Annotated in this window: 36 protein-coding genes (1 of these 36 running past the window's edge); 21 read left to right on the top strand and 15 right to left on the bottom strand. The window is 45.7% G+C overall.

Going from position 1 to position 57,671, the window contains the following annotated elements:
* Positions 1–302, top strand: partial view of a 5'-methylthioadenosine/adenosylhomocysteine nucleosidase gene (locus ATB76_RS13605; RefSeq protein WP_009704133.1) — the final stretch only. It extends 454 nt beyond the left edge of the window; 302 of the gene's 756 nt are visible here — the last part of the coding sequence; its start codon lies off the left edge, out of view; its stop codon occupies positions 300–302.
* A gap of 114 nt (positions 303–416) precedes the next feature.
* On the opposite strand, the gene ATB76_RS13600 is transcribed toward ATB76_RS13605, so the two are convergent.
* Positions 417–2,753: an EAL domain-containing protein gene (locus tag ATB76_RS13600; protein WP_061035475.1), complete on the bottom strand. Its 2,337-nt coding sequence runs from the start codon at positions 2,751–2,753 to the stop codon at positions 417–419.
* A gap of 516 nt (positions 2,754–3,269) precedes the next feature.
* Between ATB76_RS13600 and rbsD the strand changes: the two genes are divergently transcribed.
* The 10 genes from rbsD to ATB76_RS13550 all read left to right on the top strand — a co-directional run bounded on the left by rbsD (position 3,270) and on the right by ATB76_RS13550 (position 12,197).
* Positions 3,270–3,689 (top strand): D-ribose pyranase, encoded by a 420-nt coding sequence (rbsD, locus tag ATB76_RS13595; RefSeq protein ID WP_061035474.1) that lies wholly within the window; start codon positions 3,270–3,272, stop codon positions 3,687–3,689.
* 24 nt (positions 3,690–3,713) lie between these two features.
* Positions 3,714–5,219 (top strand): ribose ABC transporter ATP-binding protein RbsA, encoded by a 1,506-nt coding sequence (gene rbsA / locus ATB76_RS13590; protein ID WP_061035473.1) that lies wholly within the window; start codon positions 3,714–3,716, stop codon positions 5,217–5,219.
* Entirely contained in the window at positions 5,216–6,199 is a 984-nt protein-coding gene (rbsC, locus tag ATB76_RS13585) for a ribose ABC transporter permease (RefSeq protein ID WP_005435746.1), read from the top strand. The genes rbsA and rbsC overlap by 4 nt, the downstream gene beginning before the upstream one ends.
* Before the next feature lie 93 nt (positions 6,200–6,292).
* Entirely contained in the window at positions 6,293–7,171 is an 879-nt protein-coding gene (rbsB, locus tag ATB76_RS13580; RefSeq protein WP_061035472.1) for a ribose ABC transporter substrate-binding protein RbsB, read from the top strand.
* 204 nt (positions 7,172–7,375) lie between these two features.
* Positions 7,376–8,296: a ribokinase gene (gene rbsK / locus ATB76_RS13575; RefSeq protein ID WP_038867987.1), complete on the top strand. Its 921-nt coding sequence runs from the start codon at positions 7,376–7,378 to the stop codon at positions 8,294–8,296.
* Positions 8,297–8,311: 15 nt separating this feature from the next.
* Complete coding sequence (locus tag ATB76_RS13570) at positions 8,312–9,322, top strand: substrate-binding domain-containing protein (protein WP_005435752.1); 1,011 nt, start codon at positions 8,312–8,314, stop codon at positions 9,320–9,322.
* Between the two features lie 222 nt (positions 9,323–9,544).
* The gene (locus tag ATB76_RS13565) at positions 9,545–9,763 is read left to right on the top strand and encodes a hypothetical protein (RefSeq protein ID WP_038867986.1); all 219 of its coding nucleotides are present in this window, start codon (positions 9,545–9,547) and stop codon (positions 9,761–9,763) included.
* Between the two features lie 157 nt (positions 9,764–9,920).
* On the top strand, positions 9,921–10,658 hold the full coding sequence (pnuC, locus tag ATB76_RS13560; protein ID WP_061035471.1) for a nicotinamide riboside transporter PnuC: 738 nt from the start codon (positions 9,921–9,923) through the stop codon (positions 10,656–10,658).
* Positions 10,659–10,662: 4 nt separating this feature from the next.
* A complete protein-coding gene (locus ATB76_RS13555) occupies positions 10,663–11,394 on the top strand; it encodes a nucleoside phosphorylase (RefSeq protein WP_061035470.1) in 732 nt (243 codons plus the stop codon).
* 122 nt (positions 11,395–11,516) lie between these two features.
* Positions 11,517–12,197, top strand: a complete 681-nt coding sequence (locus ATB76_RS13550; protein WP_038880709.1) for a Crp/Fnr family transcriptional regulator — start codon at positions 11,517–11,519, stop codon at positions 12,195–12,197.
* A 76-nt stretch (positions 12,198–12,273) separates the two neighbouring features.
* Here the strand turns inward: ATB76_RS13550 and ATB76_RS27255 are convergent, their stop codons facing one another.
* The gene (locus tag ATB76_RS27255; RefSeq protein WP_078609721.1) at positions 12,274–12,438 is read right to left on the bottom strand and encodes a DUF3012 domain-containing protein; all 165 of its coding nucleotides are present in this window, start codon (positions 12,436–12,438) and stop codon (positions 12,274–12,276) included.
* Between the two features lie 246 nt (positions 12,439–12,684).
* Here ATB76_RS27255 and ATB76_RS13545 point away from each other — a divergent pair, with 246 nt between their 5' ends.
* From ATB76_RS13545 to vctC, 4 genes are read left to right on the top strand one after another with little or no spacing between them, the layout of a single operon-like run.
* Complete coding sequence (locus ATB76_RS13545; protein ID WP_061035469.1) at positions 12,685–13,593, top strand: siderophore ABC transporter substrate-binding protein; 909 nt, start codon at positions 12,685–12,687, stop codon at positions 13,591–13,593.
* Between the two features lie 21 nt (positions 13,594–13,614).
* Complete coding sequence (vctD, locus tag ATB76_RS13540) at positions 13,615–14,550, top strand: iron chelate uptake ABC transporter permease subunit VctD (RefSeq protein ID WP_061035468.1); 936 nt, start codon at positions 13,615–13,617, stop codon at positions 14,548–14,550.
* On the top strand, positions 14,543–15,493 hold the full coding sequence (gene vctG, locus ATB76_RS13535) for an iron chelate uptake ABC transporter permease subunit VctG (RefSeq protein WP_061035467.1): 951 nt from the start codon (positions 14,543–14,545) through the stop codon (positions 15,491–15,493). The genes vctD and vctG overlap by 8 nt, the downstream gene beginning before the upstream one ends.
* A 2-nt stretch (positions 15,494–15,495) precedes the next feature.
* Positions 15,496–16,251, top strand: a complete 756-nt coding sequence (gene vctC / locus ATB76_RS13530; protein ID WP_061035466.1) for an iron chelate ABC transporter ATP-binding protein VctC — start codon at positions 15,496–15,498, stop codon at positions 16,249–16,251.
* A gap of 44 nt (positions 16,252–16,295) precedes the next feature.
* Here the strand turns inward: vctC and cueR are convergent, their stop codons facing one another.
* The gene (gene cueR / locus ATB76_RS13525) at positions 16,296–16,682 is read right to left on the bottom strand and encodes a Cu(I)-responsive transcriptional regulator (RefSeq protein ID WP_005437780.1); all 387 of its coding nucleotides are present in this window, start codon (positions 16,680–16,682) and stop codon (positions 16,296–16,298) included.
* 348 nt (positions 16,683–17,030) lie between these two features.
* A complete protein-coding gene (locus ATB76_RS13520; RefSeq protein ID WP_061035465.1) occupies positions 17,031–18,002 on the bottom strand; it encodes an AraC family transcriptional regulator in 972 nt (323 codons plus the stop codon).
* Positions 18,003–18,118: 116 nt separating this feature from the next.
* On the opposite strand from ATB76_RS13520, the gene ATB76_RS13515 reads away from it, so the two are divergent.
* Both ATB76_RS13515 and ATB76_RS13510 read left to right on the top strand, forming a co-directional pair.
* Positions 18,119–20,125 (top strand): TonB-dependent siderophore receptor, encoded by a 2,007-nt coding sequence (locus ATB76_RS13515; RefSeq protein ID WP_061035464.1) that lies wholly within the window; start codon positions 18,119–18,121, stop codon positions 20,123–20,125.
* An 80-nt stretch (positions 20,126–20,205) separates the two neighbouring features.
* Positions 20,206–20,487 (top strand): DUF2218 domain-containing protein, encoded by a 282-nt coding sequence (locus ATB76_RS13510; protein ID WP_038867965.1) that lies wholly within the window; start codon positions 20,206–20,208, stop codon positions 20,485–20,487.
* 82 nt (positions 20,488–20,569) lie between these two features.
* Here the strand turns inward: ATB76_RS13510 and ATB76_RS13505 are convergent, their stop codons facing one another.
* Positions 20,570–20,818, bottom strand: a complete 249-nt coding sequence (locus ATB76_RS13505) for a YgjV family protein (RefSeq protein WP_038867963.1) — start codon at positions 20,816–20,818, stop codon at positions 20,570–20,572.
* Between the two features lie 324 nt (positions 20,819–21,142).
* Between ATB76_RS13505 and ATB76_RS13500 the strand changes: the two genes are divergently transcribed.
* Positions 21,143–21,406 (top strand): hypothetical protein, encoded by a 264-nt coding sequence (locus ATB76_RS13500; protein WP_038867962.1) that lies wholly within the window; start codon positions 21,143–21,145, stop codon positions 21,404–21,406.
* Between the two features lie 281 nt (positions 21,407–21,687).
* The gene (locus ATB76_RS13495; RefSeq protein ID WP_061035463.1) at positions 21,688–40,317 is read left to right on the top strand and encodes a retention module-containing protein; all 18,630 of its coding nucleotides are present in this window, start codon (positions 21,688–21,690) and stop codon (positions 40,315–40,317) included.
* Between the two features lie 147 nt (positions 40,318–40,464).
* Here ATB76_RS13495 and ATB76_RS13490 read toward each other — a convergent pair whose 3' ends face one another.
* From ATB76_RS13490 to yccS, 3 genes are all read right to left on the bottom strand, one after another.
* On the bottom strand, positions 40,465–40,731 hold the full coding sequence (locus ATB76_RS13490; RefSeq protein WP_061035462.1) for a hypothetical protein: 267 nt from the start codon (positions 40,729–40,731) through the stop codon (positions 40,465–40,467).
* 114 nt (positions 40,732–40,845) lie between these two features.
* A complete protein-coding gene (locus ATB76_RS28460) occupies positions 40,846–41,007 on the bottom strand; it encodes a hypothetical protein (protein WP_164492032.1) in 162 nt (53 codons plus the stop codon).
* Positions 41,008–41,266: 259 nt separating this feature from the next.
* Complete coding sequence (gene yccS / locus ATB76_RS13480; protein WP_042606028.1) at positions 41,267–43,420, bottom strand: YccS family putative transporter; 2,154 nt, start codon at positions 43,418–43,420, stop codon at positions 41,267–41,269.
* Between the two features lie 293 nt (positions 43,421–43,713).
* Between yccS and helD the strand changes: the two genes are divergently transcribed.
* Positions 43,714–45,783, top strand: coding sequence for a DNA helicase IV (gene helD / locus ATB76_RS13475; protein WP_038878876.1), 2,070 nt, complete (start codon positions 43,714–43,716; stop codon positions 45,781–45,783).
* Between the two features lie 98 nt (positions 45,784–45,881).
* Here the strand turns inward: helD and ATB76_RS13470 are convergent, their stop codons facing one another.
* The gene (locus ATB76_RS13470; protein ID WP_061035461.1) at positions 45,882–46,337 is read right to left on the bottom strand and encodes a methylglyoxal synthase; all 456 of its coding nucleotides are present in this window, start codon (positions 46,335–46,337) and stop codon (positions 45,882–45,884) included.
* Positions 46,338–46,401: 64 nt separating this feature from the next.
* Positions 46,402–47,451 carry a TMAO reductase system periplasmic protein TorT gene (gene torT, locus ATB76_RS13465; protein ID WP_080774396.1) on the bottom strand — a complete coding sequence of 350 codons (1,050 nt, stop codon included), beginning with the start codon at positions 47,449–47,451 and terminating at the stop codon, positions 46,402–46,404.
* A gap of 43 nt (positions 47,452–47,494) precedes the next feature.
* Here torT and torS point away from each other — a divergent pair, with 43 nt between their 5' ends.
* A complete protein-coding gene (gene torS / locus ATB76_RS13460) occupies positions 47,495–50,458 on the top strand; it encodes a TMAO reductase system sensor histidine kinase/response regulator TorS (RefSeq protein WP_061035460.1) in 2,964 nt (987 codons plus the stop codon).
* Between the two features lie 81 nt (positions 50,459–50,539).
* Here torS and ATB76_RS13455 read toward each other — a convergent pair whose 3' ends face one another.
* The 5 genes from ATB76_RS13455 to ATB76_RS13435 form a co-directional block, all read right to left on the bottom strand.
* Positions 50,540–50,731 carry a hypothetical protein gene (locus ATB76_RS13455; RefSeq protein ID WP_061035459.1) on the bottom strand — a complete coding sequence of 64 codons (192 nt, stop codon included), beginning with the start codon at positions 50,729–50,731 and terminating at the stop codon, positions 50,540–50,542.
* An 18-nt stretch (positions 50,732–50,749) separates the two neighbouring features.
* A complete protein-coding gene (locus ATB76_RS13450) occupies positions 50,750–53,107 on the bottom strand; it encodes a fatty acid cis/trans isomerase (protein WP_061035458.1) in 2,358 nt (785 codons plus the stop codon).
* 130 nt (positions 53,108–53,237) lie between these two features.
* Complete coding sequence (locus tag ATB76_RS13445) at positions 53,238–55,163, bottom strand: TonB-dependent receptor (RefSeq protein WP_081094912.1); 1,926 nt, start codon at positions 55,161–55,163, stop codon at positions 53,238–53,240.
* A 108-nt stretch (positions 55,164–55,271) separates the two neighbouring features.
* Positions 55,272–56,612 (bottom strand): sensor histidine kinase, encoded by a 1,341-nt coding sequence (locus ATB76_RS13440; RefSeq protein WP_061035456.1) that lies wholly within the window; start codon positions 56,610–56,612, stop codon positions 55,272–55,274.
* On the bottom strand, positions 56,609–57,367 hold the full coding sequence (locus ATB76_RS13435; RefSeq protein ID WP_061035455.1) for a response regulator transcription factor: 759 nt from the start codon (positions 57,365–57,367) through the stop codon (positions 56,609–56,611). The genes ATB76_RS13440 and ATB76_RS13435 overlap by 4 nt, the downstream gene beginning before the upstream one ends.
* Positions 57,368–57,671 lie beyond the last annotated feature (304 nt).

Here is a 57,671-nt window from a genome sequence, read left to right as displayed (position 1 = left end):
ATGCAGCCGTTGATACGCTTGGCAAAGAGAGTGTTTACCGTGGCGTTATCGCATCTGGTGACCAGTTCATTGCAAGCAAAGTGAAAGTGACGGGCATCTACCAAGAATACAACGCAATGGCTGTGGAAATGGAAGGTGCGGCGTTAGGCCAAGTAGCAGATGCGTTCAAAGTACCTTATGTGGTTATCCGTACGATTTCAGACAAAGCAGATGGCTCGGCAGATGTTGTCTATTCAGATCTTAAAAAAGCAACGGCCGACAACTCAGCAAACATTACCCTTAATATGCTAAAGCGCATGTGAGAAAACGTTCACTAGGCTAAATAGTCTTTTGAGAACACAAAAAAGCAGCACACGCGGTGCTGCTTTTTTTGTTGGGTTTCAATTGCTCTGTAATGAACGATATAAGCCGTTAAGCTACGCAATATCAGAACGAGTAAAAGGTTGGTCGTTAGCTGATTTCCACCATTGATCAAGCTGCTCTTTGTTCATGGGCTTACCAAACAAGTAGCCTTGCATGAAGTCACAGCGATATGAAGATAGCCATTCGTGCATCACGTTATGCTCAATACCTTCTGCCGTTACCTTCTTATTTTGCGCATGGCACAGTTCAATGATTGGTTTGATAACGTGGCCGTTGTCAGTATTCATCAAGGTGAGCAGAAATTCTCGGTCGAATTTTATTTTCTGAACAGGATACTGAACCAATTGTGTCAATGAGGTATAGCCTGAGCCAAAGTCATCAATTGCCAGCTTATAGCCAAGTTGGGCTAGTTCATCGAGCAGAGCAGTACCTTGTTGGTCTGCGGCGAAGGTTTCTGTTATTTCCAACTCAATGCAGTAAGGGGGCACACCGTTTTGCTTCGCTTTATCGTGGATGAACTCGGCCATCGATAGGGAGTTCAGCTCTGCTGATGATAGGTTAATGGATAAAATGATGTCCTTGCCAAAAATACTCTTAAGCTGGTGGTACTCTTCCATTGCGTTCGCAAACACCCAGCGGTCGATTTTCTCGAACAACCCGGTTTGTTCCGCAATAGGGATGAATTCCTTCGGTGGAATCGAACCAATTCCTTCTGCTTCCCAACGTAAGAGAACCTCCAGACCCTCGATTTCATTGGCGTGACTGTTCATGTATGGCTGGAAAACCAAATGGAATTCGTCTTCCACATCGGCTTTACGCAAAGCGCGTTCGATCTGGCTACGGCGCTGAGCTTCAATATTGAGCGCCGCGGAATAGTAGGCGTATTGGTTTTTACCGCCGCGTTTGGCTTGGTACATCGCCGCATCCGCACTTGAAAGCAACTTGGCAATATCAGCGCCATCTCTTGGATATTGAGCAATACCAACACTTGCCGTCACCGGAAACGAATTTGTCGAAGATTGGCTCAAGTTGTGGATGGGTTTGAGCAACTCTGAAGCGAACATATCAGGTATGTCGGCTTTCTTTTGGTTTGTACTCAGTAGGATGGCAAACTCATCGCCAGACAAGCGAGCGCCAAAGCAAGGGCTGTTGTGTTGTTGGGTAAACTTCTGGCAGACATTTTTTATATGGCGAGAGAAGACTTGTAAAAGCTTGTCACCCAATTCGTGGCCGTATTTGTCGTTCACGTACTTGAAGTTATCTAGGTCGATGTAAACAACCCAAAGTTGCTCAGAGGGATCGGCTAACTCACGAGTTGCCAATTCATGAAAACGATGACGGTTCGCGAGTTGAGTTAGGTGGTCTGTTTCCGCTAAGTGTTTGGTTTTATGATAGATGTTATTGAGTTCTTCATACATGTCGAAGAAACGCGAAGAGAGGCGACCAATTTCATCGTCACTGTTTAGCTTTTCAATGTTAGTGCGCTTGTTTGCTTCTATTTCGCGCAGTTGTTTGTCCAGTTTCGATACCGGGCTGAGCACGTAACGATACAAGACTAAGACAATCAAAGTGATGGTACAAAACGACGCTATACCAAACGAAAGAGCCAACTCCAACCAGACCTTATCGACCTTATTCCACATTAAATACTCTGCCGGTGACAAAATTGCGTGGAAATGGGGTAAGAGTTCAATAGTTTGGGCTAGGGGGATATCTAGGTGAATCGGTTTGTCAGAAAATGTGATGACACTGTGGGTATCAAATTCGATTTCGTGTTTGATGTCATTAAAAGCTTCGAGAGAGACGGAGACGACAACAAAGAATGCGTTGTGCGGATCAAAACTGGGTGGGTGCTCGCCCGTTCGCTTATCGAACAGTTCGTACTGCAGGAGAATGCTTTGGCCACTTGAGTTGTAAATAAAGCCGGTATGGCTGGTTTTACCGTGCTGCGCATAGCTCTTTTCTACGTATTCGAGAATCTTAGGATCGACGCTGCCGTTGGACTCATAAAACTGATTCTCGGTGTAATAGAGTAAGTGTTGGTCGCCGTCCAGTATTGCCATGTTCGCATCGCCACTGTAGCCATGGTTTAATACATCAACGGTTTCATCGAGACGGTTGAATAGCTGTCGCTCACGATACGGATTGTCATGATTGACGAAGTAGTCTTGTAAAACTTCGCTTTTGCTTAATGTGTAGGCGTAGCTATTGAGGAATATGTTGGCCTGACGAAATTGCCCCGCGAGCTTTTCCATTTGCAGCTGAATGTAGCTGTCTTCTCGCTTAATCAGTGTGACTTTTTGAATGCTATATATGATGTAACTCGACACCAACGCGCTAATAAGAATGACTGGCGCGACAAGCAAAACAACTCTATTGCTTAGTTTCATTATGGTTCTTCAACTTCCGTTTGTGTCCCTACAAACGTTCCCTACTTAAAGGTTCCGAACGGATGACGATAGTATTTCTGTGTTTTTCAAATTGTAAGTGGGTGGTTTTCTAAAGTCAGACGACCTTCGTATATTTGTGATGCTGTGTGCGCTTTTTTACGAGATTGACCAGAATAAGTCTCAAACTTTAGACATATTTTCGTTATTTCAAACTGACTCAACACATTTTTGTTGTGAATGAGTTTGCTCTCGGAATTAACAGTTCAATGACTTTTCTCATATTTTCATAAGTCATCGAAACGTTTCGATAGGGAAGTGTGACCGCAATATCTTTTTCGTAATCAGTTAGCACTCAATTACGGATCATTCTCACACCTTATCGATCTGTGACTGGTCAATTCTTCTTGGCGTTTTATTATTGCATCGAAACGTTTCGATGAGTGTTTTGTCAATATCGAATTTAGTCCAAGAGAGACACTCACAGTTGTATGAACGTGTAACCGAAAGGTCGATGAGATGAAAAAAAGTACCCTAATTAACTCAGAAATTTCTTACTTGGTGGCGACGCTTGGTCATACCGACGAAATCACCATTTGTGACGCGGGCTTGCCAATTCCTGATCATGTACAACGTATTGATTTAGCGTTGACGCACGGAGTTCCTGGCTTTCTAGATACCGTCCGAGTGATCTTATCTGAGTCCCAAATTGAGGGGGTCATCATTGCTGAAGAATTCGCAAAAGTTAGCCCAGTTCACCATGATGCACTTATTACTGAGTTGACGAAAGAAAGTGAGCTAACTGGTAAACAAATCGCGATTAACTACGTATCGCATGAAGACTTTAAAGCTCGTACAGAACAAAGCCGCGCTGTTGTGAGAACAGGCGAGTGCACACCTTACGCGAACGTGATTTTCCAAGCCGGCGTGGTGTTTTAAGCCAGAACTAATTGAGGACAAATTATGACTCAAGCCATTCTACAACTGAGCGACATCGAGAAAGCCTTCCCGGGCGTTAAGGCGTTGGATAAAGCCAGCCTTAATGTATACCCAGGTCGAGTGATGGCGTTGATGGGCGAGAACGGAGCTGGCAAGTCAACTTTGATGAAAGTACTCACCGGTATTTACCATATGGATGCAGGAAGCATTCAATATCAAAGTAAGCCAGCGGCGTTTAAAGGTCCAAGAGACTCGCAAGAAGCCGGCATCAGTATCATTCACCAAGAATTGAACTTGATCCCGGAGCTAACGATTGCCGAAAACATCTATCTAGGTCGTGAGTTTACCGGCACGATGGGGCGTATTCAGTGGGGCAAAATGTATGAAGAAGCAGACAAGTTGCTTCAACGCCTTAACGTAAAGCACTCTTCAAAAACTTTGCTTGGTGATTTGAGCCTTGGTGAACAGCAAATGGTGGAGATTGCGAAAGCGCTGTCTTTTGAATCTAAAGTCATCATCATGGATGAACCAACGGATGCTTTGACCGACAAAGAGACGGAATCGCTGTTTAAAGTGATTAACGAACTTCGTGACCAAGGTTGCGGCATCGTTTACATCTCACACCGTCTGAAAGAAATCTTCGAAATTTGTGATGACATTACTGTGTTGCGTGACGGTAAGTTCATCGGCGAATGCCAAGTTAAAGACACCAACGAAGATGGACTCATCGAAATGATGGTTGGTCGTAAGTTGGAAGAACAATATCCACGTATCGATGTGACGCATGGTGACGTTTGTCTTGAAGTGATTGGTTTGACGGGCTCGGGCGTTCACGACATTAGCTTCACGCTTCAACGTGGTGAAATCCTTGGTGTGTCAGGCTTGATGGGCGCGGGGCGTACAGAGTTGATGAAGGTGATTTACGGCGCGTTACCAAGTGAGCGTGGCGTTATCAACTTAGACAACAAGACTATTAACCCAGTAAGCCCACAAGATGGCTTGGCGAATGGCATTGCTTACATCTCTGAAGATCGTAAAGGCGATGGCTTGGTGCTGGGCTTATCCGTGAAGGAGAACATGTCTCTGTGTGCACTGGATAAACTCACCAAAGGTTTCCAAATCCAACATGGCGAAGAAGTGTTGGCGGTTGAAGACTTCATTAAGTTGTTCAATATCAAAACTCCAACACGAGACCAAATCATTGGTAACCTTTCTGGTGGTAATCAGCAGAAAGTGGCAATCGCAAAAGGGTTAATGACCAAACCTAAAGTTCTAATTCTGGATGAGCCAACTCGTGGTGTCGACGTGGGTGCGAAGAAAGAAATCTATCAGCTAATCAACAAATTTAAAGCCGAAGGCATGAGCATCATCTTGGTTTCTTCTGAGATGCCTGAAGTGCTGGGAATGAGTGACCGCATCATGGTGATGCACGAAGGTCGAATCACGGGCGAATTCGATGCGAAAGACGCCGACCAAGAAACACTACTCGCTTGTGCCGTAGGCAGAAAGATCAATGAGGAAGCAGCATGAGTACTAAGACCATGAGCAAACCAACCGAAGCGAACAGCAAAAAGTTGTTCACCAAAGAATGGCTGATTGAGCAAAAGTCATTGATTGCACTGATTTTCTTGATTGTTGTTGTGTCATTCTTGAACCCGAACTTTTTTACGGTAGACAACATTCTTAATATTCTTCGTCAAACCTCAGTCAATGCGATCATCGCGGTAGGTATGACGTTGGTTATTCTGACTGCAGGCATAGACTTAAGTGTTGGTTCTGTACTCGCGCTGTGTGGTGCGTTTGCCGCGAGCATGATTGCGTTAGAAGTGCCGGTGCTTATTGCGGTTCCGACGGCATTGTTTGCTGGTGCGGCACTGGGTGCGATCAGCGGTATCATCATTGCTAAAGGTAAGGTTCAAGCCTTTATCGCAACACTGGTTACTATGACGTTATTGCGCGGTGTAACCATGGTTTACACAGACGGTCGTCCTATCTCTACGGGCTTTACTGATACAGCAGACGCATTTGCATGGTTCGGTACAGGTTACGCCCTTGGTATCCCAGTTCCTGTTTGGTTGATGGTGATTGTTTTTGCTGCGGCTTGGTACCTGCTGAACCACACTCGCTTCGGTCGCTACGTGTACGCACTTGGTGGCAACGAATCAGCAACGCGCCTTTCTGGTATCAACGTTGACCGTGTGAAAATCGGTGTATACGCCATCTGCGGTATGTTGGCAGCGCTTGCAGGCATCATCGTAACGTCTCGCCTGTCTTCGGCGCAGCCAACAGCAGGTATGGGTTACGAGCTAGATGCAATCGCAGCGGTTGTTCTTGGCGGTACCAGCTTGATGGGTGGTAAAGGTCGCATCATGGGAACCTTGATTGGTGCTCTGATCATCGGCTTCCTAAACAACGCGCTGAACCTACTCGATGTATCTTCTTACTACCAAATGATTGCGAAAGCAGTGGTTATCTTGCTAGCAGTACTGGTAGACAACAAAAACAAGTAATTGATATTTAAAAATAAAGAGCTCCACTAAATCCTGAATACAAATCGAGCCAGGGGACGTGTGCTGGCTCACCCTACACAAAGGACTAGAACGATGAAAAAACTCGCAACTCTTATTTCTGCTGCACTTCTTTCTTCAACCGTATCGGTAGCGGCACACGCTCAAGATACAATGGCGATTGTAGTTTCTACACTGAATAACCCGTTCTTCGTAACGATGAAAGACGGTGCAGAAGCGAAAGCGAAAGAACTGGGATACGACTTGATTGTACTGGACTCGCAAAATGACCCGAGTAAAGAACTGTCAAACATCGAAGACCTAACGATTCGTGGCGTAAAAGCGATTCTGATTAACCCAACAGATTCAGACGCTGTGTCAAACGCAATTCGTATGGCGAACCGTTCTAAGATCCCTGTGTTGACACTAGACCGTGGTGCAAGCCGTGGTGACGTAGTGAGCCACATCGCTTCTGACAACGTAGTTGGCGGCGAAATGGCTGGTCACTACATCATGGAAAAAGTAGGTGAGAAAGCGAAAGTTATCCAACTAGAGGGTATTGCAGGTACGTCTGCGGCGCGTGAGCGTGGTGAAGGCTTCATGACAGCAGTGAAGGGCAGCAACATGGAACTACTAGCAAGCCAACCTGCTGATTTTGACCGTACTAAAGGTCTGAACGTAATGGAAAACTTGCTTGCAGCGAACCCAGACGTTCAAGCGGTCTTTGCTCAGAACGATGAGATGGCACTGGGTGCGCTTCGCGCAGTTCAGGCATCAGGTAAAGACGTACTTATCGTTGGCTTTGACGGTACTGACGACGGCATTGCTGCTGTTAACCGTGGCAAGTTAGCAGCGACTATCGCACAGCAACCAGATCTTATTGGTGCGTTGGGTGTAGAAACTGCAGCGAAAGTATTGAAAGGCGAGAAGGTTGAGGAGTACATTCCTGTTCCGCTTAAAGTTGTGACTAAGTAAGTTTAACGTTCGACTCAGTGCTTCTTCTTTGTTGAAGATAACGGAATGACCCAGTAAATGTGTTGGGTCATTCCAAACAACGAAAGCTTTAAGTTAGAAAATTAAATCTAGTTGAATCGTAATACGCTTACGTTTTTTCAAAGAGCGTAAACCTATTACTCCTGTTCAAATATAAAGGGTTCAATCAGAACCGAGGATAACCGTATGAATAAGTTAGTGGTGTTAGGTAGTGTAAACGCTGACCATGTTCTTCAAGTGCCTTCTTTCCCTCGCCCTGGCGAGACGCTGCATGGTCGCAACTATCAAGTTATCCCAGGTGGCAAAGGTGCCAACCAAGCTGTTGCGGCAGCTCGATTAAACGCAGACATCGGTTTTATTGCGTGTGTGGGTGATGATTCGTTCGGCATCAACATTCGTGAGAACTTCAAAATGGATGGCATCGACATCACTGGTGTGAAGATGCAGCCAAACTGTCCAACAGGCATTGCCATGATTCAAGTGGCGGACAGTGGCGAGAACAGCATTTGTATCTCAGCAGAAGCCAACGCAAAGCTGACTGCAGAGGCGATTGAGCCCGATCTAGAGCGCATTCGTCAGGCTGATTACTTGTTGATGCAACTAGAAACGCCAATGTGCGGCATCGAGAAAGCAGCGCGAATCGCGAAAGATGCCAAGACCAACGTGATTCTTAACCCTGCACCAGCTCGCGAGCTGTCAGATGAATTACTGTCTTGCATTGATGTGATTACACCAAACGAAACGGAAGCGGAAGTGCTAACAGGCGTGACGGTAGCAGACGATGACAGTGCACAAGAAGCGGCGAACATCCTGCATTCGAAAGGCATTGAAATCGTCATGATCACGCTGGGTGCGAAAGGGGTGTGGTTGAGTCAAAACGGTCGTGGTGAAATCATTCCTGGCTTCCGCGTAGAAGTAACAGATACCACTGCGGCGGGCGATACGTTTAATGGGGCATTAGTCACTGGTTTATTGGAAGACTTACCTTTAGAATCAGCGATTAAGTTTGCCCACGCAGCAGCCGCGATCTCAGTAACTCGCTTTGGCGCGCAAACCTCCATTCCAACCCGCAAAGAGGTTGAGGAGTTTCTGGCTCAACACCAATAATCTAGGAGTAATAACATGGCAACGATGAAAGACATCGCAAAACTGGCAGGGGTTTCCACTTCAACTGTGAGCCATGTTATTAACAAAACTCGCTTTGTCAGCGAAGAGATCTCCGAACGAGTCAACAACGCTGCCAAAGAACTCAATTACTACGCGCCGTCTGCTTTGGCGCGTAGTCTCAAAGTGAACCGCACCAAAACCATTGGTATGCTAGTGACCACCTCAACCAACCCATTTTTCGGTGAAGTCGTAAAAGGTGTTGAGCGCAGTTGCTACCACAAAGGTTACAGTCTGATCCTGTGTAACACTGAAGGTGATAACGAGCGAATGCGTGAATCTATCAATACGCTGTTGCAAAAGCGCGTTGATGGCCTGATTTTGATGTGTTCATCGTTAGAAGGGGAGCGTATTGATGTATTCGAACGTTACCCTGATATTCCGGTTGTAGTGATGGATTGGGGCCCTATGCTGTTCACCAGCGATAAGATCCAAGACAACTCACTTCGTGGTGGTTATCTTGCAGCTAAATACCTTATCGACTGCGGCCACCAAGAGATTGGTTGTATTACAGGTCCACTAATCAAGCATCAAGCGCAAATGCGTTACGAAGGCTACAAGCGAGCGATGATCGAAGCTGAGCTTGAATTCAATGCAAACTGGATTGTTGAATCTGACTTTGAATGTGAGGGTGGTTATCAAGCCTTCAAGAAAATGGCGGAACGTGGTCCATTACCAAGCTCGATTTTTGTCTCCAACGACATGATGGCAATGGGCGCAATTAACGCGGCTAACGAGCTAGGCATTAAAATTCCAGAGCAGTTATCCATTATTGGCTACGATGACATCCATATCGCCAAATTCATGTCTCCATCTTTGACAACAATTCACCAACCGAAATACCGTCTAGGGCAAGCTGCAGTCGAAACCTTATTGCGAAAACTGGATGATAAATCTGATGAAGCTCAGGTTGTACAGCTTGAACCTACATTGGTTGAGCGTAACAGTGTGAAGTGTCTCTCCGAATAAAGAAGTTATTCGTACTCAATTAGTTATTTATCTAAACTTATAATGGTTAGCTTTCTGAATGGATTTAGAAAGTAAATGCCTTCTTTTTACATAATAAGCCCATCAAAGTGTGATTTTTTGCGCGTAAAGTGAAAGACATCGTGTAGAAATTCACAGGAAAGCTTATTATTAGAAGAGTCTATAAATAGATTTATAAATTATTGTGGTGAATGGAATTTTTTTATGTTTGTTAAGAGATACGCACAGTATTCAACTAAGAGACCTTGGTTTCATCGTATCAATGTAATGTTGGTATTGTTCGTATTTGTAGTCAGTGTTTATGAACTGCTCGCAAACGAAGAATTCGTCTATTTGTCGGGCATCGCTTTTACGTTCATTGCAACTGCATTTTTTGCCTCTGCGTCCTCTTTCAAAAAGCGCTATTTAGGGCATGAGTCGTAAACAATTTAAGGTGACAAGTGCCATCAAAGCACTTTAAAACAATTATTGATCTGATTTATGATCGGATACATCAAAGGGAGGACAAATGTCCTCCTTTTTGTTTGCTGCGAGGCAATAAGATGAGCGCATCCCAAGCACAATAATAAAGGACACCTTCATGGACCTATTTGCCCTGTTAGACATCAACAACACCCTTGTTAATATTCCCATTGGTGGTGGCTATGCAATGAGCTGGATCGAAGCGTTTGGTACGGTTTTCGGTCTGCTTTGTATTTGGTTTGCGAGCCAAGAAAAAACCATTAACTACTTGTTCGGTCTGCTGAACGTAACACTTTTTGCCGTTATCTTTTTCCAGATTCAGCTTTACGGATTGCTTCTGCTTCAACTGTTCTTCTTCTGCGCCAACATCTATGGCTGGTATGCATGGACAAGACCAAATGCACAAGGTGAGACACTTGAGGTTCGTTGGTTAAGCAAACAGAAGCTGATCGCGACAGGTTCAGTAAGCATTGTTGCGATTGCGATGTTAACGATTTACATCGACCCATTCTTCTTTGCGTTGGCTAACATTGCCGTTGATACGCTAAATGTGTTCGGTGCAGGTTTGTCTGAGCCTGTCTTAGAGCCAGATGCTTTCCCATTCTGGGATGCAACCATGACCGTGCTTTCTATCGTGGCGCAAATCTTGATGACACGTAAGTACGTTGAGAACTGGATTCTTTGGGTCGTAATCAACATCATCAGCGTTGGTATTTACGCGACACAAGGTGTGTACGCAATGTCGGTTCAATACGCAATTCTCATGTTCATCGCAGCAAACGGTACAAGAGAGTGGGCACGTAGCGCAAAACGCAACGGTGAGAAGACCCTAACTCAAGTGACAGCTCAAGGTTAAGCCAATGATGAAACAACCTCATATTGGCGTAGACAGCACTCAAATAGCACCTCGAGTGATCGTGTGTGGTGAGCCAGATCGAGCAAACCGTATTGCCGCGTTATTTGATAACGCAGAACTGGTCTCTGAAAACCGTGAGTATCGAGTGTTTACGGGGACATACCGAGATCAGCGCGTATCAGTGTGTAGTACAGGTATCGGCGCTCCATCGATGATCATTGCGGTGGAAGAGTTAAAACAGTGTGGTGTGACAGATGTGATTCGAGTAGGATCGGCTGGCGCGATGCAATCTGGCATTCAACTTGGTGGGTTGATTGTGGCTGAAGGCGCAGTGAGAGACGAAGGTGGCTCGAAAGCGTACGTTCGCTCTTCTTATCCGGCTTACGCAAGCTTTTCGTTACTGAAAGCGCTGGACAGCTATTTAGCCGAAAAAGAGGCGCGCTATCATTTAGGTGTGGTTCGTTCCCATGACAGCTTCTATACCGACGACGAAGAAACGATCTGCGAGTACTGGAATAAGAAAGGCATTCTCGGTGCGGATATGGAAACCTCAGCTCTGTTTACCGTCGGTAGGCTGCGTGGTCTGAATGTAGCCTCCATTCTGAACAATGTGGTTTTGTATCAGCAGGATGTGAAAGAAGGTGTAGGGCAGTACGTAGATGAAGCGCAAGTGATGATGGAAGGGGAGCGTTTAGCGTCTTACGCTGCTCTTGAAGCCTTAATTGCACAGAGTTAACCAGATCACAGCTTAGTTAATTTTATAAGCGGCACCTCGGTGTCGCTTTTTTATTGGCTGTCATCAAACGATTCTAGCGAGTACAATCTATTTGAGATTGTTGTCATTAAAGAGAAACTCACGTGAAAATAAGCCCTTATCCGACTGGACGTTTCAAAAGCTTTCTAGAACAGAAAAGTGCTGAGTTTCGTGACTTGATCTATCAATGCCAAATCGGCAGTCGATACTTTGACTCTGGTGAAGAGATCCTTCGCCAAGGTGAACAACTTCAATATCTCTATGTTGTGCCAGTCGGGCGAGTTTCAATGAGTATCATTGCTGCTAACGGACGTCGTTTCCAGTTGGGCGAAGCCAATTGCGATTATCATATCTATGGTGAAATGGAGTACTTCACACAAACGCCTTGCCAATGGAATGTGGTAGCTGATGAACACATGCAGGTGGATATCATCTGTATCCAAAAACTGACTGAGGCGCTGCATCAGCAACCTGACATGATGTTCTTCTTTGCCTCTGCTTTGGCGGAGGACTATCAGGATTCAATGGACATCTATACCAATCGCTTGTTACACCCAATTACTTACAACATCGCTTATGATTTGTTAGTACAAAAACAGACTAATACCTTGTTGGGTGGATTTGGCAAAGTAAACCAAGAAGCCGAAAGATTTGGCACTTCCGGGCGTGTTTATCGCCGAGCGGTGAAAGATTTAATGGACAAGGGTTTGATCAGAAAGGGCGAACAGGGGCTAGAGATTGTTGATGAACTTGCACTAAAAGCGTTTCTTGATGCCTACGAGTAGCCCGCACGATTCCATTTTAAAAATAAAAGCTGCGGGCTATCTGGTTGATCTGTTATTCAATCAGAACAATGTGTGTTTATTCTGATTTAAAAACACAATTTTTAGCAAAATCAGACGCTTCGTTAGCAGTCCATTCGCCTTTTGGCTTTTCTTTCATGTCGTTACACCACGCTTCACTGCCCACCTCTGTACAAGCCATCAGTTGCGCTGCGACAAAAACCATTAATGCTAACTTCTTCATTTTCTAATCCTTTTTGATAAGACTTGTTTTGAAGTATAAGCACTCGATCACGAGATAAACATGAAAATTATTATTTTGAGCTTACCGTCTCAAATCCGATATAGATACAGTGTAATTTGTTGATTTATTAAGCCAATTTAGAAGTGTAACGAATGTAAAGTTATTAAATAATCGGTTGAATGCCTATGTGAGTAACGATATATTGCGAATGCGCATGATAATGGATCTCATTTAAGGTTTAAAATAATGGAAAAACTCGTCAGTGCGGCTCTTGTTTCGCTGCTCACAATCTCACCTGCTTTTGCTGCAACCGTCAACATCGATCACTACATGGGAACGACAGAAGTCGAACAATCACCAAAGCGTGTGGTTGTGATTGGCTTTGGCCCTCTTGATATGCTCGATAGCTTTAATATCGACCCTGTTGCAGTTTCGAATGCCTCGCATCTCCCTAAATACTTATCGAAATACAATAAAGACAATTACACCTCTGCTGGTAGCTTGTTTGAACCGGATTTCGAAACCATCTATATGCAAAAACCAGATTTGATTTTGGTTGGTCCTCGTAGCTCATCGAAATACGATGAGTTAAGTGAAATTGCACCAACAGTCGTTTTTGCATCAGGAGAGAAAGAAGCTTACTGGCAGGGCACAAAAGCACAATGGCGTAATCTTGGTAAGATCTTCAACATAGAGGATAAGGTTGAGCAAAAAATCGAAAACTTGGATGCACAGTTCAAGGCGATTCGCGAATACAACCAAACCAATAATAATGATGCGCTCACGATTTTGAGTATCGGAGACAACATCAGTGCATTCGGTGCGAAGTCTCGTTTTGGCGCGATTTACACAGATTTTGGCTTTACTGAAACAGTGAAGAACCTCAAAACAGGAACGCACGGTGACGTCATTTCTTACGAGTTTATCCGCGAAGCTAACCCGAAAAATATTCTAGTCATTGATAGAAACTCACTTCATGCAAAGTCTGACAATGACCTCGCTAAAGCGTTGGATAACGATTTGGTTAAAGCAACTTCGGCTTACAAGAACAAGAAAATAACCTTCCTAGATGTTGATGCATGGTACTTAGCAATGTCTGGCGTAACAGCAACGGAAAAGATGGTGAGTGAAATCAAACACACGATCGATCTGTAAAAAAGCTAGCTGAGGTTAACTTTGAAAAAGTTGTTGCTTGTTCTTATTGTTCTAAGCGTCGCATCGTTGTTTGTTGGGGTGGCAAATATGACACCCCAACAGTTGTTTTCGGGCGATGCAAAAGCAATAGAACTCTTCTTTACTAGCCGAATTCCGCGTCTATTTGCCATTCTTCTTGCCGGAGCAGGGCTGAGCATCGCTGGATTAGTGATGCAGCAAATTAGCCAAAACCGATTCGCCGCGCCTTCAACAACGGGCACGATTGAGTGTGCCATGCTCGGTTACGTAATGAGTGTGGTGTTTTTTGGTAATGGCGAACAGCTTTGGCTTGTCTTTGCTGTCTCTATTCTGGGGACCTTGATGTTCGTCCAGTTCATTCAACGCATCCAATTCAAAAGTGTCGTGTTTGTACCGCTCGTCGGCATCATCTTTGGTAACGTTGTTGACGCCGTTACTACTTTCATTGCCTACAAATACGATGCACTACAAAGTCTTTCAGCGTGGAGCGTAGCGAATTTTGCCAACATTTTGCGTGGTGATTTTGAGCTGCTTTACATTGCCGTGCCTGTGGCGCTTTTAAGCTACCTGTTTGCCGCGCGTATCTCTGCTGTTGGCATTGGTAAAGACTTTGCAGTAAACCTTGGTCTTAACTACCAACAAGTGGTGACGTTAGGTGTACTTTTTGTATCGGTAATGTCTGCCAGTGTTGTGATGATCGTTGGTCAACTGCCGTTTCTTGGGCTTATCGTTCCAAACTTAGTCAGTTACTTCTATGGCGACAATCTTAAACGCAATATCCCGCTTACTGCCATGTATGGGGCAATACTCGTTTTGGCGTGTGACTTGGTTAGCCGATTGATCATCTTCCCTCATGAAATGCCGATTTCAATCGTGATCAGTATCTTGGGTGGAGTGGTGTTTATCGCGATGTTGTTGCGAGGTAAGCAAAGTGCGTGATTCCAAGAAACTGTTCTTATTGGCAGCCGTCGCGCTGCTTTTTGCGTTTCTGTTTATTGGTATTGGCTTAACAGCAGATAACTACCAATACTTTTTGTCGCGACGTGTGCCTAAAGTATTAGCCATGGTATTAGCGGGTATTGCGATTGCTCAATCTTCATTGGTGTTCCAAACCATTACCCACAACCGGATTCTTACTCCAAGTATCATGGGATTTGATGCGTTGTATGTGTTGACGCAAGTGCTGATTGTTTTGTTGTTTGGTGGTTTAAGCGCACTCGTTCTGAATGTTTACATCAACTTTTCGATTGCTGTATTGGTGATGGTAGGCTTTTCGATGTTGCTGTTTGGGTTTTATTTTTCAAAAGGTGGGCGCAATCTCATCACTTTGTTGTTGGTAGGGCTGATCTTTGGGCAGTTGTTTAGCAATATTGCAGTGTTCTTCTCCCTTCTGATGGACCCAAATACGTTTGCGTTTGTGCAATCTAAACTGTACGCCAGCTTCAACAACGTGAAGGTGAACTTGGTGTATCTCAGTTCGCCAATATTGCTCATCGCTTGCTGGTTGCTGTATCGCATGCATCGCACTTTAGATATTTTTTGGCTCGACCAAGACAATGCTAAGAGCCTAGGGGTTGATGTCCCTAAAGTGACGCGCAATGTCTTTATTCTCTCTGCGGTTCTCATTGCCATTTCGACGGCTTTAGTCGGGCCAATCATGTTCTTTGGTTTATTGGTGACGAACTTGAGCCGTGAAATGCTCCACTCTTACCAGCATCGTACTTTATTAGTTGGTTGTTCATTGATGGCAATTTGTGCCTTGTTGTCGGGGCAGTGGATTATAGAAAACCTATTTTCATTTGAAACGACGCTGAGCGTGGTGATTAACTTTATTGGTGGTACCTACTTCTTGTATCTACTGCTGAAAAACAAAGTCGTATAAACATGATAGTTATAGATAAATTAACCAAAGCATTTGGTTCCAACAAAGTAGTTGATGGCGCGGATACCCAATTTGAGAAAGGGAAGGTGACATCGATTATTGGTCCAAACGGAGCAGGCAAAAGTACCTTGTTGTCGATGGCGTCACGATTGACCGAGCGAGATGGCGGTAGTGTCATGATTGATTGCAAAGAGATTGCAGAATGGGACACCAAAGAACTTGCGAAAAAGCTGGCGGTGTTGCGCCAAGCAAACACGATTACGATGCGTTTTACCGTGAAAGAACTGGTCTCGTTTGGGCGATTCCCTTATTCAAAAGGCAACTTGTCCAAAGATGATCACGCGATCATCGAGCAAGCAATTGACTACTTAGACCTGAAAGGAATTCAAGATAAGTTCTTAGATGAATTGAGTGGTGGTCAACGACAGTTGGCGTTTATTGCGATGGTGATTGCCCAAGATACGGATTATGTTTTCCTCGATGAACCATTGAATAATCTTGATATCAAGCACTCGCTACAGATCATGAAAGTCGTTCAGCGCCTTGCTCACGATATGAATAAAGCCATGGTTGTGGTGATTCATGATATTAACTTTGCGGCTTGTTACTCCGACGAGATCCTTGCGCTGAAGAAGGGCAAAGTGGTTGCCACTGGCAAGGTAGATGAGGTGATTCAGGCATCCACGTTAGAAGATATCTACGAGACACCTTTTAATATCATTGAGCTTAATGGCAAGCGTATGTGTACTTACCACTAAAGCTACATTCATTACATTAAAGCGAAATAGAAAGGTTGGCGAGCTTATTTGGTGAGCTCGTCAATGATTGGACATCGGCTCTCGGCATCGCCTGGGCAAGATGAAACCCAACCTTCTAATTGCTTTTTAATCTCCAACAAGTGAGCGATCTTTTGCTCAACTTCATGAAGCTTATCCATCGTACGCGCTTTCACTTCGCTGCTCTTGCGATTTGGATTGTGCGCCAGTTGCACAAATTCTTTGCATTCTTGTAGTGAGAATCCTGCGTTTTTCGCTCGGGAAACAAGGTTGAGCTCTTGGATGTGTTTGTCAGAATATTCGCGATAGCCTGAATCGCTGCGAGCTGGTGACGAGATGATGCCTTTATCTTCGTACATACGAATCGACTTAGAAGACAACCCTGTTAATTTCGCAACTGCACCAATATTCATGATGACCTCTGTATTTCAGAAAACCTTTCTCGCGAGTATAACGCCAAGTGTTTATCTTCCCAAAGGGCTTTGATAGCAAACCTATTTTGTGGCGTTTATACCCAAGTAACCTCGAGATGCTAGGTTCAGCGAGAATGACTTGGTTTGTAGACGCGGCGGCGATTTAAAGATCTAGTCATTCTAAATCAAGAATCGGCAACAAAGTATACAAGCCAAGGCCCTTACTATTTGCAAAGAGTGCCCTTTAGGAGCGTGTCATTGACTCGCTTTTTTAGTCAAACAAATGGCTGCGTCAAACAACTTGGAAAGAGCTAACTATTACACTGCGTTGTTTTCCTTACTCTCGAATCAATGACTGTTGACGATCTCGTGTGGCGGAACACCAAATACTTTCTTGAAGGCGTTGGTAAAGTTCGATGGGTGGTGGTAACCCGCCTCGTATGCCGCTTCTGTGATAGTCACTAATCCGCGCTCCAAATGCTGGCGAGCGATCTCTAAGCGGCGATGACGGATGTAACCGTTGATGGTCATATTAAAAGATTGTTTAAAGCGACGCTGCAGATTAGAAACGCTCATCGAGAACTGTTCTGCTAAGCGCTCTAAGGTTAAATCTTCTTCGAGGTGCGTCTCGATATAACTGACTACATCCTCGATTCGAGCATCGCCAGAACGCTTTTTCTCTTCGCACTCTGCGCAGTAGTCGTCTGGCATTTGCCCAATCGAGTGGGAGAGCACTTGGTAGATCAAACTCTCTACCCCGATACGATCTTTCATGTTTGTCGGAGATTCATGTTGAGTGAGAGCTCGTGTCAAATCAATTAACGTCTCATTAAGCTCCAGCGTGTAAAAGGCTTGGTGAGTTTCAATAAAGCGCTTGTGACCGCAATGTCCCGCCATTCTCGATTCCAACCAAGGTGGCTTAATAAGAATATTAATCTTATTCATTCGGTTGTTTTGAATCAGCGAGCGGCGGAAGTTTGCAGGCTTAGCTAGGTTAACAACCACGCCTTGTGGGCCTTTGCTTGCGTCAAAGTCAAATTGGAGGTCATCGTAACCAAAAGAGAGTTTTCCCTCCAAAAGAATGGTAATCAGTAGTGCAGAATGTGCGGTTGAAACGATATTCGAATCGACTAATTCAATGCAACGTCCGCCATGAACAAAGATTTGGTCGTTGTATTGGTAGGAGAGGAATTGACCTTCCGCGAGTTGGGTTTGGCTGCTTTGACCTTGGGTTACAATGATCTGTTTTTCAGTCTGATCAAGCTTTTTGGTTAGAGCCACTTTGGCAATTTTAGTTCTTTTTTTGGTCTCTTCCGCCATTTGACGTTTCCTCATAACACCTATGCGATTTCGCATAAGTGATTCGTCTTTGTATTTATCAATAGCGACCCTATCATACGTGAGAATTATTATCATTTATATTTAGGAAGACGTTTATGGAAAGCCCAGTTAGCTCATCAATTAAGCTTTCAAGCCTATGCCTAGCAGTCGTGGTGGCACTTGCTCATCCCGCTTTAGCCCAAGATCAAGATTCTCACTTCGAAGAGGTAGTGGTATGGGGTACGAAGGTATCTAGTAACACCGAATCAATGTTTGCCGACGATATGTCGCTCAAACAAGCTGACCACATGTCTGATTTGCTTCGTGATATTCCCGGCGTTGACGTGGGCGGTACACATTCTGTCAATCAACGTATCACCATTCGTGGTCTTGGTGAAACCGATCTTGATATCCGTTTAGACGGCGCCTCTCAGCATGCCAACATGTTCCACCATATTGGGAACCTTACACTCAACCCAGACATTCTAAAGTCAGCAGATATCCAAGTGGGTAATAACTCAGTTACCCAAAGCGGTCTTGGTGGTTCAGTGTACTTTGAGACTAAAGATGCTCGTGATCTGCTGCGTTACGATGAAAACTTTGGTGCTCGCGTATACGGCGGTTATGCGTCTAACGATAACCAACAAGGTTCTCTAACGCTTTATGGGTTGCTGTCTGAAAACGTGGACGCGATGGTCTATGGTCACTACGTAACACGTGATGACTTTAAAGATGGTGATGGCAATAAAACCTTTGGTGCGGAAGGAGATGTTTACAACATCTTAGGTAAGCTCGGCTATGAGTTTGGTGATATCCACCGACTAGAAATCTCATACGATATGTATCGTGACAGTGGTGATTACAACCCTCGCCCTGATATGTCTGGTGATGCCAATAATGGCTTGTCTAGTGAGCTTCTAATTCCTACCGATTATGATCGTGACACGGTCACATTAAGTTATGAGCTTCGTGGTGAGCAACACCAAGGAGACGTCACGTTATACAACACTGAAACCGAAATCGTTCGTGATGAATCTGTCATGGCGCCGCGTTGGCCGGCAAACCGTTTATCGAAAAATACCGCGAAAAACCAGAACTTTGGCTTAAGCGCAAAATTCCAATCATTGCTAAGTCTGGGGAATATTGATCATCGCGCGACTTACGGCCTTGATTACATGGATAAGACTTCTGAAAGTTACTATGGCAGCAACAAGTTCATGGACGAATCTGCGGTTTCTACAGCTCTGTTCGTCGAAGATCAATTCTTTATCTCGGATGCGCTTTCGATCACGGCCGGCCTACGATTTGACGACTACCAACGCAAAGCAGAAACAGCTAACAACGATTACGACAAAGTGACATGGGCACTAGCGGCAGAGTGGGCAGTAACACAAGACTGGACACTGTTTGCAAGTTCTCGTTCGCTCTTTAAAGGTCCAGAACTAATGGAAACCTTTATTGCTTACCAAGATGTGGCTTATCTACAAGATGGTTTGAAACCAGAAACGGGACTCAACACCCAAGGTGGTGTTCGTTTCAATAAGGCGGTAGATGAACACACATTTGGCGCAAACCTAACCGTGTTCCAAACCGATATTGATGACTACATTGCAGAAGCGTATCAAGGAGCGACTCAAACATACCTTATTTATAATGAAGGTGATGTCGAGATCAAAGGTTTTGAAGCGAGTGCTTTCTATGGTTACGAAAGCTTCGGCAGCAAGCTGTCTTACTCAAAGTCGGATACAAAGAATAAAGATACGGGCGGCCCAGTAGCGGGAGGCAATGGCCGTAGTATTGACATGGGTGACAGTATCGCTTTAACGCTGGATTACCAATCGGATTCGTTAGAAACCATCTTTGGTTGGAACTCAATGTTTGTGCTTGAGGAAGACAATGTGTTTGACGGCCAACCGAAGAAAGACAGTTACGATGTTCACAACTTGTACGCACAATGGGTGCCTTCTAACGTTGACGGGCTATCGGTCACCTTTGGTATTGATAACGTATTTGATGAGCTTTACACGTCTCACGCCTCTCGCTCGGGCACAGCAAGGGGGATTACGTTAGACGATTACGAACCAGGGCGTAACTACAAGTTGTCTGCCGCTTATCAATTCTAACTCTAAGGGCAATAACAACAACCTTAGATGTTTGGCTCTCGTACGAGAGCCTTTTTTATGAAAGGGACGAGGGACTGAAATTGATCAAAGAAACCACTGTAATTGAAAGCGAGCATGCGGCGAAATATCTCGTGACTTTGTGTCGCCACTTCGCACGTAAAGTGCCGGCGACTTGGAATGATGAAAAAGGTTTGGTGACATTTCCTGTTGGAAATACGGAGTTCAAGTTAGAGGGGGAGCGTTTACTGATAACTTGTGAGGCGGACTCTGAAGAGTCATTAGAAAAAGTGAAGGGCGTTGTGTCGGTTCATGTAGAAATGTTTTCGCGTCGTGAAACTCTAGAGTTGAACTGGATACGATAACGAAAGTGCACGAGCGGATCAAAAGAAACAAACGAAAAAGCCCGTAAGCGTAACACTTACGGGCTTTCTAAAATCATTTCTACTAGGCTTCTTCAGGCGCTAGGCTTTTTTTTTCCTGCTGCATTTTAGCAAGGAAGTACACGTTAACACATGCAATAAAACCATTTGTTAGCACAACAGGCCACGCATCAATCATTAGACCGTATGCAGTGAACAGTGCACAGCCGATGAAGTTTAGGATACGTAGTTTAACGATGTCTTTCATAGTCAGCGAAATAGCAACCATGATTGATGCCGCGTAACCTAAAATCTCAACCATATTCATCTCCATTATTTGACCCTCTTAAATCTGCCGAATGTTTTCGGTACCTATTCTTCTCATCTTGAGATTAGCGAGGAAGCTCCATGCCTCGAATGGTCTTGTTTGTTCTGATGGGTGAACTATAGCAATGGAAAAATCGTGATGAAAGCCTCAAATCAAGGTTAAGAGAAGGTTAGCGATTACGCAAACGTTTAGGAAAGAAATTGTTGATAATTTTACTTATTATGTTGATTGATAATAACGATTCAAATGATAGACAAAACAAAGTTGAAGCAATGACAACAATGACATAATATTGAAAATGAGAATCATTATTAATTAAAGAATTGAGTTATGCCTGTTGCTATTAGTTTTCTGTATTCACTTGCTTTGATGATGCGTACCAAACCTCATTCGTGGGGCGTGGTTATTCATATTATGACGCACGTTGTCATGTTGCTTGTGATTCCTTCTGACTATGCAATCCAATACTTGATGGTCATGTTCTTCTCTTCTCCCTTACTGATCAGGCTCGCCAAGCGTTCTTCTAGTTTTGACATTTTGTTCGCTTTTCTACCGCTTTTGATTGGCACCGGCGGCCTTGTTCTCAGTCATTAAGCTGATTCAATTTCTAGTTTTCATGCAAACTAACTAAACTTTGATTAATAAGCTATTATTTTCATATGCTTGGTTGGGGTTTTACCTTAGTTAAGGTGTCACATAATTGTGACTATATCCTGATTTCGTTTCGACTGATTAACGAAAGTGCAAAATATGATTGTTTATTGACTCAATAGTTAGTTAAATCAGCGTATGAGAAAATGTGAATCACATTCCGATAAACTAAAATAATTTATAAAGGTCTAACGTAAAGACGTTAACCATTTAGCGGGGGTCAGATGAGTACACAAGCTGTGCCGCAAGCCGTCATTGTAGACGCTGTCGAAGGGGATGTTTACGCTTTAGACCTTGAGGGGAAGGTCAGAGCGGTTAACGTTGGAGATACACTGGTTCCGGGTGATGTCATTATCACTGAAAACGGCGCTTCAATTGAAGTGTTAGCGGAAGGTTCTCTCTATTTAGTGGACGAAAATTGTGTGGCGTGCATTCCAGCGCCGACACCTGAAGCTGTACCGACGGAAGCGGTCGTTCAAGCGCCTGTTGACGGACAAGTCAATGTTGACCCAACGGCAGCGGCAAACGCTGAGTTTGGTGCAGAAGACGTGGCTGCGATTCAACAAGCCATTTTGGAAGGTGCCGACCCTACCGCCATTTTAGAAGCAACCGCTGCAGGCCCTGGCGGAGGTGGTGGTTCCGGTTCTGCGAATGCGGGCTTTGTTACCATTGAGTACAACAATCCTGAAGTACTCGCATCAACCTTCTTCGAGACATCGGCTCCAAGCGGTGATACCGAAACCGACGATGATATTGATGGCCTCGACATCACCATTTTTGCTGACGGCGGTCAGTCTCTTTCTTCTCAAGTAACAGAAGGCTCAATTTCTCTATCAAGCTACCCGCAAACCATTTCGTCTAGTGTGCTGGTTGAAGCAGGGGATCTCGCACTTGATACTACTTCATTTGTACCTGAAACGTCTTCTTTAGAGTCTTTGTTAAGTGAGCTTAACAGTGATATTACCTCTGGTGGTCAGCCAGTAGCGTTCGTTTATGACGAAGCGCAAAATGCCATTATCGGTACTCAAGAAGGTAACGAAGTGCTTCGTATCGAGATCGAAGCGACATCTCTAGGCCGTGATTTAGAGTTAGAGGTCGTTACCACGATTAGCCAGGGTATTGACCATATTGCGTCTGTTGCTGATGGCCAAGTATCGATCGTCGGTGATCAAATCAATATTGCTTTTGATATTACTGGCGCAGATATTGGTGGGAACAGCATTCAAGCGCCTATCGATTTTACGACAACCGTTATTGATGGTGATGACCCTGCGCCGCAAAACGTTACTTTTGAAAACGTTGAATCTTCTTCTACACCAATTACTGGCACCTTTGTTGATATTGGTAGTGATCAATTGGCAACGGTCACGTTTAATCAAGAAGGACTTAGTCAGTTCGATGGCCTACTGAGTGATAATCAGGCAACAGAAGCGGTACTCTCTGAAGACGGCAGTACTATCATCTTGTCCATTGCGGGCTCGAATGAAACCGTCTTAACCATCAGTTTGAATACTGATGGTACCTACCAATTTGAGCAATTTAAGCCGTTAGAACAAACAAACGGTGAAGATACGATTGAGCTCTCTTTGCCAACCACAATCGTCGACTTTGACCAAGATACGGCAAGCAACACCTTTACGATGACCATCCTTGATGGCGATAATCCAGTGATTGAAAACGTGACGGGATTGTCTTTAGACGAGGCGGGGGTTGACCAAGGTTCACAGGAAGGCGCGGTAGTAACAAGTGGTACTGGGTCGATCACGACAGCGGTCGGAAGTGACATCATTGATCACTATGAGTTGGAACCTACAGAGTTTAATGTTGGTGGAGAACTCCAATCTCAAGGGCAGGTTGTTCAACTGGAACTTGCGTCCGAGAGTAACGGCGTGCGCACTTACGAAGGCTTCATCGAGCTGGATGGCGTGCGTATCACCGTATTTGATGTGGCGATTGATGCGCCTACATTGGGCGAATACCAATTCAACTTGTATGAACAACTCGATCATACGGGTGCTAACGATGACTCGCTTACTTTCTCACTGCCAGTTTACGCGGTAGATGCAGATGGCGACCGCTCCTCGATTACCGAAGGTTCGAACACACCAGAAGCGGCGCAAATTGTCATTCAAGTTCAAGATGACGTTCCTACGATTGATGGCGTTGATGCACTAGCCGTCGATGAAGATGATCTATCAAGCATCGGCTCCGATCAAAGCGACTCTGTGCTCGCGCAAGGCAGCTTCACGACGACTCAGGGCTCAGACCGTGTTGTAAGTTATCAATTAGAGAGCGGCACTGATCCACTCAATGGGTTGGAATCACAGGGTCGATCTATCTCTCTGACGGAAACAACCAACTCAGATGGCAGCTTTACCTATTCTGCAACGGCAGAAGGGGACGCTATCTTCACCTTACAAGTGAACCCTGACGGTTCTTATTCATTTACCCTTGAAGGTCCAATCGATCATGCTGTGGGTAGCGATAGCTTAACGCTAGACTTCACTATTGTCGCAACGGACTTTGACGGTGACACCAGTTCACTTGTTCTACCGGTAACCATTACTGATGATGTGCCAACCATTAACAACGTTGTTGCTCTTACCGTCGATGAAGATGACTTAAGTTCGGTAGGCTCTGACCAATCACAGCCAACGCTGGTTGAAGGTCAGTTCACGACGACTCAGGGCTCTGATGGCGTCGTACAGTATCAGTTGGATGTAAATGCTGATCCTTTAAATGGCCTGCAATCTCAAGGGCAAACCGTCTCCATTGCCGAAACGCAAAATGCAGACGGCAGTTACACCTACAGCGCAACGGCAAATGGCAGTGCAGTTTTCACATTAATTTTGAATACCGACGGCTCGTACAGTTTTGAGCTGCAAGGTCCAATCGACCATGCGGCAAATAGCGACAGCTTAACCCTTGATTTTAGCGTCATTGCTACCGATTTCGATGGTGACACAAGCCAAATCGTACTGCCCGTTACCATCGTGGATGATAAGCCGACCATTACCGATGTCGATGCGATTACCGTTGATGAAGATGATTTAGGTACGATTGGCTCAGATCAGACTGACCCGATTTCAATTGATGGCAACTTCACCACCACACAAGGCTCGGACCGAGTGGTGAGTTATCAGCTTGACGCTTCTGCAACACCAGTGGCTGGCCTTACATCACAAGGCGTGGCAGTCACATTGACGGAAACTGCAAATGGTGATGGCAGCTTTACCTATAAAGCAACAGCGGGTAGTGAAGCGGTCTTTACGCTGATAGTGAATACTGATGGCTCTTATAACTTCACGCTTGAAGGGCCAATCGACCACGCAGTAGATAGCGATGAGTTGACACTGAACTTCCCAATCATCGCGACCGACTTTGATGGCGACACCACAAATGCCACGATCCCTGTGACGATCGTGGACGATAAGCCAGTGATTACTGACGTCGACGCCATTACGGTTGATGAAGATGACCTAGCGTCAATCGGTTCAGACCAAAGCAATCCAATTTCTATTGATGGTAACTTCACCACCACACAAGGTTCAGACCGAGTGGTGAGCTACCAACTCGATGGCACATCAACACCAGTTGACGGTTTAACATCGCAGGGTGTAGCGGTAACGCTAACAGAAACCGCAAATGGTGATGGTAGTTTCACTTATGAAGCGACAGCGGGTGGCAACCCTGTATTGACTTTGACAGTGAATACTGATGGCTCATACAACTTCACGCTTGAAGGGCCAATTGATCACGCGGTTGATAGTGACGAGCTGACACTGAATTTCCCAATTATTGCAACCGACTTTGATGGCGACACTGTCACTGAAACTATTCCAGTCACGATTGTTGATGATGTGCCTACCATCACAGCGGTGGATGCGTTGAGTGTCGATGAAGATGACCTTAGCGGCGTGGGTTCAGACCCAGGCGGCGATCTGTTCGTTGAAGGTGCGTTTACCACTACCCAAGGCTCTGACCGAGTGGTGAGCTATCAACTGGATTCAACCGCTGATCCTGTTGCGGGGCTAACGTCTCAAGGTGAGGCGATTATCTTGGTGGAAACCGCCAATGGTGACGGCAGCTTTACCTATGTGGCGACCGCAGATGGCAATCCTGTTTTCACGTTAAACGTAGCAACAGATGGTACGTACGACTTTACGCTGCAAGGCCCGATTGACCATGCCGCCAACAGCGATAGCCTGACGATTGATTTCCCAATTATTGCCACCGATTTCGATGGTGATACGATTTCGGCAACCATTCCAGTCACCATTACGGATGATGCACCAATCATCGATAATGTTGTGCCTCTGGCTGTAGACGAAGATGATTTATCAGGTATTGGCTCAGACCAAACTGACGCTGTTTATGTTGAAGGCGCGTTCACGACCACTCAAGGTTCAGACCGTGTGGTGAGCTACCAACTTGATTCAACTTCTGATCCTGTTTCGGGGCTAACCTCCCAAGGTGAGCCTGTTACTTTGGTAGAGACTGCGAATGCCGATGGCAGCTTCACTTACGTGGCTACCGCGGATGGCAATCCTGTCTTCACCATGAATGTGAATGCTGACGGTACATACAACTTCCGTCTAGAAGGCTCAGTTGATCACGCGTTAAACAGCGATGAGCTAGTACTGAACTTCCCAATCATTGCTACAGATTTTGATGGCGATACGACAACCGCGACCATTCCAGTCACTATTACTGATGACGTTCCAACCATTGACAACGTTGTTCCACTCACGGTGGACGAAGATGATCTCGCCTCAATAGGTTCAGACCAAAACGATGATGCGTTCATGTCGGGTTCTTTCAGCACAACTGAAGGCTCGGACAGTGTTGTTAAATACCAGCTTGATGCAACTGCAGATCCAGTAGCAGGGTTGACCTCTCATGGTGAGCCTGTCGTGCTTGCTGAGACAACAAATGGTGATGGCAGCTTTACTTACACTGCCACAGCAAATGGCAATGACGTATTTGAATTGGTGGTGAAGCCAGACGGCAGCTACACCTTTACTCTGCAGGGCCCACTAGACCATGCGGTGAATAGCGACAGCCTGCAAATCGACTTCCCGATTATCGCAACAGACTTTGATGGCGACACGTCGACAGAAACACTACCTGTCACCATCGTTGATGATAAACCAACCATCACTGACGTAGACGCAATCCGTGTGGATGAAGATGACTTAGCGACGATTGGCTCTGACGGCTCAGATCCAATTTCAATCGATGGCAACTTCACTACAACGCAAGGTTCTGATGGGGTAGTAAGCTACCAATTAGATACTGCTGCAACGCCAGTTGATGGTCTAACATCACAAGGTGTGGCCGTCACGCTGGCTGAAACCGCAAACGGCGACGGTAGCTACACTTATGAAGCGACAGCAGGAACTGAAGCAGTATTTACGCTGACCGTTAATACGGATGGTTCATACAACTTCACGCTGCAAGGTCCAATCGACCATGCGACAGACAGTGATGAGCTGACACTGAACTTCCCAATCATCGCAACGGATTTTGATGGTGATACCACCACAGAAACGATCCCAGTCACCATCGTGGATGATAAACCGACCATTACCGATGTTGATGCGATTACCGTTGATGAAGATGACTTAGGTACGATTGGCTCAGATCAGACTGGCCCGATTTCAATCGATGGCAACTTCACCACCACACAAGGCTCGGACCGAGTAGTGAGCTATCAGCTCGATGCTTCTGCAACACCAGTGGTTGGACTCACATCACAAGGCGTGGCAGTCACGCTAACTGAAACCGCAAACGGCGATGGCAGCTTTACCTATCAAGCAACAGCAGGCACCGAGTCGGTCTTTACACTGACAGTGAACACTGATGGCTCTTATAACTTCACGCTTGAAGGCCCAATCGATCATGCTGTTGATAGCGACGAGTTGACGCTCAACTTCCCAATCATCGCGACCGACTTTGATGGTGACACCACAAATGCCACTATCCCGGTCACCATCGTGGACGATAAGCCAGTTATTACTGACGTAGATGCCATTACGGTTGATGAAGATGACCTAGCGTCAATCGGTTCAGACCAAAGCAATCCAATTTCTATTGATGGTAACTTCACCACTACACAAGGTTCAGACCGAGTGGTGAGCTACCAGTTAGATGGTTCATCAACACCAGTTGACGGTTTAACATCGCAAGGTGTGGCGGTCACACTGACAGAAACCGCAAATGGTGATGGTAGCTTCACTTATGAAGCGACTGCGGGTGGCAACTCAGTATTTACTCTGACAGTAGATACTGATGGCTCTTATAACTTCACGCTAGAAGGGCCAATTGATCACGCTGTTGATAGTGACGAGTTGACACTTAACTTCCCAATTATCGCAACCGACTTTGATGGCGACACCGTTACTGAAACCATTCCAGTCACGATTGTTGATGATGTACCGACCATTACAGCGGTGGATGCGTTGAGTGTCGATGAAGACGACCTTAGCGGTGTGGGCTCAGACCCAGGCGGCGATCTGTTCGTTGAAGGCGCGTTTACGACCACACAAGGCTCTGACCGAGTGGTGAGCTACCAACTGGATTCAACAGCAGATCCTGTTGCGGGGCTGACATCTCAAGGTGAGGCGATTACCTTGGTGGAAACCGCGAATGGTGACGGCAGTTTTACCTATGTGGCCACCGCTGACGGCAATCCTGTCTTCACGTTGAATGTCGCAACAGATGGTACGTACGACTTTACGCTGCAAGGCCCGATTGACCATGCCGCCAACAGCGACAGCCTGACGATTGATTTCCCAATTATTGCCACCGACTTTGATGGTGATACGACTTCGGCGACCATTCCAGTCACGATCACGGATGATGCGCCAATCATCGATAATGTTGTGCCTCTGGCTGTGGATGAAGATGATTTATCAGGCATTGGCTCAGACCAAACTGACGCTGTGTTTGTTGAAGGCGTGTTCACTACTACTCAAGGCTCAGACCGAGTGGTGAGCTACCAACTTGATTCAACTTCTGATCCTGTTTCGGGATTAACCTCCCAAGGTGAGCCTGTTACTTTGGTAGAGACTGCGAATGTCGATGGCAGCTTTACTTACGTGGCTACCGCGGATGGCAATCCTGTCTTCACCATGAACGTGAATGCTGATGGCACATACAACTTCCGTCTGGAAGGGCCGGTCGATCACGCGTTAAACAGCGATGAATTAGTTCTGAACTTCCCAATCATTGCAACAGACTTTGATGGCGATACGACGACCGCGACCATTCCAGTCACGATTACTGATGACGTTCCAACCATTGACAACGTTGTTCCACTCACGGTGGACGAAGATGATCTCGCCTCAATTGGCTCAGACCAAAACGATGATGCGTTCATGTCGGGTTCTTTCAGTACAACTGAAGGCTCGGACAGCGTTGTTAAATACCAGCTTGATGCAACGGCAGACCCAGTAGCAGGATTAACCTCTCAAGGTGAGCCTGTCGTGCTTGCTGAAGCTGCTAACGGCGATGGCAGCTTTACTTACACTGCCACAGCAGATGGCAATGCCGTGTTTGAATTGGTGGTGAAGCCAGACGGCAGCTACACCTTTACTCTGCAGGGCCCACTAGACCATGCGGTGAATAGCGACAGCCTACAAATCGACTTCCCGATTATCGCAACAGATTTTGATGGCGATACCTCAACAGAAACATTGCCTGTCACCATCATTGACGATAAACCAACCATCACCGACGTAGACGCGATCCGTGTGGATGAAGATGACTTAGCGACGATTGGCTCTGACGGCTCAGATCCAATTTCAATCGATGGCAACTTTACTACAACGCAAGGCTCTGATGGGGTAGTAAGCTACCAATTAGATGCTGCTGCAACGCCAGTTAATGGTCTAACATCACAAGGTGTGGCTGTGACGCTGACGGAAACTGCAAACGGTGATGGTAGCTACACTTACGAAGCAACTGCGGGAACCGATGCTGTCTTCACGCTGACCGTTAATACGGATGGTTCATACAACTTCACGCTTCAGGGGCCAATTGACCATGCGACAGACAGTGATGGGCTGACGCTGAACTTCCCAATCATCGCGACGGATTTTGATGGTGATACAACCACAGAAACGATCCCAGTCACCATCGTGGATGATAAGCCGACTATTACCGATGTCGATGCGATTACCGTTGATGAAGATGACTTAGGCACGATTGGTTCAGATCAAACTGGCCCGATTTCAATCGATGGCAACTTCACCACCACACAAGGCTCTGACCGAGTAGTGAGCTATCAGCTTGATGCTTCTGCAACACCAGTTGCAGGACTCACATCACAAGGCGTGGCCGTTACATTGACTGAAACCGCAAATGGTGATGGCAGCTTTACTTACGAGGCGACAGCGGGTACTGAAGCAGTCTTTACGCTGACAGTGAACACTGATGGCTCTTATAACTTCACGCTTGAAGGCCCAATCGATCATGCTGTTGATAGTGATGAGTTAACGCTCAACTTCCCAATCATCGCGACAGACTTTGATGGCGACACGTCTGCTGAGACAATTCCTGTCAAGATCATTGATGACAAACCGACACTTGGTGGCATCGAAGCAACAAGTGTGCAAACGGTTGACGAGGACGATATCCCAACAGTCGGATCTGATGGTACGCAGTCGAACAGCATTGCAGGTAACTTCATCGCGACTGATGGCTCTGATGGCATTGTGGAGTACGGCGTTTCTGACCTAACAACGCCAGTACAAGGCCTGACCTCTGGTGGTCAATCTCTGGTTATGGTTGAAGTATCAAACGCAGGTGGCGTTTCAGTTTACGAAGCTCGTATTGATGGCACGACGACACCGGTATTCCGTGTGACCCTCGATGCCTCTGATGACAGCTACACGTTCGATTTGCTTGCTCCTCTCGATCATCCAAATGCTGATGGCCAAAATGAACTGGTCATCAATTTACCGATAAACGCGACTGACTTTGATGGAGACGTGTCGAACAACATCACCTTACCAATTACGGTTGTGGATGATGTTCCGACCATTGATGGTTTGCTAGCAGGCAGCGAACAAACCGTTGATGAAGATGACCTACCAGCAGGTACAGATGCTGCAAGTGCAGAAGATACTGTTATTTCAGGTACTTTTGATATCACCGAAGGTGCTGACCAAGTTGCTTCTATTCAGCTGAGTGACCTGACCACGCCTGTTGCGTCACTGACTTCAGATGGTGACGCTATCACCTTAGTTCTGTCTTCTAGCGCAAATGGCGTGAACGTATACCAAGGTGTCGCTGGCAATCCTGCTGAAGTGGTGTTCGAACTGACGTTGGATGCAACGAACAACACCTACGAGTTCGATTTACAGAAGCCGCTTGATCATCCAGATGGTAATCAGCAAAACGAGATTGTTATTAACCTCCCTGTGACGGCGACAGATAATGATGGTGATACTTCACCAGCCTTCACATTGCCAATTACCGTTGTGGACGATGTCCCAGTTGTTACCAATATTGAAAGTCTACGTGTCGACGAAGATGACTTACCTCTTGGTTCTGATGGAACGAAAGAGCCATTAACGGTATCAGGTGAGTTCGAAGTCACTAGCGCAGATGGTATTGATGCTTTCGAATTGGATCTAAGCTCAAATCCTATCCCGAACCTGAAATCGGGTGGAGAAGAGGTAACACTTTCTCAAGACGTTGGCGCTTCAACTGCTGACGCGCTTGTATACGTGGGACACACTCCGGGTGGAGTGACGGTCTTCACGTTGACACTTCATCAAGATGGTAAATACGACTTTGAGTTATCTGGTCAGTTAGATCACGCGGTTAACTCTGATGAGATTTTGTTGAATCTACCTGTGAAGATTACAGATGGCGACAACGATACCATCACTGCGACCTTGCCAGTGACGATCGTAGATGACAAACCAACCATTGATGCTATTAGCTCTGGTAGTACCTTGTCTGTGGATGAGGATGATATTCCAAGCCAAGGTTCGGACGACACGCCAGAATCCAATATCATTGGTGGCAACTTTGACGTTACTGATGGTGCCGACTCTATCGTTAGCTTCCAGTTGGATAGCTTAACGTCGCCTGTTTCTGGACTTACCTCAGGTGGTCAACCGATTGAGTTGGTTGAGTTTTCAAATTCAAATGGTGTGATTGAGTACCGAGCTTATGTACAAGGTACGACGGACACCGTCTTTAAACTGACACTAAATGGTTCAGCAGACAGTTATGAATTTGAACTGTTGGGTGCACTTGATCATCCTGCGGGTAACGATGAAAACTCGTTAGTCATCAACTTCCCTGTCAACGCGACCGATTTTGACGGCGATGTGTCCAATAACATCACCTTGCCGATCACCGTGGTGGACGATGTTCCAGCGATTGTGAAAGTGACAGACTCTAGCCAACAAACCGTTGATGAAGATGACCTTGCTGGTGGCTCAGACACGACAAGTAGCGATTCAACGGTATTGACTGGTGGATTTGAAGTCGTTGATGGTGCAGATGAGATTGTCAGCTACCAAGTTTCTGACCTCGATGCCGTTGTGTCTGGCTTAACTTCGAACGGTAGTAGTATCGAGTTGAATGTGGTGAGCTCGGTTGGTGGTGTAACCAGTTACGAAGCAGTGATTACGGGCACCTCAAACAAGATCTTCACGCTGTCTCTTGATGCGAATAATGACAGCTACCAATTTGAACTGTTGGGACCGATCGACCATGACGCTGTTCAAGGTGAAAACAACCTTGTCATTGATATTCCAATTACAGTTACAGATTTTGATGGTGACACGTCATCATCACTGAACCTTCCAATCACCATTGTTGATGATATTCCTGAAATCACATCAGCAGATGCTTTGGCTGTTGACGAGGATGACCTCGCGAATGGATCTCAGGCAACCAACAAAGACAGCCTAGAAGCAACGGGCAATTTCGATACGGTAGAAGGGGCAGATACGGTTGTCTCTTACCAGCTGGATCTTACTTCTGACCCAATCTCAGGAGTCACTTCAGGTGGCCTCGCGGTAACGTTAGTTCAAACCGCGGTAAGCAACAACAACTTTACTTATCAAGGTCAAACACCGGATGGTAACTCAGTGTTCACGCTAGTTTTGAACGCTGACGGCTCTTACAAGTTTACGCTTGAGGGTGCATTAGACCACTCAACCCAAGGCGAAGATACACTTATACTCGATCTCCCTGTCTTCGCGACTGATGTCGATGGTGATACGGCCGGTATTAACTTACCAGTGACAATTACTGATGATGTTCCAACCTTGTACGATGCGTCTATTTCACGTGTTGAGGGACAAGGAAACCGCACGGTTCGCTTATTCCGAGACCCTGTAGAGGGCGATGATGATCTTGGTGCTGACGGCGCGCAAGTGACGTCATTCTCGGCTGATGATTCAGGCATTTACTTCAAGCAAAACGGTGTTGACTCGGATTCTGTTGATTTGAACGGTAGCAACCAAGTTGTGTTCGTTCACAAAGTTCTTGACGGAGTGGATACCGAAATCGGTCGTTTGATTGTTCGAACTGACGGCCGCGTGTCTTTCCGCCCGAATGACGATCTTGACCATACAGAAACAGATTCTATTGATTTCACCATCAACGTTGTTGCAACCGATGGTGACGGTGATACTAGTGATGCAGATGTTGATATCTCAATCACCGACCGTAACGCGCAAATTGATACATCTACCGTTACAGCCTTTGAGGATCAAGGCCGTGGCGGTGTTGTTGCTGGTGTGGATTCGGCGAATACGCAAGATAACCTATCGACCTTGGATGTAACACCGGCGAAAGTCGATCTTGTCGTTAACTTGCACGATATTGACCGTACGGAAAGTTTAGGCGATATCACCATTCGTGATGCGAACACGCACAATGGTACATTCTATTATCGAGACGGTAGCGGTAACTACATTGAATTAACGCCTGTCGGTAATACGGTTGTTCTTGATGCATCAAATGTCGAGCAGTCATTCAACGGTGAGCTTGTCTCGCTAGATAACTTGTACTTTGTGCCAGATCGCCATTCATCAACCGGTGCATCTGGTATCGATCCTCGTATCCGTGTGGAAATTCTTAACAACGGTACGCCAGACCATACGATTAATGGTCGCTTGGATATTGAAGTTGATGCGGTTGCAGATATTGCAACGTGGAACGCTAGCAGCACCTTCGATTACACCGTTGATGAAGATGGCAACAATGTTGAGTTAGACATTGAGGCGAACACGCAAGATATCAGCAACCCAGAGTCCATCGTATACGAGCTCGTCTTTACCGAGGGTGGAGATAATGCGACGTTGGTTTACTCAGATGGTACACCTATTCCAGAAGCGGGTGGCAAATACCTTGTTGACGCAAGCCGTATCAATGAGGTTGAAGTCGATCCTTCGGAGCACTTCTCGGGTCAAATCAAGCTCGATGTCACTGCCATCACAACCGAAGGAACGAATCCGTTAACCGGTAAAGAAACAGCGCGTTCTGATACAGAAGAAATTGTTATAGACGTGAATCCTATTGCGGATGAAGGTAGCTTCACGGTTCACCGAATTAATATCTTCGAGGACAATGCTCGCACTCAAGACACCGTAGATCCAGTGACTGATCATGATCCACTGCAACTGAGCGAAGTGATTAAGATGACACCTTCTGCGGATATAGATGGGTCAGAAGAGCTGTTTGTACGCATAGACAATTTCTCCATTGATGGTGTGACGTTAGTTTGGCTTGATACCGCAAATCCAAGCCAAATCAATACAGTTACAGACAGTGGCGGTAATGTTCTTTACTACGAAATTCCAGAATCAAGCCTTGCTAATGTTGAAGTGCTTCCTCCGTTACACAGTAACGAAGACTTCACGTTTGACGTAGAGGGTATTGTGAAAGACAACGCCTCTCTATCAACGGGCACCGCTCAAGATATTCGTTCTTTGGGTACGCAATCGGTGATTGTCGCGGTGAAAGGTGTAGCGGATATCCCAGACATCGAGCTGAATGATAAAACCGGCATTTGGAATATTTTTGACGATGGTACCGTTCGTGGTATCGAAGCGGAAATCGACGAAAATGGAGAAGTTGGCTTGGCCTTTAGTGTGGTATCTGGAGAGCTGAAAGATAACCCTGCTGATAGTTCAGAGTCGATCACAGTGCTTCTGTCAAATATCCCTGATGGTGTAGAACTGTTTGATAACGATGGTGCCTCTATCGACTTGACGTTTGTTGGATACGATGGAGCAGGCCAACCGATTTACGAAGCAAACATTACCAATGCTAACGTCAACTCGGGCATCGTTATTCGACCTGAAGCGTCGTCGACAGAAAATATTACCATCACAGCAACCACTATCGTGACTGAGAACGATGGTCATACGCGTGAGGTAACAGGTGAAATCCGCGTTAAAGTTGCCCCTGTGATTGATGCTCAAGACAACTATGTCGTTAGCTCTGAAGGCAATGAAGACACGCGCATTAATATTGATTGGGAGCCGACAGCAACGCAAAGCCCGGATGCGGACGAATTCTTTGCTGGCCTAACAATCAGCGGCTTCCCAAATGGCAGTACTGTTTATGTTGACGGTGTCGCGCAAACCGTGACAGGTGGCAGCATCACGCTCACTCCGGGAACTAACGAGTCAGAGCAAGACTTCTCTGCCAGAATCACTCAAGATGGCTATATTCAAGTTCAGCTTGAACAGGACTCAAGTACTGACTTTAGCTTGAGTACACAGGTGACGGTGAAAGAAATTGATGCAGAGTATGTCGACTCAGGCAATCCGGGTGAGGGCATCGCATCTACCGTGATCAACGGTACAGTCAATGTTCAAGTGAATCCGGTTGTTGAACCAGAGAACTTAACAGGTGATGTTGCTGATCAAACTCGCCTTCTGGTTGAAGAGTCTGGTGGTACAACGACAGATGTGGTTCGTGCCGACGCTCAAGGCCATATCGATTTCACGATTAACACCAGTGCTGGTGGCCAAGCTGGTGCTAACATCATCAAATATCGGGAGTTTGATGATTCTTCTGATGAAGTCGTGACTCAATTGGTGGTTCAATTCAGTATTACTGACCCAGAAATCTTGAATCAGCTAGTCATTGTTGGTGCATCGAATGAAGGTGGTGGTCGCTGGACGATCACTGATGAAGATAACTTCTCGATTATTGCGCCAGCAGGTTTGGATCTTACACCTAATGATGACACCGACGACGGCGATAACAACGGTATTTCTTCAATTGGCTTAACCATCTACGCACAAGTGAACGACTTGGGTGAAGATACGGTCGAAGAGGACGCAACAGTTCAACGTCAAACTGACATCACACTTGAGTTCCCAACAGACATCACGCCTCAAACCAGCGTTGCAGCTGAAATTGACCTTGATAACACGGTTCAAATTGATGGCAGTGAAGACAATATTGTTGATTTGGGTACGCAATTGTCATCTAAAGTCACCACCATTAATGCCGATGGCGTAGAAGATGTCCTAACGCTTGTTATTGACCCTTCATCACCTGGTGTACCTCCAGGCCTAGTTATTGGTGGCACTGATGTTGACTTCGTTGACGGCAAATACGTGTTCCAAGCTTCGATTGATGCGAGTGGCAACATTACTGGCCTCGATGGTTTGACCCTACGTGTTGCCGAAGACTGGGCTGGTGATTTCACGCTGCCAGTTCTATTCGTTACCACCGATACTCAATCGGGTGATGAAAACACTACGCTAGAGTCACTACCTGTTCAGATCTTGCCAGTTGCGGATGTCCCAGGTTCTTCGGGTGATCAACCTCTTGATAGCAATGTGACACCAGATGTGACAGTCGATATTACTGGTACGTTAGGCTTAGATGCTGACAAGCAACCAGTGAACGATCTTAACAATGATGTCCCAACCAACGATGGTATTGGCTACGAAGATGGCTTGATTCAGCTCAACTTGAATGTCGACTTTGCTGATAACCGAAATAACTTGCAAGCGGGCAGAGAGACGCTCACCAACATTAAGCTCACGCTTGATGACACGACGTTAGGTGAGTTTGTTGACGCGAGTGGCAACCCATTAGGCACAAGTATCGAGTTCAGTGCTGCTGAAATTGCTGCGGGCGCATTGGATGAAGTGTTGTTCAAGCCGAAAGAGAATTACCCAGTCGGTGGCGGTCAAAATACCGTTCAAATTAATATCGAAGGGGAGATCACGGATACAGCAATCATCGATCAAACAACGCTTGCTAACCCTGGCGACGATACCGATGTTCGCACCTTCACTGATAACGTGTCGTTTGAAATCACACCAGTGGTTGATGACATTACGATAAGTGGTACAGATCCTTCTCAACCTATCGTTGTCACAGGCGATGAAGATACCCTTATTTCATTGACGCAGTCAGGCTCCGGCGTATCGGTGAGTCTAAATGATGATGATGGTTCAGAGCAGTTTGTTTCCTTGAAGCTTACTGGATTACCGACCGACTTTATTGTGACTTCTAGCTCTCCTGATTACACGGTGAAAAACAACGGTGGTGGTGAGTGGAGTATTCAACTGAATGATTTGACACAAACATCTGTTGATTTGAGTTCAATTCAAATCCAACCACCGAAAAACTTCAGTGGTGAAGTTGATATTGGCATTACAGCGTTCACACAGGAAGAGTTGCTTAAAGTACCTACGGAACACACTGGCAACTTCAAAGTGATCATTGATCCGATTGGTGATGATGTTGATGTAAACCCAGATACCTTAGTTTCAGGTAATGAGGGTGAAGACATCGAAATCAATATCAATGCCCTTGTGGTTGATAACCAAGAGTCGATTGGTGATGGTGCGAATTATGAAGAGAACGATCCAGAAACACTTCGTGTAGAAATCGCGAATGTGCCAGACGGTGCAAGCATTGAACTTACCGACGGCACTGCATTTGCCGACCTAGGTGGCGGTGTGTTCGTTCTAGAGATTGATGCTCAAGATCTGGATAAAGTGGTCTTTAACTCTGGCGATCGCAACGACAATTCTTGGAATGGCACATTAGAGTTTAAAGTGCAGGCCGTTGATACTGGCTTAGATGGAAGCCAAAGCCTAGGCACACCGAAAGAGTTCGACGTTAAAGTCGAGGTAGAAGCTGTTAACGACCGCCCAGAGTTTGTTAATACAGTGGATGTTGAAACGCAAGAGGATACTCCGTTACTGCTTAATGGCTTCAGCATTACAGACGTTGATGCGGTGCTAGATGATCCGAATGCTGAGTACGTGCTCAATGTTAATGTAGACAGCGGTATCTTGGAGCTCAATCCAACGCTTATCACTACTTACAACCTAACCGTGAGCGGTGATGGTACGGACTCCGTTGAACTGAAAGGCACTGTGGCCGATCTAAACAATGCCATTGCAGACGGTTTGATTGAATTTAATCCGGACCTGAACTTCTTTGGTGACGTTCAGGTGGACGTGACTGTCGATGACCAAGGCAATGAAGGTATCGTGATTGGTGGGGTAGATGACACCCTAAATACCAACAGCAGCAACTTCAATATTGAAGTGACAGCGGTGAACGATACCCCAGAAACTACGCCAGTGACGCTACCGGATATTGCAGAAGACAGTGGTGTGTTCTCTATCTCTGAAGCGGATCTTATCGCGAATGCGACAGACGTAGAAAACGACAACCTCACTGTTAGCAATGTTCAGTTAACCGATCCAAGTTCGGGCAGCATTACTTTCAACAGCGGTACTGGTGAGTGGGAGTTTACCCCAGCACCAGATTATAACGGTCCAGTTGAAATCACGTACACCATTACAGATGATGGCACGACAGATGGTGCATCCGATCCTAAATCGGTTAATGGCAGCGCGTCGTTCAATGTAACGGAAGTAAACGATGCACCAACCACGTCTAAAGTGACACTTTCTGATATTGCTGAAGACAGTGCGGCGGTGGAGATTACCCAAGCTGATTTGTTGGCGAATGCCTCTGATATTGAGAACGACACGTTGACAGTGAGTAGCGTTCAATTGGTCGACCCAAGTAGCGGTACATTGGATTTCGATAACGTCTCAGGTACATGGTCATTTACACCAGCCCCGGGCTACAACGGCACGGTGAACCTGACTTACACCATTACCGATGACGGTACGACGAACGGTGCTTTTGATCCTCAGACAGTGTCAGGAACGGCAACCTTTGAAGTTACCGAGGTGAACGATTCTCCGGTGACATCTGAAGTAACGCTAAGCAGTACGGAAGAAGATGGTAGCGCGGTGACGATTACTGCGGCAGAACTTCTGAGTAATGCGAGCGACCCTGAATCGGACAATTTGACCATTAGTAATGTTGCTTTGGCAGACTCTTCGGCGGGTATGTTAACGCAAGTCAGTGCGACAGAATGGACGTTTGAACCTGCTGCAGATTTCTTTGGCGACGTTAATTTCACTTATGAAATCACAGATGACGGAACCACTAACGGTGCGCCAGACCCAATCACAATTGCTGGCACAGCAGTGTTGAATGTTGAAGCGACCAATGACGCACCTGAAATCACAGCAACGTCGGTAACGGATACGATCAACGAAGCCAATGGCCAGAAAATTACTGGTATTAGTGTAAGCGACATCGACTTCACTGGTGCACAGGCGAACGAAATCATGACGGTGACGCTAGCGGTGACTGAAGGTGACGTTCGTGTTGAGCCGCCGGCAGGTAGTGGTGTCACTGTAGGGGCGGGTATGTTTGGTGAAATTATCCTAATGGGTACACCAGATAACATTAACTCCGTTCTTGGCGCGACAGATGCTTCTGAGGGCGTTTTTGTGGATGCAGGAGACGTGGATGCTGCTTCAATCACCTTATCGGTTAAAGTCGAAGACAACGGTGTGTACTTTGAAAATGCATCGGGTACAGCATTGGAGGCGAATCAAGATTTCACTATCAATGTGACCCCAGTGGCTGATGCGCCAACGTTAGGTATCGACCCTCAGTTTAACTACATTCGTCAAATTGTTGCTAGCCAAACCGCGAGCAGTCAAGGCCTTGCAATTGTGGGTATTATGGCTGCATTGACGGACATTGACGAGGTACTTTCACTGGAACTAACGGGTGTACCTGCTAGTGCAGAGGTGACAAGTGGAGTTTCTCCATCAGGCATTAGTTTCGATGGCACCACTTGGACAGTACCAAGCGATGAAATTGATACACTAAAAATTGTGGCGACGGACACCAACAGTGGTATTGATACCGGTTCTTACGATATTTCTGTTACCGCGATATCAACAGAATCTAATGGTGATGAAGCCCAGTCTGCACCTGTCCAAATTAGCTTGGATGTGAGCGGTGATAACGACGATATTGATCAGTCAAGTGTAACAGACGACAGCTACCTAGTTGGTGGAGACACAGGCATTAACTTAATCGGTGGGGAAGGTGACGACCTTATCGTGGGTGGCGATGGTGATGATGTGCTTATCGGTGGTCTAGGCTCAGATATCCTAACTGGTGGTGACGGCAGCGATACCTTCAAGTGGACAGTGGATTCGGTTGATGAAGGGGCAGTGGATACCATCACTGACTTTACGGTGAACGAAGACATGATTGATTTACGTGAAGTGATCTCTGACCTGAACAGCCCAATGATCGATATGGATGATCTGTTAGGACATATCTCAGCGGATTATGACGCATCTACAGAAGCGGTATCGTTGAACATTACCACCGATACGAATGTGCACCAGACCATTGTAGTTGAGCACTTAGGTGACGCGATTGACTTCAATGGGCTCAGCTCGAATGAGATCGTTGAATCTCTACTCAATAATAACATTCTGTCTAACGGTTAAACGGACATAAAGCCAAAGCGCGGTAGCTCAATGAGTTATCGCGCTTTTTTGTATCTGAAAGGTGATGTTTTTGAAAGCAAGTGGATACAAACAAATTAACCCAAATACTTGTGCATCAGATGGAGCTAATACTGGAAATTTGGATGCTTAAACGTGTATATCGAGAAGGCTACCAATCACTTCATTACTTTTATCAACGACAGAAGCGCCGATTCGGTTGTAGCTTGCGGCTTGAGTCAAATTAACCAAAGGTTCGACGGCATTTGGAGAGGGAGTAAAGTTAGGAGCGTTAAATGAGAGTTCGGAATCTTTGACTAGTTCAACCTTATTGAAGTCTAGGTCGTTTTCTTTCACAAAGTCTTTTTGGATGTTATGGGCAGCGTCTTCAGCCATCTTTTGCGATAGCTGAATCATTTGATATCCGGATTGAATTCCTGATATTGGCATGCTGCTTCTCTCACTTGTTATGCTTTTGTTAGCATAGGAAGTGTTGTAAATTCGTGCAAGTGCTTTTGTTAATCTGTTTGATTAAGCAAACAGTTTTGAAAGCATTTCACGTTCTTCACTCGACAGGAGTGGGCTTTCTTTTTTATTCAGAGAGTGATTAATATCGCCTTGAAGCGACTTTAATTGGCTCGCTGTCAGGTCATTAATCTTTTTTCTTAATTCATTAAATTGCTGAGTAGTCATCTCGATCTCCTCACATTTCTTGGGCTTCTCCTTCATCCACCCACCTCAGCGACCTTCATGGTCACAATTAAAGAATGTTCTAATATTCTTAGATTAGTTTTTGAATGGTGTTTTTTTGTCCGAGTAATGTCAGTAAGCGTCAAGTGCCTTGTAAGACTTTTCTTATGAATAAGCACGCTAATCATAAAGGGGTAGAATCATAGTCTACCCCTTTAATATGGTTACTTAGTTCAATATTCTTAGTTCGTTCTAGGCTGGGTTAGTTCACGCGAACGGCAAACTTAGAAGCGAGTGAATGCAGCTCCGGCAACATACGGTAAATCAGATGCAGTTGTTGTAGCACCATGCGGGCTGAATGGTCGTCTTCATCACGCCATTCATTCAGTCTTTGCTCTAGATCTGCATCATTGATTGATGATAGGTCGCATTCTTCACAATGATGATGAAGTTGGCGATGCAGCACATCCAAATGCTGGTGAATGCAGCGATGTGCATCGAGCACAAGTTGATGAATAGATTCATCTTCAATTCTCGTGCGGTGGGCGCCTAACGCTGAGATGTAACTCAGCATCGCGTGGTTAAGCGTTAAGAAACGGAAACTTTCATCTACCGCAGTGCGGTACTTACCTGGTTCCGCCAACATTGTACTGATGGCAGAAGAGAGGTTTGCATCATTGTTGTGTGCTTGGCGGCGAGCAATACGATAGCTGAGGTTGTCTTTCTTACCAATACGGTATTGACCGATGATCTGCCCGAGATACTGCTTGTTGGCATCAATCGCATCGGACATCACTTTGTGTAAACGTTTTGATTGCCAATCTGGCAGAATCACCATGACGGCACCGACTGCTAAAACACAACCAATTAACGTGTCCGCCAAACGTGGCAGTACTACGGCGTAGCCTTCGCCTAACTGATTGAACAAGAACAAAACCAACAAGGTAATAAACCCCGTCGCATAGCCGTAGTTGTTAATACGAAATGCAAAGAACATCACCCCCGAGAAAACAATGAATACTAACTGGCTTTCTTGGGAGGGGAAGAAGGTAAGTAGCGGGACACCAATTAACAAGCCCGCTAATGTGCCGATCACACGAGCAGTCAGCTTTTGTCTTGTTGCGCTGTAATTCGGCTGACAAACAAATAGGGTGGTTAATAGAATCCAGTAACCACGGTCGATATCAAATGCTTGAATGATGCCGTAACCGGCTGTCAAAGCAATTGACATACGCAGCGCATGACGGAACAACATCGAATCTTTATGTAGATTCGCCGCAATACGTTGCCACATTGCTTTAAACGTGTGTGGGTTGGTGTCATCGAGCACGTCTTCTTCTAGGCGTTCAGCATCTGGGTTATTGATGTTGCTCAGTTGCTTCTCAACAGTCGCTAAGTTATTGAACAAGTAGGTCAACTGAGCTAATAGGCGTTTCCAGTGACTTTGGTCTTGCTCTTCTAAATAGCCTAGTGAGTTTTGCAGTTCTGCCAAAGCCAAAATAGATTGGTCTGTGTGAGTATACTCGTTACCCAAGCGGATAGCATGGGCGATGTCGCGACACGCCTGTGCTTGTGATTCAAGCAGGTATTTGAAGCGAAACAGAACATCAGAACGCTCAAATTCTGTCGCAAGATCTTGATAACGATAGTGGCTTGAACTGACGCGTTCATGGATATCTTGTGCGATAAAATAGATGTTCAAGAAGCGGTCACTTGGACCATCGATATGGCCGCGCTTAGAACGGCTAAGCAACGTCGCTTTACAAGCATTCAGTGCATTCACAGTCGCAGCGTTGAGTTTTGCTGCTTCTATACGCATGGGTTGTGGTGTGAGATTGGTGACTGGATGAAACAACTTTGCCTTGGCATCTAGGTAGTTTGCAATTTGAAGAAAGACAGTCGCGAGGCTTTGTTGAACGGGTTGAAGCGGCCAGAACATCTGCCAGATCATCGACATAAAGTAGTACCACGCAGCGCCTGTCAACAACAGAAGCGGTTGGAACCAAATATTCGTGCTTTCGTGCGCCCCTAGCATGGTATAGATCGCAATCAACAAAGAGCCAAAGGCAATACTAGCGTATTTAGGTCCAATGGCACCGAGCATGATAAAGCCGAAGGTAGAGACAAACAGGCCGATAGCAAACGCCCACGGTGTATCAAACAATATCTCGATAGAGAAGGCAGCAACGGCAAAACAAATGAAAGTGAGGAATAACGCCTTCACCCTACCTGTAAAACTGTCATCGCTTTCTGCCAGAGCTGCGGCAATGACACCTAAGATAAGCGGAGTGATCAAGGTGTTCTGGCCGAAATACCAAGTAGGTATCACCACACCAAGCAAGGTGATCAAAATGAGAATGCTATAGTTGATGGTTTTGTTTGCCCAATAGAGCCGAAGTTTTAAAGCTGCTTGCACGATGCGCCTTTCGTTGCCGGTGGAAAACGAGAGAATTTTAACAAACTCACTATAGCGTGTTTATGACCTAATTTAATAAAAATCATCAGTTGCTCAGGAAATCAACAGAATTGTCATTGACTTACTGAAGGAGGCTTGTGATGGAGGCGTGTCTCTTGTTCACAAATTCAACAGTAATGTGAATTTTAATTAAGAATACCGACAGAACGCGATTTGTGCTTCATCCATCGCTACAATTTAACCGTCTAAAATGATATAAAACGGGAACTTCTATATCAAAAGGCGCACCTTTCATGCAGCTTACTGCCTCTAATAAAGCACAGTTTTTTATTCAAAATGAGTATTACCAAGTCGAAATAAAAGAAAACAGTGTTTTATTATGTTCAGTGGGTAGTGAAGAACACATCCCGTTTACGATTTGGAATGGCAAAGTGTCGGTCAAAAGAGGTCTTTTATGGAGCTCTTTGCAATTTTTTGCTCATGAGCAAGATGGCAAACAACAAAGCTGGTTAGTTCAAGGTCTACCTTGGCCACAATGCCGCAAGTTTGCTGTAGAAGCGGTGCGTCAATATCAGGATTGGCATAATACTCAATGCCGTAAGCTTGCCGAATTTCTGCCTAAGTGGGAAGACGAGTTATATCAGCTTAAAAACTTGCCTGCTTATTTACCGCATTCTCAAGTACAAAATTGGGTCGATAAACTCAACAACGAATTGGTTGAGATTAAAACCAGTCTCCTTGAAGCGAAAATGCGCATGCCAAAGCGCATGGCTGAAATCGAACCGTGGATTTCTGAAACGTCGAAAACTTTGAGCCAACGTAACCATGATTGGCTAGAGAACGAACGTCCGAATTGGGAAGTGTTGTTTAACCGTATTGAGTCGTCACCTCTGAATCTCTCCCAACAGCATGCCGTCTTACTCAATGATGATCATAACCTTGTGTTAGCGGGTGCTGGGTCTGGTAAAACGAGTGTATTGACGGCACGCGTGGCATATTTACTACAAAGTCACCAAGCGCAAGCAGAAGAATTGTTGATGTTAGCGTTTGGCCGTGATGCGGCTAAAGAGATGAAGGAGCGTTTGGTTGATAAGGTTGGCCTCGCGGCAGAAAACGTGCGCGTGAACACCTTCCACCAGCTTGGATTACGTATTCTTAATCAAGTCGAGCCTCAACCGGTCGAAATTAGTCCGCTGGCTTTAGACGATAATCAACGCTCGGCTTGGTGTATTGACTGGCTTAAGAAACATTGGATGACACCAACCAACTTTAAGCGTTGGCAGAAGCACTTGGATAAATGGCCGATTGCTTATTTGAAAGGTGACGATGAGCTAGGTAGCCATTCAGAAAACCCTAAGTTGATTGCTTGGTTAGACAGTCAGCTTTCGCAACTTGCTGCGGTCGGTTTGACCAAAAAGCAAGTGCAAGAGAAGCTAGTGAATCATCAAGACTACACGCGCTTGAATAGCGAACTGGCTTTGTGTTGGCCATGTTTTAGTGCATGGCAAAAAATGCTCAAAGAAACCAATCAGGTCGATTTCCCTACCATGATCAGTCGTGCGACGGATTATGTGACCAAAGGTAAGTTCATTTCACCTTGGCGTTTTGTGATGGTAGATGAGTATCAAGATATCTCTCCAGACCGCTTGGCTTTGATTGAAGCTCTGTGTGAATCGACAGAGAAGCAAACCGGCGCGACTTTGTTTGCTGTGGGGGATGATTGGCAAGCGATTTATCAATTTGCTGGAGCGGACGTGGATTTAACAACTGGGTTCCAAGATCGCTTTGTTCACTCAACGGTTCATTACCTTGATACGACCTACCGTTTTAACAATCAAATTGGTGACGTTGCGAACACGTTCATCCAAGAAAACCCATCGCAATTGCCGAAAACACTCAATAGCCATAAGCAACGTAAACAAAAGAGCGTACATACTGCACCAAGCAATCAAGTTGAGAAGATCCTAGATCAACTTAACCAGCAAGCGAAGAAAACGAAATCGGTACTGCTGTTAGGGCGAAACCATTATCACAAACCCGATCTATATGACGATTGGTTGAAGCGTTTCCCGAACCTTGAGATTCGCTTTATGACGTGTCATGCAAGTAAGGGGAGGGAAGCTGATTTTGTTATTATCTTGTCTGTGGACGAAGGGCAGTTCCCTGCTAAGAAAAAGCAAGCCCACATTGATGGCGCATTGACGGAGTCAAAAGACAAATTCTCTTATGCGGAAGAGCGTCGTTTGTTCTATGTTGCGCTGACTCGTGCTAAAGAGAAAGTATGGATCACGCACACCGGTGCTGGCTCTGGGTTTGTTCAAGAATTGGTGAACGGCGATTATCCAATTGTCACTTCTCGTTAGATAAAGACTTCACGTTAGAAGCGTTTCTCTTCGGTTAGAAACAACAAAGGCGATACTCAGTATCGCCTTTGTTTTATGTGTGATTTAACGTTCAGAGCTTAGGTACGTTCTGCTAGGTAAGCGTCGTAGTCTGGCACTTCAATGTCCACTTCTTGGTCAATCAGTGGGGAATTGAATAGGAACTTAGCTGTAGCGCGGTTTGTCGCGACCGGAATGTTCCACACGCTTGCAATACGCAACAGCGCTTTTACATCTGGGTCGTGCGGTACGGCGTTCAGTGGGTCCCAGAAGAAGACGAGTACATCGATGTTGCCTTCAGAGATGAGAGCACCAATTTGTTGGTCACCGCCCATTGGGCCACTGATCATGCTCTTGATTGCTAGACCGGTTTCCTTGCTTAGCATGTGGCCAGTCGTGCCTGTAGCGTACAAGAAGTGGCTTTGCAGTTTCTCTTTATTCTCTTTAACCCAACGAAGTAGCTCAGGCTTGCAGTTGTCGTGGGCAACCAATGCCACATGTTTGTGCGCTGGCATGGTACGAGTCTTTTTTTGCATCAAGTTATTTCCATTTTTATGATTTTAAATTCGTTGCTGTCCAATAAAACACGTTTTTTGTCTATCAATCAACTGCATTAACGCTGAATGTCGGCCTATATTCTGACGGAGATAACGATTCTTCAATTGTGTCGTCATGAAGAGTCTTCGGAGTTAGCGCTTTAATGGTTGGTGACGCATGTTTCTCATACGGTTGCTGACGTAAATAATGCACGGCTTGCATCACTGATAAACGGCCTTGTTGGACCATTTTATCGGTAGGTGCAAATAGGACTTTGTGACGCAACAAACCTCGGTAAACACCATGGCTGAGGTAAACCGAAACTAAACCAATGTCCTCGGTTTTACCCGCGCTGCGTAATTCACTGATTGCGGCCTCAATCGCAACGGCGCTGCCAACAATGTAATCAATGTTGCCCATATCAATCACACGTTGGACTAGATTGCGTTGCAGTTCTTTGTCGTTATCTGCCCAGTAGGAATCGACGATGTTAATGTCGCTGTCTTTGATCGCTTCATAAAACCCCGTTGTTACCGGTTTTGTTCCGCCACGTGTTCTTGGTCCAAGCAATAAAGCGATGTTGGTTTTGCCTGACCCTTTCGGATGTTTGTCTGCGAGGAACTTACCTGCTTCGTAACCCATCCAATACCAATCAACACCAACTTCACCTTGAAGTAGCTGTTTTTGTTCTTGATCGAGTTCAAGTTGGTTTACGGTCGCAAACACGGGCGTATTGCCTATCCAGTTTTTCAGGTTGTGTTCGTAAGCTTGTGGATCGACCGTTCCAAGAATAATGGCATCTGCACCCCATTGGGTACACAAAGCCAGTTGTTGCTCTTGGCGAGTTTTGTTTGGGTAACCACCAGCCTCTAAAACACGAAGGTTGATACCAAGTTTTTCCGCTTCGGAAACCATTCCATAGTTTACTGATAACCAGTATGAGTCCTTTAAATGAGGGTAAATAGCACAGACTTTCTCTGTCGCAAAAGCTGGCACTGAAGCGAAAAGTGACATTGCGAGAGCTGAATGCTTGAAAATTGTGCGAAATGAGCGCTGATTTATAACCATGAAATGAAGTTCGTTGGCATAGATTAAGTAAACACTGCAAAATATAACGTAATATGTCGCCGAACACGAATATTAAGGTCAGGAAAATATGTTGCTAGCTACCGCAAGCATCGGTCGCAAACTGTTATTGTCTTTCATTGCGATGGCAATGCTGGTCATGCTGTCTGCGCTAATCGGTGTATCAGGGTTTTCTCTGGTGGCAAAAACAGAAAGGAACGTGGTGGACGCTGCCATTCCGGCAATGATTGAAGCTCGACAAGTTTCGGAGCTCAGCACTCGCATTATTTCATCGGTGCAAATGTTGTCGAATGCGCAAAATGAACAAGAGCGTAAAGAGGCGGGACGAGTGCTGTTTGATCAGCTTGAATCGCTGCTTACTCACATCAAAGAACTGGGTGGCGAGTCGTTTGACGCTGATTTACTCGAAACCTTAGAAAATCACGTTCAAAACGTCATCAATAATCTAGCTGAATTGGGTGTGACGGTAGAAAGAAAGCTGTGGCTCGCCAAAGAGATCGATACGCGCGTAGAAGAAATGCGCTTATTGAGTGAAGAGCTTGAGCAACTGACTCGCACCCAAGTTCAAAACACCAGTACGATCGCGGTTGCTAACGTCACTCATATTTATGACCTTCTTGAAACCAACAAAAAAGCTCAAGTTTACCAAGCTTTGGATGCGCTCGTAGAAGTCGATCTCGATCTGACTGAGCGACTGCATGAATTGCACTTATTGGCGTTTAAGATGCTCAACCAGATTGAAGAAGCTCGCACCCTCACCAATGTGGATCGTATTCAACAAATCCAAACTGAGTTTGAAGACAATCTAAAAATCATGAAGCGACGTGTATTGGCGGTAGAAGACCCGACTCGCTCAGAGCAGATGGGGCAACTACTAAAAGAGCTGGGTAAACGACAAGTTGTGTTTACTATCCTGCTTCAACAATACGAAAACAACGAGCAGTCTCAAGAGTTAATGCAGGGGACGTTACAGCTCTTCTCTGAGCTAAATGGTACCGTCAACAAGCTGGTGGATGACTCAAACCAAACGACACGTGTGGCTGTCGATGAGCTTACGAATACCTTGAAGTTCGCACAGTGGTCCCTGACGGTGATTTCTATCATTGGTTTGATCATCGTTGTCTTGATCTTGTGGCGTGTCGTGTATGTTTCGGTGGTTAAGCGTCTGGGGGAATACTCGGCAGCGCTATTGTCGGTTGCACAAGGTAATTTGGCGGTTGAGTTAGAAGTAAAAGGCAAAGACGAACTTGCACATATGGGGCAGGCGATCATTACGGCACGTAACACTGCGCAAGCGCTTAAAGTCGTGGCCGAAGGCGAAGCGCAAGCTAAGCGAGAATTAGAAGAACACAAAGAGCACCTAGAAGAGTTGATCGAGCAACGTACCTCTCAGTTGAAACAAGCAAACCGTCGCTTAAATGAAGAGGTGCTTAACCACGCGAAAGCACGGAAACAAGCCGAACAAGCTAGCCGTGCGAAGTCTGCTTTCTTGGCAACAATGAGTCATGAAATTCGGACACCGATGAATGGAGTGCTTGGAACCGCTCGCCTGTTAATAGACTCAGGGCTAAACCCAATTCAAAAGCGTTATGCAGAGATCATCAACCGCAGTGGTAAAACTCTATTGGCGATCTTAAATGACGTTTTAGATTACTCCAAAATCGAAGCCGGGCACTTAGAGATACGAAGTTTAGGTTTCGACTTGCATCAGATCGTTGAAGACACTTTCCAGCTAATGAACGGTAAGGCACAAGAGAAGAAGTTGCTCTTTTCTTACCATATTGAAAGCGATGTAGGTCGTTATTGGAAAGGTGACGTGACACGTATCAACCAAGTGTTGAATAACTTAGTTGGTAACGCGATTAAGTTTACTGAGGAGGGGGAGATTGATATCTACGTTAGCTTGAATCCAGAAGATGAATCACAAGTTTTATTTGAAGTCTCAGATACCGGAATTGGTATTGCGAAAAAAGACCAGAAGACGTTGTTTGATGCCTTCACTCAAGCGGAAGGTGGTTTAAATCAAACTGGTGGTACAGGCTTGGGTTTAGCCATTAGCCGCCGTATTATTCAAGCCATGGGTGGACGTTTGGACGTTGACTCTGATGAAGGTCATGGTAGCCGTTTCTGGTTCTCGATTCCTTTGGAGGAAAGTGAACCAGTTGAAACCGTTTCTATTGCGAGTGCACGGTGCAAGATCAAAGCGAAGGTGTTCATTGTCGAAGATAATCCGGTAAACCGGGTGGTTGCGGAAGGTTTCTTAGAAAGCATGGGGCATGAAGTCGTCATGGCGGAAGATGGTGCGCAAGCGGAACGAATCATGCAAAAACAGGACTTCGATATCGCATTAGTCGATATTAATTTACCTGACTGTAATGGCACTGACTTGATTCATCGACTGAAACAAATAGAAAGTAACAAACCAGCAGAGAAAGCACTTGCACCAACACCAATGGTTGCGGTTTCTGCTCACGTATTTGCTGAAGAGGTAGAAAGCTACTTAGCAGCGGGTTTCGATGGCTACTTACCGAAACCAATGGAAAAAGAAGCACTTGCTACACTTATTCAAGACATGTTAGATGGCAAACAGCTTTTGCTGCCCCAAATGAGCAAGTGTGCCCCTCAGGATGAGACCATAACAATCACTGATATTAACGAGACACCGGTCATCAATGAGCCGACAGCAGAGGAGCCAGCAATGGTTATCATCAATCCGAATGTGATTCAGTCAGACATGAAGATCTTGGGCAGAGAGAAAATGCTGCACATCATCGACTTGTTTAGACAAACCAGTACTGACGTACTGAGTCAGATGGAAACATCTGCGGATAATGGCGATAGCCGAGCAGTAAAAGATCTTGCTCACAAGTTGAAAGGCAGTGCAGGCAGCTTAGGTTTGACGGCATTGATGGATACCTGCCAAAGCATTGAAATTGCGTCAGAACCATTAGAAGTATACTCAAGCGAGCAAGACATTATTAAGAAGCAAGTGACCGATTCGGTCGTTGAACTTGACCGTTTGATGGCAGAATAAAAGGCGTGTGATGCGCCTTGCGTCTTGCGGTTAGCTCGTGGGCTAAAAACAAAAACCTCCGGTTTGCGCCGGAGGTTTTTTCTATTCGGTCAGATCATCTTCCCACTCGAACCGAGTGTCTAGAGCATAAGGATCATCTTCGAACGGATGTTCCATTCTGCCACGCAAGAATTCGAGTTGGTGCTCAAGCATGTTGACCGTGTCGTAATCCCCCTCTGAGCAGGCAACGTATATCTGTTGCTCGAGAGCGGCGATGTTGTCTCGGATACTCATGAGAACCCCCTTAAATCATCATCGATTCTCAAAACGATTATAGTCAAGTAAACCAAATTCGATCGGTTGTTTTGTACGATACCAATCGTGGATACGATCGCTAAATGGCCAGAACTTTTCAGAGCTTCGGCGAATAGCAAAATTATCCAGTAACTTAACGTAATCATCCTCGGATTTTAGGGTGCTAAATTGATCGACAAATTCTTTTACTTGATCTTCTTCGACTGAGAAAAACGCTGCTGGATAACTGCCAACCACGCCTCGAACAATGGTCATGTCATCGTTTGCAAAGTCTCGATTGCTCTCTTCATCAAACAAGCTAGAAATGTTGATGTGAGCGTTGTTATGAATAAGAGTGAAAAGCTCATCTTCACCAGATTTGCTGCGCACCATCAGCATTGTGATTTGCGGTACCGTTTTTAGCCCTTCACCACGAACTTGGTTGATACTCGCCAACTGCTGCTCATTCTCTACGGACAGCGCGGTATCGACGATGTCGTATCGTGGCAACAAGATAGGTGATACTTGCTTGCGCAGAATATCTAACAGCTCTGATTTAGGATCGTCAGTGTGATACACAACACTGGTCGGTTGGCTAAATGGTGCAACGTTACGCTGTAAGAAGTCACTTAGCTGACGCGGTTGGTCTTGATACCAACTTGAATGTTCTTGGTGACGCATATCAGCGGGAAGTAGGGCAATAAAGTTACTTTCGCCTTCGAGACGTAAGAAGTCCATGAACATGCGGGTAATCAGTTGGTGGCCAAAGTTACCGTAAACATCGAAGCCTGCAACAAGTAGGTAGTGGATACGTTCAAGCAGGGCATAGTCCAAGACCCAAGCGGTTTTCGGTTGTTCGCCCACCAAACCTTGCACTACTGACGCGCTATCAAAGTGACGGAAGACCGTAAGAGCAGCATTTGGGTTTGTACCGTTGCCGTCCCAAATTACGTCGGTCGATAGGTGCTCACCATTCTTAAACCACTTGTTGATGAAGTCAGATTTGGCTTCTAGGTAGCGTGCTTGCTGACGCGAGTATTTCACCCAGTTGGTAACTGGCACAGTATTGCTCTCAAGCTCGCCGGGAAGTTTTAGGTTCGCTGCTTGTGAGCGATAGAACTCGTTGACTTCAGGAATGTCGGCTTTGTCTGGGTCTAGGAAGAATACCCAGAAGCGATCATTGATTACGTTTAATGCCAACTGACCACGACATACTGGGCCTTTGATGTAAGCCATGATGGTGTTCTGAGCGTTGTCCAACATGAACTTGAAGCGCGACTTCACAGGCAAATCGATGAATGCGGTCATTGGGTTTGCGGCGATTTCAGGCTCGTAGCTTGGTAATTTCGCCACTTTGTAATCGGCATCGATGAACCATTTTTTCCAGTTCTCGATACGTTGTTTGTTCAGCGCAAACGGCATGTGGGTCTTGTCGACAATAGTGCCTTGCTCAGGAATGATGCGGTAGTACACGCGCTCAACACCCGGATCATCATACGGACGACGCGTTGTGATGCGTTTTACTGGCTCTCCCGGTGGCGTCGAAGATCGCACGAGAGTGAAGAAGCGAGGTTGCTCACCGTCCAGCTCAGAAAAGAACAGGTGCGATAAGAAAAGGTGTTCGTATATATAACGAGCGGCGAGCTGGTTTTTGCGAGAACTCTTGTTAAGCAGCGTCTCGTATTTCTGTACCTCAGCTTTTTGTTGCTCGGTAAGCGGGATATGTGCATTCATGATGCCGCCATTTTCCAGCCAAAGCATGAGCGTTTGATATTCTATCGCCGTTAGATTTGGCATTCCGAAAGGCATTCCCCATGTCGGGTTGTCTTGTTCGTATTTTGCGTACTCTTCTATCGTTGGACACGTTTGTTCACGGTCGATGGAAAAATCGAAGCCTTCTAATTGAACTTGATCAGGGAGTGGATGGCGTTCCTTTTGTTGAAGCATACGAGCAATCAAACCTGCATCCATATTAGCCGCCATGCTCTGCTCACGCTCGTTGAGCACAGGATGGAAGCCAGCATCACGCCATTCTTGCGTAGTTTGCGCGTCTTCAAATAAGCGAGTTGGGGCTGCTGCAGTCAAGCGTGTGCCTTCGTAAACCAAAGCTTTGCTTGCACCACGGTCAATGCCTTCTACGGAAGAGAGTTTTAACTGACAAGGGGCATCGTAGCAGGCATGACAAACCACACATCGATTATCGACGATAGGTTTTACTTCATGTTGAAAGAAGTCCGCTTGGGGCGTCTCAAGAGTAACAGTACGCTCACGCACTTCTTCAGGGCCAAACAGTTTGTCGTAGTTTAGGCCCGCATAGGTCGCACAACCTGCAAACAGAGTGGCGATACACAGTATGAAAATTAAACGTAAATTCATTGAGTTATTTTGAGTAAATTGAATTTGCGTTAATTAAAGCAAAATAAGTCGCCAAATACCAAAAATCGGGGCAAATTGCTCCGATTTCCGGGTTGTTATTGTTAGGTCAATGCCAAAGTAAGAGACAAACCTAGAACGCGTAAGTCACGTTAAAGCGGAAGTCTCGCCCCGGGCTTGCGTAGCCTTGGGCGACAGGGCTACCGATGTATGCCATGTACGACGCATGGTCAAAGTAGTATTTGTCGAATACGTTCTTAACTGACAGGGTTAGAGATAACTCTTCGTCGGCAATTGGCATCCAATATGCGTAAACATCGTGGACGCCGTAGCCTGGCTTTTCTGGATGAACGGTTGGATCTGCCACGTCGGTTAAACGTTCAACAAATCGAGCATTCCAGCCAAACTCCAGTGTTTCCATCGGCTGATAGATCAGATCAAGCACCCAAGTGTCACCGATAGATGTGCCTAGAGTCGAGTCTTCATCCGAAAGTGGAATGCCATTGAGTTCTGGACGTGATTGGTTGTAGCTCAAGCGAGCTGACACATCTGAAATCGCATAACCTAGGTAAGCGGTAATGCCTTGGTTATCTAAATCGCCAACATTGGTGTACACGGCCCCTTGATTGGTGACGACATCTTTGATGGTACTGTCAAAGAAGGTTAAGCCAGCAAAGAACTCGTCATACTGGTAGTTAGCGCCCAGCTCTAGGTTGCGCGCTTCCTCTGGCTTACGGTTTGGATCATTTTCTCGGTAGTCGATGACAAATAACTCTTTGATTTGTTGCCCACGAAACGCTTCCGCATAGCTCGCGAATAGGTTCAAACCTTCAAAGGCGTTGTAATTGATACCAACGTTAGGGCTAAAGCCAATTGAGTCAAAGTCTTGGTCCATGTTGTCGGTAAGTTCATACCAATCATAACGAGCACCTGCGGTGAGAATGAGAGCGTCTGTCAGCATCCAGTCGTCTTGAACAAACAAACCGTAGACAGTGGCTTTCTCTTCATCATCCTTTTTACCATCGTAATTGGTCTCAAATTCTGATTTGTCTTTCTTGTAATCTAGGCCGTAAACCAAAGTATGGTCGGTGAGTTTGCTAGTGTTGAAGATCTTCACGCCAGAAGTTTGAATTGAGCCATCGCTCGTTCCCCAACGTGGGTGATCTTTGTGGGCAAGACGACTGTCCGTGTAGTAGAAGGTCGTATCGAGATTGAATAGGTCACTCGCGCTGTATTTGTGGTTTAAGGTGAATGTCGAGCGGTCCGTCTCTTGGTCTAAAGGTTCGTTTTTGAAACTTGGTTGGAAGTGCGGGCGATTCAAGCGTCGTCCATCGTCATTACGATAGTCGTAGCTTACTGAGAGGTAGTGTTCGTCATTGAGTTGACCAGATAGCTTAAGGAGGGCAACTTGCTGTTCTAGCGCTGTATAAGGCTGCTCTTCACCTTTGCCATCTTGAATGTTGTCACCATCGATGTAACCGAATGATGCCAACAAACCAAGTTGATCGGCGACTTCACCATAAAGACTTGCCGATACTTTGTAGCCTTCATTGTTGGTGTAGTAGCCACCTTTCAACATTGCACCGTAGGTTTGGTCTGCAGCGAGTAGATCGTGTGCATCTTTTGTGGTGAATTTAATTGCGCCGCCAAGTGCACCAGGGCCGTCTGTCGCTCGTCCGGCGCCTGCACTCACATCGACTTGCTTAAGCAGCTCTGGCTCGATCGATAATCGGCCTTGGTGGTGAAATAGGTTACCGGATTGTTCTGCACCATCGATAGAGACATTCAGCATCGTATCTTCTAGACCTCGGACGTAGATCTTTTGAGAAATACCTGATGAGCCACCGACACTGACTTCGGCATCCTTTCTGAAAATATCATTAAGATCTTGAGCTTGGGATTTTGCTAGTTGGTCAGAGTCTATCGAGATATCGACACCTTCCGGTGTGTGACCAGTCACTTCGATAACTTCCATATCATCCTTGGCGTAAGTCGCTTGTGACGCCACTAAAAGCGCGATGGTAAGTGGGCTTAACTTAAATACGGTTGAAGCAGACACCGTAACCTCCATTGTTAATGAGAATTATTATCGAGTGAGATTTTGGTGATTCTTCCACGCTGAGTAAACGACTTTTACAACTGTTACAATCCTTGTTACGCGTGAGGCTTAACGTCGTTTGGGCAAGGTAATATCCATCACTAAACCTCGCTCTGGCGCATTGTAGGTAACGATCTTGCCGCCAACGGCTTCAATATGCCTTTTCGCTAACGCCAGCCCAACACCAAAGCCCTTACGTGATGCGACTTGATTATTGGCCTTAAAGAAAGGTTTGAAAATTTGTTGATACAAACTTGGGTCGATACCAGGCCCGGAGTCGGTAATGACGATTTGATAATGCTCGCTACTGTTTCGCGCCTCAATTTTTAGCGCTTCATTAGGTTGGGTATAACGTAAACCGTTGCGAATGACGTTTTCTAACGATTGGCTGAGTGCCATTTGGTTGGAGTCATTGATAGGTAATGATTCGTCTTGCTGCAGTAACACGTGCCTATCCGGGTATTCAAATCGTGCATCTTCAACGATGATTTCAACCAGTTCTGCTAAGTCAAATGCTTCCGTTCTGAGGTTCGGTTGTTCGTTTTCAATCCATGCAAGGGTGAGAGTGTCTTCTGCTGTACTGCGCATCTTATGAGTATCGCTCTTAATGCGTTGCAACATTTGCTCGCGCTCAATGTTTTTATCGACACAGTCTATGGCCATTTCTATACGAGCGAGTGGGGTACGTATCTCGTGTGACATGTCGGCGATTAAGTTTCTGTTGTGTTGAATCACATCTGAGGTTCGTTCCGCCATTTTGTCGAAAGTTCGCGCGACTTGGCTTATTTCATCGTTGCCTAACTTCATGGTCTGTCCAATTCGTGCCGAATAATCCCCTTGGCTGAAAGCTTGGCTTGCTCGGTGGAACTGCTGTAATGGACGCATGACGTAACGGTACAAATACACCGTAAGTGCCAGTAAAGAGAGAAATGGAATCACAAAACGGAACAACCAAAACGCATGGGACATGTAAGTTCCGGGGCGCATTCGGTCGGGCAGTAGAATCAGAAAATGATACCCAAAAGGAGAAAGTGGCACTTCCATGATTGGATTGTCTGGAAAATCGAGGTGGATTTTCCATTCAACACTTCGACCAATGCCGTAGCCTTCCCAAAACCGTTCATTGAGCGGATTACCGCCTTTTACGTCTAGGTGTGATTGCAGAACCGTTGCCCAAGTAGACTCATTAGAAGCGAGTTCTTCTAACCAAGCGTCCAAACCTTGCCAATCTTGCTGGTCGATATAGGTTTGTGCTGTAGAGCCCCAATCGAGGATCTGTTGACGGTGGGACTTCTTAAGGTAGCTCATCTTTTCATTAGAAAGAATGGCAGCGCTATGAATCAAAGAAAAGAAGATCACCACACCGAGAGATAAGACGACAAACAGCCGCCAGAACAACATTTTCTTCATTTGAAAATATACCCTTTGCCATGCACGGTCTGGATACGGTCGTTCGACATACCTTCCGAGATAAGGCGTTTACGCACACGGCTTAAGTGCATGTCTAGGGCTCGGTCATATTGGCTAAATTGACGTTCTAGTACGGTCTGGTAAAGGAAGGGTTTACTCAGTACTTCTTCGCGGTGCTCGATTAACGTCCACAGCAGTTTAAATTGAATAGGTGTCAGTTGAATGGGGTTCATCTCAGGACGATGATGGAGCGTTACCGTTTGAGTTTGTTTATCGAGGAGTAACTCTCTCTCACTGAGTTGCGTTGCTGAATTGGGCTGCTTGATGAGTTGGGTGCGACGTAGAATTGCTTCTATACGTAAACTCACTTCGGTGAAGTTACAGGGTTTGGTGATGTAATCATCCGCTCCGCATTTAAGGCCCTGAATTCGATATTCTTCTGCGCCAAATGCAGTCAGCATAACTACGGGTGTTTGTGACTGAGAACGAATGACATTAAGCACTTCGAAACCATCGAGGTTAGGGAGGTTGACATCGAGTATGACCAAATCAAAGTCTTGCTGCTGAAAAGCCTTAACGGCTTCATCCCCGCAAAACATCGAGATGACTTGATAGCGTTGCTCTTTAAGTAGTCGGGTGAGTTGAAGGTTGAGATCTGGGTCATCTTCGACCAATAAGATTGAAGGAGCAGGAACGGATGAACTCGATGACCAGTTTGGCTTTGGCTGAACGGGGACTGACGTTGGGCTAAACATGTTGATATATCACTTATTATCGATAATGCGAACTATTATCAATAATGACTTGGTTAAAATCAACGTGATGAATGAGAAAGCTATCAGTTATTTATAAAGAGCCTTCAAAGTGCGACATGTCTAGAAGTTTTACTTAAGAGGGGAAGGTCGAGACAAAAAGAAAGCCCACCTGAATCGGCTGTCTCTTATACACAAATCCCCAAGCTTGTAGCTTGGGGATTTTTTTTGAACTCTTTCAAGTGTGTGTGATCTGATCACTTAGTAATCCTTACTGAAACACTAAGATGACACACTCAGACGCTAA

Source organism: Vibrio sp. MOR3 (assembly GCF_001557775.1).
Lineage (GTDB): Bacteria > Pseudomonadota > Gammaproteobacteria > Enterobacterales > Vibrionaceae > Vibrio > Vibrio jasicida.
Note: the sequence above shows the minus strand (reverse complement) of the source record. Positions and strands in the feature narration are given on the sequence as shown.

Bases quoted from the DNA above. Each gene is read 5' to 3' on its own strand.
- ATB76_RS13490 (WP_061035462.1), bottom strand. From the start codon at position 40,731: ATGATTCAGCTATCGCAAAAGATGGCTGAAGACGCTGCCCATAACATC.
- ATB76_RS13570 (WP_005435752.1), top strand. From the start codon at position 8,312: ATGGCAACGATGAAAGACATCGCAAAACTGGCAGGGGTTTCCACTTCA.
- rbsA (WP_061035473.1), top strand. From the start codon at position 3,714: ATGACTCAAGCCATTCTACAACTGAGCGACATCGAGAAAGCCTTCCCG.
- ATB76_RS13545 (WP_061035469.1), top strand. From the start codon at position 12,685: ATGGAAAAACTCGTCAGTGCGGCTCTTGTTTCGCTGCTCACAATCTCA.
- ATB76_RS13455 (WP_061035459.1), bottom strand. From the start codon at position 50,731: ATGAGTATCCGAGACAACATCGCCGCTCTCGAGCAACAGATATACGTT.
- ATB76_RS13600 (WP_061035475.1), bottom strand. From the start codon at position 2,753: ATGAAACTAAGCAATAGAGTTGTTTTGCTTGTCGCGCCAGTCATTCTT.
- ATB76_RS13555 (WP_061035470.1), top strand. From the start codon at position 10,663: ATGATGAAACAACCTCATATTGGCGTAGACAGCACTCAAATAGCACCT.
- helD (WP_038878876.1), top strand. From the start codon at position 43,714: ATGCAGCTTACTGCCTCTAATAAAGCACAGTTTTTTATTCAAAATGAG.
- cueR (WP_005437780.1), bottom strand. From the start codon at position 16,682: ATGAATATTGGTGCAGTTGCGAAATTAACAGGGTTGTCTTCTAAGTCG.
- vctC (WP_061035466.1), top strand. From the start codon at position 15,496: ATGATAGTTATAGATAAATTAACCAAAGCATTTGGTTCCAACAAAGTA.
- ATB76_RS13450 (WP_061035458.1), bottom strand. From the start codon at position 53,107: ATGAATTTACGTTTAATTTTCATACTGTGTATCGCCACTCTGTTTGCA.
- ATB76_RS13440 (WP_061035456.1), bottom strand. From the start codon at position 56,612: ATGAAGAAAATGTTGTTCTGGCGGCTGTTTGTCGTCTTATCTCTCGGT.
- ATB76_RS13505 (WP_038867963.1), bottom strand. From the start codon at position 20,818: ATGGAGATGAATATGGTTGAGATTTTAGGTTACGCGGCATCAATCATG.
- ATB76_RS27255 (WP_078609721.1), bottom strand. From the start codon at position 12,438: ATGAAGAAGTTAGCATTAATGGTTTTTGTCGCAGCGCAACTGATGGCT.
- ATB76_RS13435 (WP_061035455.1), bottom strand. From the start codon at position 57,367: ATGTTTAGCCCAACGTCAGTCCCCGTTCAGCCAAAGCCAAACTGGTCA.
- rbsC (WP_005435746.1), top strand. From the start codon at position 5,216: ATGAGTACTAAGACCATGAGCAAACCAACCGAAGCGAACAGCAAAAAG.
- torS (WP_061035460.1), top strand. From the start codon at position 47,495: ATGTTGCTAGCTACCGCAAGCATCGGTCGCAAACTGTTATTGTCTTTC.
- ATB76_RS28460 (WP_164492032.1), bottom strand. From the start codon at position 41,007: ATGACTACTCAGCAATTTAATGAATTAAGAAAAAAGATTAATGACCTG.
- ATB76_RS13470 (WP_061035461.1), bottom strand. From the start codon at position 46,337: ATGCAAAAAAAGACTCGTACCATGCCAGCGCACAAACATGTGGCATTG.
- rbsK (WP_038867987.1), top strand. From the start codon at position 7,376: ATGAATAAGTTAGTGGTGTTAGGTAGTGTAAACGCTGACCATGTTCTT.
- rbsD (WP_061035474.1), top strand. From the start codon at position 3,270: ATGAAAAAAAGTACCCTAATTAACTCAGAAATTTCTTACTTGGTGGCG.
- rbsB (WP_061035472.1), top strand. From the start codon at position 6,293: ATGAAAAAACTCGCAACTCTTATTTCTGCTGCACTTCTTTCTTCAACC.
- ATB76_RS13500 (WP_038867962.1), top strand. From the start codon at position 21,143: ATGCCTGTTGCTATTAGTTTTCTGTATTCACTTGCTTTGATGATGCGT.
- pnuC (WP_061035471.1), top strand. From the start codon at position 9,921: ATGGACCTATTTGCCCTGTTAGACATCAACAACACCCTTGTTAATATT.
- ATB76_RS13565 (WP_038867986.1), top strand. From the start codon at position 9,545: ATGTTTGTTAAGAGATACGCACAGTATTCAACTAAGAGACCTTGGTTT.
- ATB76_RS13520 (WP_061035465.1), bottom strand. From the start codon at position 18,002: ATGGCGGAAGAGACCAAAAAAAGAACTAAAATTGCCAAAGTGGCTCTA.
- ATB76_RS13515 (WP_061035464.1), top strand. From the start codon at position 18,119: ATGGAAAGCCCAGTTAGCTCATCAATTAAGCTTTCAAGCCTATGCCTA.
- ATB76_RS13495 (WP_061035463.1), top strand. From the start codon at position 21,688: ATGAGTACACAAGCTGTGCCGCAAGCCGTCATTGTAGACGCTGTCGAA.